This is a genomic window from Bradyrhizobium sp. (genome assembly GCF_004799445.1).
In the GTDB taxonomy this organism is placed as follows: Bacteria; Pseudomonadota; Alphaproteobacteria; order Rhizobiales; family Xanthobacteraceae; genus Bradyrhizobium.
Map to the genome: position 1 here is coordinate 1 of NZ_SSNA01000038.1, position 57,671 is coordinate 57,671.

Consider the following 57,671-nt stretch of genomic DNA (forward strand, 5'->3'; position numbering starts at 1 on the left):
GCGAAACTCGCCTATCGTCTGATCCGCTGGCGCAACGTGCTGCTCGGCATGTATTTCTTCCAGCTCGCAAGGCGCAAGCCGGCGCGGGTCAAGCAGCTGATCCTCGGCGGGGTGCGGATGGCGCTCGGGCCCGACTATGACATCGCCACCCATTTCACGCCACGCTACAATCCCTGGGATCAGCGGCTCTGTCTGGTGCCCGATGGCGATCTGTTCAAGGCGATCAGGCAAAACCGCGCCTCCGTCGTCACCAGCGAGATCGACAGCTTCACCCCGCGCGGCATCCGGCTGAGGGATGGCAGCGAGCTTCCGGCCGACATCATCGTCACCGCGACCGGGCTGGTGTTGCAGGTGCTCGGCGGCATGGAAGTTGTCGTTGACGGCCGCGCGGTCGATTTTTCCAAAACGCTGAACTACAAGGGCATGATGTATTCCGACGTGCCCAATCTGGCGTCCGCGTTCGGCTACACCAATGCGTCCTGGACGCTGAAATGCGACCTGACCTGCGAATATGTCTGCCGCCTGATCAACTACATGGACCGGCACGGCTACAAGCAGGCCATGCCGCACAACGTCGATCCCAGCATCACCGAATTGCCGTCGCTGGATTTCTCGTCCGGCTATGTGCAGCGCGCGATCGCGAAGATGCCCAAGCAGGGCTCGAAGCGGCCGTGGCGGCTCTACCAGAATTACGCGCTCGACATCGTCACCTTGCGCTTCGGCAAGGTCGATGACGGGGTGATGCAGTATTCGTAGCGCCCGCCGGCAGCGCCGGTGCTTGCGCCCCAGCGCCGCCATGCGTTGTTTCACGTATTCGCGCGCTGCGGTGAATCGGCCATCGTGCTGGGAGGTTAACGCCGTATTAATCGGCGAATCCTACGCTATCGGGGCTGGGACCTGCGACAGCATGAGGAAGCCCATGGACGCCCAGAGAATTGCCGTCGATGCCGTGGTCGCGCTGACCGACTGCGACCGCGATATGGTCGCGGCCTTTATCCGCCGGCTTTATCTGGCCGGCGTGAAGGACCCCAAGCGCCTAACTTTCAAGGGCCTGCAGGCGATGGCGCGGGCCTGAGGCCCAAAACTCCCGACCTGTTATACTAACGGCACCAGATAATGACCGTCATCCTGAGGTGCCCGCGCTCTTGCGCGGGCCTCGAAGGATGGTCGCGAGTCCGTGCGTGTTGCCATCCTTCGAGGCTCGCTTCGCTCGCACCTCTGGATGACGCGGCTATTCCGGCTTGCCGATCGCGACCTTCAGGGTGCCGACGCCGTCGACCCCGCATTCGATCTTGTCGCCGGGGTGAAGCTGGGAGACGCCGGCCGGCGTGCCGGTCATGATGATGTCGCCGGCGGCCAGCGCGACCTGCTGCGACAACTGCCAGATGATTTCCGGCACGTTCCAGATCAGCTCGGTGAGGTCGCCCTTCTGGGTCTCGGTGCCGTTGACCGTGAGCCAGATCCTGCCCTTGGTGGGATGACCGATCCTGGAGGCCGGCTGCAGCGCCGAGCAGGGCGCGGAATAGTCAAAGGACTTGCCGACTTCCCAGGGGCGCTCCTTCTTGCGCGAGGCGAGCTGCAGGTCGCGGCGGGTGAGGTCGATGCCGACCGCATAGCCGTAGACGTGGTCGAGCGCCTTGTCGGCGGGGATGTTGAGGCCGCCGCTCTTCATGGCGACGACCAACTCGACCTCATGGTGCAGGTCCTTGGTCAGCGGCGGGTAGGGGATCGTGGCGCCGTCGGGCACCAGCATGTCGGCATGCTTGGCGAAGAAGAACGGCGGCGCCCGCTCGTCATTGCCCATCTCGCGGATGTGCTCCAGATAATTCCGCCCGACGCACCAGATGCGGCGCACCGGATAGGATTTGGTCTCGCCGACGACGGGAAGCGAGGGCTGGGGCGGGGCGGGAATGACGTAGGAGGTCGCGTTCATGAAAGGGTCTCGGCAGGGTTTGGGTTGGAAATTCGATCTAGCCTTACGCGCTTGCGCTGATCGGCGCCAGCGTCAGCGGTCCGGCATCGCGGTGTTGCAGGCGGAAGAACGAGGCATAGCGCCCGCCGCGGCGCAGCAGGTCATCGTGCCGCCCGCGCTCGACGATCTCGCCGCCCTCGACCACCAGAATGGCGTCGGCGTGCATGATGGTGTGGAGGCGGTGGGCGATGACGATGGTGGTGCGGTTCCGGCAGAGGTGCTCGATCGCCTCCTGCACCTGCTTCTCGGATTCCGAATCCAGCGCCGCGGTCGCCTCATCGAGCAGGATGATCGGCGCATTCTTGAGCAGCGCGCGGGCCACCGCGACGCGTTGACGCTGGCCGCCGGACAATTGCGTGCCGTGTTCGCCGACCGGCGTGTCGTAGCCGAGCGGAAAGCCCATGATGAATTCGTGCGCGCAGGCCGCCTTCGCCGCGGCCACGATCTCGGCCTCAGTGGCGCCCTGCTTGCCGAACGCGATGTTGGCCCCGATGGTATCGCGGAACAGATAGACGTCCTGTCCGACATAGGCGGTCTGCCGGCGCAGCGATTGCCGCGACACCGTGGCGATCGACTGCCCGTCGATCAGGATGTCGCCGCTGTCGGCTTCATAGAACCGCAGCAGCAGCGCCAGCACCGTCGATTTGCCGCCGCCGGAGGGGCCGACCAGAGCGGTGACCTTGCCGGGCTCGGCGACAAAGCTCATGCGGCTGAGCACCGGCTCGTTCGGACGGTAGGCGAAGCTCACGTCGCGCAATTCGACCCGCGCGTCGGTCAGTTGCAGCGCCAGCTTGTCGTCGTCGTCCGGCTCGCTGGCCGGACTGTCGACGATCTCCAGCAATTTGCGGGCGCCGATCAGGCTGGAGTTCAATTCGATATTCAGCCGCGCCAGACGCTTGGCCGGCTCGTAGGCCAACAGGAACGCGGTCAGGAACGAGAAGAACTGGCCGGGGGTCGCGCCCAGCGCGACCACGCTGTAGCCGCCATACATCAGCCCGCCCGCGACCGCCAGGCCGCCGAGGGTTTCCATCAGCGGGCTCGAGCGGTTGGAGACCCGCGCCATCTTGTTGGCGTTGAGTTCGACCGCGGTGATGCTGGCGTCGATGCGCATCCGCATCGTCTGCTCCAGCGTGAAGGCCTTGACGGTGCGGATGCCCTGCAGCGATTCCTGCATGGTTTCCATGATGTCTGCGGTGCCGGTGAACTGGGTGTGGGCGAGGCCCTTGATCCGCTTCACCAGCTTGCGCAGCACCAGCATGGCGGGCGGTGCCACCGCGAACCCGAGCAGCGCCATAACGGGATCCTGCATCAGCATCACGATGACCAGCCCGATCAGCGACAACACATCGCGTCCGACGGCGTTGATCAGCAGGCTGAGGACCTGCGTGACGGAATTCGCCCCCGCGGTCAGCCGCGCCAGAAATTCGGAGGAGTGCCGCTCGGAGAAGAAGGCGACGTTTTCGCTCATCAGTTTGGCGAACAGCCGGCGCTGGTTGTTGGCGAGGATGGCGTTGGAGATTTTCGACAGAATCACCTGATGACCGTAGGTCGCCGCCCCCTTGAGAATGAAGATCAGGACGGTGACGCCCGACAGGATCGCGATGCCGCGGACGTTCTTTTCGACATAGGCCTGGTTGATCACCTGGCCGAGCAGGTAGGCCGAGCCGGCGGTGGTCGCGGCCGAGACCGCCATCAGCGCGAACGCCTGCAGGTAGCGGCGCCAATAGGCGGCGCCCTGTTCGGTGATCAGGCGGCGAATCAGGATCGCGGCGCCGTAGGGATCATCGGTTATTTTCTTCGGAAGTTCGGTCATCCGCGTTCCATTGACAGCGTTGGGCGGCTCTCACCCGCGCGTCAGGGTTGCTCCGAAACGTCCGTCTCCTTGCCCGCTATATCGGGGTTTTTCAAGCCAAATCGGGGTGCGCGGCGAATGAGATTTCAGGCCGAGACCGCGTGTTCAGGCTCGCCGTGGCGCTCGCGGAACAATTTTTCTTCCCAAGCTAGCGCATGCGCGGCAATGGTATCGAGATCATCATATTGCGGCGTCCAGTCGAGAGCGCTGCGGATCCGGCTGGTATCGGCGACCATGGTCATGATGTCGCCCGGCCGGCGCGGGGCATATTGAACCACGAAATTGCGCCCGGAGACACGCCGCACCGCCTCGATGGTCTCCAGCACGGAATAGCCGCGGCCGTAGCCGCAATTGAACGTCGCGGGGGCCCCGCCGCCGCGCAGGTAAGCCAACGCCGCGCGATGCGCCTGCGCAAGATCACTGACGTGAATGAAGTCGCGGATGCAGCTTCCGTCCGGTGTCGGATAATCGGTTCCGAACACGTCGACCTTGGCGCGCTGCCCAGTGGCCGCCTCCACCGCGATTTTCAACAGATGCGTCGCGCCCAGTGTCGCCAGCCCGATCCGCGCCTGCGGGTCGGCGCCCGCGACGTTGAAGTAGCGCAGCACGACATGGTTCATGCCGTGCGCGGCGGCGACATCATGCAACATGATTTCCGCCATCAGCTTCGAGGAGCCATAGGGCGACAATGGCCGGGTCGGCGCGTCTTCGGCAACCGGCACCTGATCCGGAGTGCCGTAGACCGCCGCGGTCGATGAAAAGATGAAGCGGTTGACGCCGGACTTGACCGCCGCGTTCAACAGGCTGCGCGTGGTCATGGTGTTGTTGCGGTAATAGAGCAGCGGATCGCGCATCGATTCCGGCACCACCACGGAGCCCGCGAAATGAATGATGCTTTCCACCTTATGCGCGGCGATCACGCCCTCGACCAGGTTCTCGTCGGCGGCATCGCCGATGAACAGCGGCACGCCTTCGGGCAGGAACGCGGAAAAGCCGGTGGACAGGTTGTCGATGACGACGACGCTTTCGCCGGCTTCGACCAGAGCGTGAACCATGTGACTTCCGATATAGCCGGCGCCGCCGGTGACAAGCACGGTCATGAACTCACCCGTCTCCAATTTGAGGGGCGATGCTATCGGGATCGCGGTGAAGTGTGGGTTTCGGCGCGCGCGAACTGGCCACTATGCTTAATGTTGCGTATAGGAAATGTGCGAACCGGAGCCTGACGTGCTGCCTGAGAACATTTCCGCCGACAATCTGCAGCTGATCGTGCCAAATCTGCACAGGCGCTATTCCGGCGTCACCGCGACCAATCGCATGGTGGCCCCGAAACTCGCCGGCATGTTCCGTGCGGCGTGGCTGGGGCCCAATGCGCCCGATGGCATCGCGCGTATCGGATTTGCCGATCTGCTGAAATTGTGGCGAAGGCACGCGCCGCTGATCTGGCACGCGCGGCGCAACAACGAGATGATCGTCGGCGTGCTCCTGAAGTCGCTCGGCTGGCCGTTGAAACTGGTGTTCACCTCGGCGGCGCAACGGCATCACAGCTGGATCACGCGCTGGCTGATCAGAAGGATGGACGCGATCATCGCCACCAGCGACATCTCGGCCTCGTTTCTCAAGCGCGAGGCGACGGTGATCCTGCACGGCGTCGACACCAGCAGCTACGCGCCGCCGGAGAACCGCGTATCCGCGTTCGCGGAAACCGGATTGCCCGGCCGCTATGCCATCGGCTGCTTCGGCCGGGTGCGGGCGCAAAAAGGCACCGATGTGTTCGTGGACGCGATGTGCAGGCTATTGCCGCGCTATCCCGATTTCACCGCCGTCGTGGTCGGGGCCATCACGCCGGAACAACAGGGCTTCGCCAACGATCTGAAACAGCGGATCGAGGCCGCCGGCCTCGCGTCACGCGTTGTCATGACCGGCGAATTGCCGATCGAACAGGTGCCGCGCTGGTATCAGCGGCTGACGATCTACGCCTTCACCTCGCGCAACGAAGGATTTGGGCTGACGCTGATCGAGGCCATGTCGGCAGGAGCCGCGCTGGTGGCGTCGCGCGCCGGTGCCGCGGAGGTCGTGGTCGAGGACGGCGTCACCGGGGTATTGACGCCGCCTGGCGATGTCGAAGCGCTGGTGGCCGCACTGGAGCCGTTGATGCGCGAGCCGGCTTCCGCTGCGGCGATGGGCGCGCGGGCGCGGGCGCGGGTGCTTGAGAAATTCAGCCTGGATGCGGAAGCCAACCAGATCGCCGCGGTTTATCGCTCGCTGACCTGAGCCATGATATCAGCGACAAACGCGTCGAGGTCGCCGCCCGCAAACAGAAATCCCGGCAGGCCTGCGGCCTCGGCCGCCTCGATATCGCTCGCGCGGTCGCCGATGACAAAACTGCCCGCGCGCCGCACCGGCCAATGCTCCATCAGGTCATGGATCATGCCCGGGCTCGGCTTTCGCCAGTGATGGTCCTCGAGATAGCCCTCGACCGATCCGTCGGGATGATGCGGGCAATAGCGGATATCGTCGATCACGGCACCTTGCGCGGCGAGCTCGGTACGCATCCAGCCGTGCAAGCTGGTGAGATCGTCCTCGGTAAAGAAGCCGCGCGCCACGCCGGATTGATTGGTGAAGAAAAACACCAAATATCCGGCCTCGTTAAGCCTCCTGATGGCCTTCGCCGCGTTCGGCATCCAGCGGATCCGATCGCTCGTACCCATGTAGCCGTCGTCGTGATTGATGACGCCGTCGCGGTCGAGGAAAGCGGCGGGCCGGGCCACCGGGCGGGCGGAACCAGTCCCGCTCATTTCCCGCGTGCCTCGCGCATCAGCGCCTGCTCGATCGCCTCGCAGATGCCGTGCGCCACCGCGAGGTGAATCTGCTGGATCACCGGCGTGTCATCACTGGGCGCGACCAGCAGATGATCGCAGAGCGCGCCGAGCGTTTCGCCCTGGCTGCCGGTGAAGCCGACGGTGGCAAGCCCGCGCTCCCGCGCCGTGCGCAGCGCCGCCAGAACGTTCGGCGAGCGACCGGAGGTGGACAGCGCCAGCAATACGTCGCCGCGCCGGCCGAGACCTGCGACCTGTCGGGCGAACACCTGTTCGAAGCCATAGTCGTTGGCGATCGCCGTCAGCGCCGAGGTGTCGGTGGTCAACGCGATCGCCGCGTAAGCCGGCCGATCCTGCTTGTAGCGGCCGATGATTTCGGCGGCGATATGCTGGGCGTCGGCGGCGCTGCCGCCATTGCCGATGATCAGGAGCTTGTTGCCCGCGCGCAGCGCCAGGATGACGACGTCAGCGATTTTCCGCGCGGCGGCGAGCAGGCCCGCGTCCTGCGTCGCGCGCTCAAGCGCCGCGCGCGAAAGCCCCAGATGGGCTGCGATCGGGTCTTTGGAATTCTGGCTCAAGCGACACCGTGAGAGGTTGTAGGTTCGATCTTTGGTAATGACCGCCTTGAGGCTGCGCAAGCCAACTGTCATTCCGGGGCGATGCGAAGCAGCGAGCCCGGAATCTCGAGATTCCGGGTCTGGTGCTTACGCACCATCCCGGAATGACGAATTGCGAGGATGGGCCCCGGCCTCGGCCAGCACCCGCTGGGCGATATCCACCACATCGGATGCGGGAATGTCCCGCATGCAGCGATGCTCGTTCATGGTGCAGACCGGACGGTGGCAGGGCTGGCAGGGGACGACGGTTTTGGTCTGGACCGTCGCCGCCAGGCCGTTGAGCGGCGCCCAGTGATAGGGGCTGGTGGGGCCGAAAATGCCCATGGTCGGCGTCCCCAGCGCGGCAGCGATATGCATCAGCCCCGAATCGTTTGAAATCGCCACTTTGGCCGCCGCCATAGCCAGAATCCCGTTGCGCAGGTCACCTCCGGTGAGGTCTCGCACCCGCGGTCCGCCGGCGGCCACGATTTCCGAGGCCAAGGCCTTTTCGCCGGGCCCCCCGACCACCCAGACATCCAGCCCGCGTTCGGCCAGAAGGCGGGCGGCTTGCGGATAGTAAGTCCAGCGCTTGGACGCCCCGACCGAGCCCGGCGCCAGCGCCACGGCAGTGCCGTGGCCGAGCCCCCAGGCTTGCCGAAAGCGGCTTACCTCGTCGGCCGGCACCCTAAGCTGCGGCACCGGCCATTCCGGCGGCAACGGGGCGCCATCGGGCAGCGCCAGCGCGGCATTCTTGTCGATGAAGCGGGGCAGGGCCTTTTCGCCCCAGCGCCATTGGTTGATCAGGCCAAATCTGGCCTCGCCGACGAAGCCGACCCGCTCCGGAATACCGGCGAGCGCCGGCGCGATCGCCGACTTCCAGGTGCGGGGCAGGACGATGGCCGTGCCATAGTTCCTGGCGCGGAGCTGGGACGCCAGCCCCCGTTGCCTGGCGACCGCCAGTCGGCTGCGCGGCAGGTCCCAGACGATGCCGGAGCGCACCCCGGGCATATAATCCACCAGCGGCGCGCACAGGGTGGTGGCGAGCAGATCGACCGGCCGGTTGGGCCAGCGCTGGTTCAGCACCCGCACCACGCTATGGCCGCGGACGAAGTCGCCGATCCACATATAGGGGACGATCAGGATCGGGCGGGTGTCCGTCGCGTCCTCGGTCGTCACAGTATGTTCTGAATCTGAGTTCATATCTTAACGGCTGGCCTGCGCTCGATCCGGAGCCTGTCGGTAACTGCTCCTCACGGCGGGGTAAAGTCGGCAATACATTGTGCGGCCGCCTTCACCAAGAGAGCCGACCGGGTAGTGTCTCAATTTGAATTTCAGGATTTGTGTTGGAAAGGGGGAACGACAGGTTTCATGCATCGGAGGGCGGAAGCTGTCGTTCCCCAATCATGTTAGTCGATGATATCGGAACCGTCCGGCTTCAAGCGGGCGAGACCATCCTTCATCTGCTGTAGCCGTTCAGGCGGGTGCCCCTGCCACTTCGTAACTTCGGCAATGACGCGTAGCGGATCGCGGGAGCGATAGGACAGCGTCGGATTGCCAGGAAACTTCTTATCCGTCAGGTTGGGATCGTCCACGATCGGCCCAGTTGGCTCCACGACATAAATCCGTTCTTGCCCACTGCCGGCGGCCAGCTCAGCGCCCCAGATCGCAGCATCCAGCGTACCCGCGAAATATACCCAGGATAGCGGCTTCGCTTCGGTAAAGTTGGACTGGTAGCCGACGACAATCAGGTCTCCGGGTTTCAGATCGGCCCGCGTTCCGTGGAAGAACGATAGTGAAAACATGCTTGCAGAAGCTGACATAGGCTCGCGGCTCCTTTGACGTGAATCGAGGGCCATCTCCATGGCATAAGGACCCCGGGTTGCCGCAAGCCCCGTCTTGGCATAGACAATGATAGCGGGAGATGCGGCGACTTCCTCCTACTCAACTTTCAGCGACAAACTGAGACAGGCGACAGCCTGACGTTTGATGTTCGTCGGTCGGCGGGAGCGGCTTCAACTTCCCGTTCGCCGGTCCGTCCGCTTTTGGCCGATCAGCTTCGTGAGCGGAACGGCGGGGATGGGGTCGTGGGCGGAAATTCAAACTGAGACACTACCGGCGACCGAAGTTGCCTGCCGGGCAGGAGTGGGGCAAAGTTGACGCCGCACAATCTGGACAGGGTACGTCATGCTGCTGGTGACCGGGGGCGCCGGTTTTATCGGATCGAATCTGGTGGCCGCGCTCAATCAGGCGGGCCGCGCCGACGTCGCCGTGTGCGACGTGCTCGGGCATGACGGCAAATGGCGCAATCTCGCCAAGCGCCAGTTGGCCGACATCGTGCCGCCGGCGGAGTTGCTCGCCTGGCTGAAGGGCCGCCGGCTCGACGCCGTCATCCATCTCGGCGCCATTTCGGAAACCACGGCAACCGATGGCGATCTGGTAATCGAGACCAATTTTCGTCTCTCGATGCGGCTTTTGGACTGGTGCACCGCGAACGCGACGCCGTTCATCTACGCGTCCTCGGCCTCGACCTATGGCGACGGCGCGCAGGGCTTTCGTGACGATTCCTCCGTGGAGGCCCTGAAGGCGTTACGGCCGATGAATCTGTACGGCTGGAGCAAGCATCTGTTCGACATGGCGGTGGCGGAGCGCGCGGCCCGGTCCGACAAGCTGCCGCCGCAATGGGCCGGCCTGAAATTCTTCAACGTGTTCGGCCCCAACGAATACCACAAGGGCACGATGATGAGCGTGCTGGCGCGGCGCTTCGATGACATCCGGGCCGGCCGCGTCGTGGAGCTGTTCAAGTCGCATCGCGACGGTATCGCCGACGGCGATCAGCGGCGCGATTTTATCTATGTCGACGATGTGGTGCGGGTGATGATGTGGCTGCTCTCGACGCCGTCGGTCTCGGGCCTCTTCAACGTCGGCACCGGCAAGGCCCGCAGCTTCAGGGACCTGATGCTTTCGGCCTATGCCGCGCTCGGCACGGTTCCGAATCTCCGCTACGTCGACATGCCGCTCTCGATCCGCGACAGCTACCAGTACTTTACTGAAAGCAATGTCGATCGGCTCACGCGCGCCGGCTATAATGGCGGCTTCACGACGCTGGAAGAGGCGGTCGACCTCTACATCAAGGGCTTCCTCGATCGCGCCGATCGCTTTCGCTGACGGCCGGAGCATGATCCGAAAAAAGTGGGAACCGGTTTTTCGAAAAGATCATGCTCAAACAAAAGATGAGATCATGATCCGATCCAATCGGGTCATGATCGTGGGATAACGCAAAAGATGTTCGATTTTGAAGCCCTGACCGATGCGATCGCCCGCCAGACCGTGCTCTGCGTCGGCGATCTCATGCTCGATGAATTCGTCTATGGCGAGGTGTCGCGGATTTCGCCGGAAGCGCCGGCGCCGGTGATCGCCGTGCAGCGGAGCGAGACCAATATCGGCGGCGCCGGCAACGTCGCGCGCAATGTCGCCTCGCTCGGCGCGCGCTGCATCTTCGTCGGGCTGATCGGCGAGGACGACGCGGGAAGGCAGCTGAAAGCCGCGCTGGCAAGGCAAAGCGGGATCGAAAGCGTGCTGGTGTGCGATGCCGCGCGGCCGACGACGCGAAAGGTGCGTTTCGTCTCCGAGCATTTCTCCACCCACATGCTGCGCGCCGACTGGGAACTGGCGCAGCCGGCCAGCGCCGACATCGAGCAGAAACTGATCGACGCCATTTTGCCGCAGCTCGCCCGCGCCGACATCGTGCTGTTGTCCGACTATGCCAAGGGCGTGCTGACGGCGCGGGTGATCCGCAACGTCATCGATGCCGCGCGCAAGCTCGCCAAGCCGGTGATCGTCGATCCCAAGAGCGCCAATTTCGCGATCTATCGCGGCGCGACGCTGCTCACGCCCAACCGCAAGGAGTTCGCGGAAGCGACCCGAAGCCGCGCGGATTCGCAAGACAGCATCGCCGATGCGGCCAGGGACGCGATGCAGCTGGCGGACTGCGAGGCCATGCTGGTGACGCAGAGCGAGCACGGCATGACGCTGGTGCCGCGCAAGGGCGAGCCGATCCATGTGCCCGCCCATCCGGTCAAGGTGCGCGACGTCTCGGGCGCCGGCGACACCGTCGCCGCGACGCTCGCGGTGGTGATTGCGGCGGGAGCCGGCTGGGAAACCGCGCTGCGGATGGCGAACGCGGCGGCGGCCGTCGCGGTCAGCAAGAAGGGCACGGCCAGCGTGACAGCGGCGGAGTTGCGGCGAAGAATCCTGCCGCATGCCTTTCTCGCCGCGGAAGACAAGATTGTCGCCGAAGGCGGCGACCTCGACGCGCAGCTTCAGGATTGGCGCAAGCATGGCTTGAGGGTCGGGTTCACCAATGGCTGTTTCGACATCCTGCATCCCGGCCACGTCAAGGTCCTGACCGCGGCGCGCGCGGCCTGCGACCGCCTGATCGTGGGCCTGAACAGCGACGCATCGGTGAAGCGGCTGAAGGGCGAGGGACGTCCGGTCCAGGACGAGCGCGCGCGCGCCGAAGTGCTGGCGGCGCTGGAGGCGGTCGATCTCGTGGTGATCTTCGAGGAAGACACGCCGATCGGGCTGATCAGCGCGATCAAGCCAAGTGTGCTGGTGAAGGGTGGCGACTATACCCCCGAACAGGTCGTCGGCCGCGAGATCGTCGAGGCCCATGGCGGTGAAGTGCTGCTGGTCGAGGTTCTGCCCGGCTTCAGCACGACCTCGCTGGTCGATCGCGCGCGGGCAAGCAAGGCGTGAGCGTCGTGGCGCAGGAATCGCTGGGCGCGCTGTTGTGGAGGCTGTGGCGCGACCCGGCCGCTTGGATCACGACCACGGATATTTTCGTCGTCCTGATCGCGGTTTCGCTGCCGTGGTCGACGTCGCTGGTCGCGATCTTTGCGGTCGCAGCACTGGTGACTATGGCGCCTGCCTTCGATGCGAAAGCTTTCCTGCAATCGCTGAAGCGTCCGATTTCCATCATGCCGGTCGCGCTGTTTGCCCTCGCGCTGGTCGGAACATTGTGGTCGGACGCGCCATGGCCGGCGCGCTTCTATGCGGTCAACCCGGCGGTAAAGCTGCTCGTGCTGCCTGTGCTGTTCTATCATTTCGAACGCTCGGCGCGCGGTCTCTGGGTATTTGTCGCGTTTCTGGTTTCCTGCACCCTGCTGATGGCGATGTCGTGGATCGTGGCGTTCCACCCGGACCTCACGCTCAAGACCTTCGACCCGCAGCGCGGCATCTTCGTCAAGAACTATATCGACCAGAGCCAGGAGTTTGCGCTGTGCGCGGTAGCGCTCGCCTATCCGGTCATCTCGCTGCTGCGCGCCCGACGAATTCGGCCGGCGTTGCTGCTTGGCGCCATCGCGTTGAGCCTGGTCGTCAACATGGCGTTCGTGATCGTTTCGCGGACGGCGATGGTCACCATGCCGATCATGCTGGCGGTGTTCGCGCTCTTGCACCTGAAATGGCGAACCAACGTCATCATCGCATGCGCCGTGATGGCGCTGGCGGCGCTGGCCTGGGTAGCGTCGCCGCAGTTGCGCAAGACCACCGGGACTTTTTTGCGGGATTATCAATTGTACAAGGAGAAAAACATCCCGACGTCGATCGGCCTGCGGCTGGAATACTGGCAGAAGTCGATGCGGCTGTTTGCCGAAGCTCCGATCATCGGGCACGGTACCGGGTCGACGCGCGGACTGTTCGAGCAGGCCGCGGTCGGCCAGGTCGGCGCCGCCGCCGATGTTGTCGGCAATCCGCATAACCAGACCCTGAACATCGCGGTGCAGTGGGGCGTGGTTGGAATCGTCGTGCTATATGCGATGTGGCTCTCGCATCTGCTGCTGTTCCGCGGCGAGGGTCTGGTGGCGTGGATCGGTTTGCTGGTCGTCGTACAGAATATCTTTACCTCGCTGTTCAATTCGCATTTGTTCGATTTCCACGAAGGCTGGATGTACGTGTTGGGCGTCGGTGTCGCCGGCGGGATGGTGCTGAAGGCAGGTTCGCGCGAATCGAGGCCGGAATCCGGGGCCTTCGTCAGATCATGACAACTGGCCTGCGCGCGCGAGATAGGCTATCAGCAGCCTCGCAACGGCATAATTCGAGCATTCCCCTTCAACAGTCAGCGACATGATCCGCCAGCCAAATCTGACCCTGCGCAACGCACTGATTGCAACGCACGACGCGCTGGCGAGCGCGTTTGCGCTGCTGGCGAGTTTCTATCTGCGTTTCGAAGGCGATCTTCTGACCGATCGTCTGCCGCTGCTGTTCCGGATCCTTCCCTTTTTCATCGTGTTCAGCGTGGTGGTTTGCTACGCCTTCCACCTGACCACCGCGAAATGGCGATTCATCTCGCTTCCCGATGCGCTGAACATATTGCGTGCCTCCACCGTGCTGGCGGTCGCGCTGCTGGTGCTGGACTATATTTTTGTCGCCCCCAACGTTCACGGGATGCCGGTGGCGCCGAATCTTCAGGGCGCGTTCTTTTTCGGCAAGGTGACCATCATTCTGTTCTGGTTTCTGGAGGTGTCCGGCCTCAGCGCCTTGCGCTTCGCCTACCGCTATTTCCGCTATACGCGGGTGCGGCACCACGCGATGGCGGAGGACGCGGCGGCGACGCTGCTGGTCGGCCGCGCCGCAGACGCTGAAATCCTGCTGCGCGGAATCGAAAGCGGCGCCGTCAAGCGGATCTGGCCGGTCGGCCTGTTGTCGCCGTCTGCCGCCGACCGCGGCCAGCTGATCCGGAACATCCCGGTGCTCGGCGGCATCGACGATATCGAGGACGTGATCGCCGATTTCGCAAGGCGCAACAAGCCAATCGCGCGGGTTGTGATGACGCCTTCGGCATTCGACCCCGAGGCGCGGCCCGAATCCGTGCTGATGCGGGCGCGCCGGCTCGGGCTGATTGTCAGCCGCCTGCCGTCGCTGGAGAGCGGGGATGCGCCACGATTGACGACCGTCGTGGTCGAGGACCTGTTGCTGCGCCCTAGCGAAAAAATCGATTATGCGCGTCTCGAAGCCCTGGTGAAAGGCAAGGCGATCATCGTCACCGGCGGCGGCGGTTCGATCGGTTCGGAGATTTGCGACCGCGTCGTGACATTCGGTGCCGCGCGACTGCTGGTGATCGAGAATTCGGAACCGGCGCTCTATGCGATCACCGAGGCGCTCGCGGCGCACGACACCACCGCGGTGATCGAGGGGCGGGTGGCGGATATCCGTGATCGCGAGCGCATCCAGCGGCTGATGAATGAATTCAAGCCGGATATCGTGTTTCACGCCGCGGCCCTCAAGCATGTGCCGATTCTCGAGCGCGACTGGAGCGAAGGCGTCAAGACCAATATTTTCGGATCGGTGAATGTCGCCGATGCGGCATTGGCGGCGGGCGCCGGTGCGATGGTGATGATCTCCACCGACAAGGCGATCGAGCCGGTGTCGATGCTGGGTCTGACCAAGCGGTTCGCCGAGATGTATTGCCAGGCGCTCGATCATGACCTGGCCGCCGAGCCCGATGGCAAGTCGCGGATGCGGCTTATTTCCGTGAGGTTCGGCAATGTGCTGGCGTCCAACGGATCGGTGGTGCCGAAGTTCAAGGCCCAGATCGAGGCGGGCGGCCCGGTGACGGTCACCCATCCCGACATGGTCAGGTATTTCATGACGATCCGCGAAGCCTGCGACCTGGTGATTACGGCTGCCGCCCACGCAATGGCGCCGGTGCGTCCGGACGTTTCGGTCTATGTGCTCAACATGGGGCAGCCGGTCAAAATCGTCGATCTCGCCGAGCGCATGATCCGGCTTTCCGGCCTGCAGCCGGGCCACGATATCGATATCGTTTTCACGGGAATGCGGCCGGGAGAACGGTTGAACGAAATCCTGTTCGCGAACGAGGAGCCGGCGATCGAGATCGGCGTCGCCGGCGTCATGGCGGCCAAGCCCAACGAACCGCCGATGCAGTCGCTGCGCAAGTGGATCGCAACGCTTGAGCAGGCGATTGCCCGGGATGACCGGGCCACCATCAAGGCCGTGTTGAAGGATGCGGTCCCGGAATTCGGCTCGCCAGCGCCGGCCGAACAGGCTTTATCCTCAGGACAATCCTGATTTGCGGATTTGAAGGATCCGCCTGAGAAAACGCAGGAAAAACGCGGCGTCGATGATGGGGGCGTTCAAATGCACGCGGCGTGATCGCAGGCATTCGAGATTTCCCCGCAGCGTCACGCGCCAGCCTCGCGTGCTGATACCGCCCATCTGAAAGTCCGCGACGACGCGGGGAATGTAGCGCACGCGAAAGTCATTCAGCGCGAGGGCTCGCAGCATGTAGTCATAGTCCGCGGTGGTGATGTAGCTCAGATCGTATTCGCCGACCCGCTGGGCGACTTCCCTGCGCATGTAGAAGGTCGGATGGGGAGGTACCCAGCCCAGCTGAAATGAATAGCGGTGGAACGTGCCGCCCCGCCATGAACGGACCATGCGCTTGGTTTGGTGGTCGGTCACCATATTGAGGTCGCCATACACGATGTCGGCGTCCTGCATCGCCGCGGCGATGTCGCCGAGCGCGTCCGGATCGTGGAATGTATCGTCTGAATTGAGGAACCCGAGGGCATCGCCCTGAAACAGGCGAAAGCCCTTGTTCATGGCGTCGTAGACGCCCTCATCGTTCTCCGAGACAACCCGTATCGCGTCAGAACCGAATGACTCGATGATTTTCAATGTCGCGTCGGTTGATCCGCCGTCGACCACCAGCATTTCCTTTTCTGAATGTTTCTGCGCGAGAAAAGATTCAAGCGTAAACGCAATGGTCGCCTCTGAATTGTAGCTGGCTGTGACGACACTGATCTTCATCGGGATTTCAAGACGGCATTCTGGTTGCGAAGGTCGAACAGGCGACGCGTTTGTTCCGGCTCATCACATAGTGGAGCCTTCGGTTCGTCAAGTTAACAGAACGCCGCAACGGCGGCGCTGGCAGCGCTCGTTATTCCGGCACCTCGATCGGCGCGGCGCCCCGCGCGGCTTTTTCGGCGGAGAAAATCCATACCAGCCCGCCGAAGCCACCGACAATAAACGATACCGCGCCAAGCAGCAGCGAAATGTTGATGCCTTCATTCGTCATCAGTCCGGCATATCCGAAGGCCAGCCCCATCGTGGCCTCGCGGACGCCCCAGCCTGCGATCGAGATCGGTAGCATCGTGATCAGCATCACCGGCGGAATCAGCTGGAAAGTCTGGCCGAACCCCACCGGTGCGGCGATCGATTGAACCACGCACCAGGCGATGACGACGGCCAAAACGTGAACCAGCAGCGACAGCACCGCGATGATGGGTCCATGCTGGCGGCTGAAGATGACCCGGTTCGCGATCACCGCGCAGGCGTGCAGATGATGCGTTCCCCACCAGCGCCTCAGCCAGGGCCAGGGCAGCACGCCGAGCAGGAGAAATCCCGCCCCGCCGGCAAGCGCGGCGAAATCGACCACCAGCAACGCCGATCGGCCGTAGCGATCGCCGATCAGGTTATAGCTCCACGGCAGGCTCGCGACGATGATGATCGCAAGCGCGATCAGGCCGATGGCGCGGTCGACGAAGATCGAATAGGTCGCCGCGCGCCATCCGGCGCCGCCGCGCGCCACCAGCCACAGCCGCACCGCGTCGCCGCCGATCGAGGATGGCAGTGTCTGGTTGAAGAACGTCCCGATCAGATTGAAGCGCATCGCCTGCCGGGTGGCGAGCGGCGCGCCGCATTCGGCGCTGACCACGCGCCATCGCAGGACGCCGACGAAGATCTGAAGGAAGGTCACGGCGATCGCAAGGCCGAGCCAGCCCAGGCTCGCAACATCGATACGCGAGGCGAGGTCGGAAAAATTCGCCTTGCGGAGCGCGAGATAAAGCAGCGCTGCGGAGACCAGTATTTTTATCGTTGAAAGCAGGATCCGGCGCATTTCGCCCGCGCTCACCAGGTCTGGAGGACGTCAAAAGACTGCGCAACTCGACGCCGCGCGCCGAACTTCGGCGTCTTGGTATGGTTTTAAAGCCAATCTGGCAATAGCCGCTTAACTGGGTGTTGCGGGCCCCGCAACGGGGCAGCTAAACAGGCCATCTGGCGCGGTTCCGGGGCATTGGTAATCACCAACCGGAGTTAACCCAAAAGTAAACTCCCCGCAGCGGGAGTTGGGTCGGGCGATGGTAAAGGATATGTTGCCGATAGCCCGGCGACGTCATCAGGCTGCCGTCAATGTCGGAGATTTGACGCATGATCTCGGTATTTGGTCCGGGATCTCGATGAAGGACAATATGCCCGATTTTCGCGTAGCATCGTGGCCACTGGAATGTGTGAGGCGCTGATGGACAGAAAAATTGTTCCACTGATCATGTGCGGCGGCGCCGGGACGCGGTTATGGCCGGCCTCGCGCGAGGTTCGTCCGAAACAGTTCCTGTCCCTGTTCGGCACCCGCTCGACATTTCAGGATACGATGCTGCGGGTGTCGGACCCGACGCTGTTCGAGCGTCCCATCGTCATTACCAACGCCGCGTATCGCTTCATGGTGCTGGAGCAACTGGCCGAGATCGGGCTTGAGGCCGATGTTCTGCTGGAGCCGATGCGGCGGGATTCCGGACCTGCGATCGCCGCCGGCGCGGCGTTTGCACAAATGCGCGGCAACGATGCGGTGGTTCTGGCGCTCGCCGCCGATCACGTCGTCGGCGATACCGCGGCCTTTGTCGCGGCCTGCCGGGAGGGACTTGTGGCGGCGGATGCGGGGCGCATCGTGACGTTCGGCGTTCAGCCGGAACGCGCCGCCACCGAATATGGCTATATCAGCCCGGGCGAAGTGGTGTCCGGCAAAGTTCGTGCGGTCACGAAATTCGTCGAAAAGCCGGATCCGGCGACGGCTGCCGAATACATCAAGGCCGGTTACCTCTGGAACAGCGGCAACTTCATGTTTCGTGCCGCCGTTCTGCTCGATGAATACCGCAACTTCGATGCCGAAAGCGTGCAAGCCGTTTGCGATGCCGTCACCAAAGCAGGGCGCGATCTCGGATTCGTGACGCTCGACGCCGGTTCATTCGGATCGGCGAAGGCGATCTCGATCGACTATGCCGTCATGGAAAAGACCTCGCGCGCCGCGGTCGTGCCGGTGGCGTGCGGATGGTCCGATGTCGGCTCCTGGCACGCGGTGTGGGAGCTGTCGGACAAGGACGCCCAGGGCAACGCGGCGCAGGGCGCGGCGGTGTTCGAGGATTCCCGCAACTGCAACGTCTCGACCGACAGGGCGCTGGTGGCGCTGGAAGGCGTCGACGATCTGGTCGTGGTGGCGACGCAGGACGCGGTGCTGGTGTCGCGTCAAAAGGATGCCAACGGACTGAAGCGGCTGGTGGCGAAGCTGAAGACGGTCGCACCGCAGGTGACGGAGGATCACCTCAGGGTGCATCGCCCCTGGGGTTCGTATCAATCGGTTGACATGGGCGAGCGGCACCAGGTCAAGCGCATCGTGGTGAAGCCCGGCGGCCGGCTCTCGCTGCAGAAGCATCACCATCGCTCCGAGCACTGGATCGTGGTGCGCGGCACCGCGCGCGTGACGGTCAACGAAGCCGTCAAGATCGTGCACGAGAACGAATCGATCTATATCCCGATCGGCGCCGTTCACCGGCTGGAGAATCCGGGCAAGATCCTGCTGGAACTGATCGAGGTTCAGACCGGGAGCTATCTCGGTGAGGACGACATCATCCGCATCGAGGATGACTACCAGCGCTCCTGAGGGGTCCGGCTCGCGGCCAGCGAGTCGAATCGAGGGGCGAAAAAATAACGGGAATCGATATTTCCCGCCCCTGATCCAGCGTGTAATTCTTTGAATCAAAACGTGTTTGGGCAAGTACGCCAATCATTCGCCACACCTGTGGCGACGTGCTAGAGAACCCACGGCGCAGGGATGCGGTTGGGGCGCCTCCTTAAGGTATTGGGGTTGAACTAAATGGTTTCCAAAGGATCGGTGTCTGGTCAGAAGATAGAGGCAAAGCGTGCGCTCCGGATCGGCGTGATCGGCGCCGGAATCATGGGCAGCAACCATGCCCGCGTGCTGGCCGGCCTGCCCGATGTCACGCTGGTCGGAATCGTCGATCCCCTGCCGGAGCATCGCTCGCGCGCCACCGCGCTTGCGGGCTGCCGCGCCTTTGCAAGTCTGGACGAACTGCTCGCGGAAGGTGTCGATGCCGTGACCATTGCGGCGCCAACGCATCTGCACCACGAGATCGCGCTGGCCTGCATCGCGCGCAACGTTCACATCCTGGTCGAAAAGCCGATCGCGTCAACGGTGGAGGAGGGGCGGGACATCGTCGCCGCCGCCCGCCATGCCGGCGTGACGTTGATGGTGGGTCATGTCGAACGGTTCAATCCGGCGGTCGCCGCCATCAAGCAGGCGATCTCGAGCGAAGACATTCTGTCGATCGCGATCACGCGGGTCGGACCGTTTCCGCCGCGAATGTCGAACGTCGGCGTGGTCATTGATCTCGCCGTGCACGACATCGACCTGATCCGCTGGTTCACCGAATCGGACATCGTGGAAGTGCAGCCGCAGCTCTCCAGCGCGGTGGCCGAGCGCGAGGATATCGCGCTGCTGCAGTTCCGCACCGCCTCCGGCGTGCTTGCCCACATCAACACCAACTGGCTGACACCCTTCAAGGCGCGCAACGTCACGGTTGCGACCCGCGGCAAATATGTGATGGGCGACCTTCTGACCCGTCAGGTGACCGAGTGCTTCGGCTTCAAGCCGGATGGCAGCTATTCGATGCGCCATCTGCCGGTCGGCCATGACGAGCCGTTGCGCGCCGAATTGATCGCGTTCGCCGAGGCCGTGCGCTCCGGCGGCGTGCCCGCGGTGACCGGTGACGAAGGCGTCGCCAGCCTCGAAATCGCGATCCGTTGCCTCGAAACTCCCGCCAGGCCCGCCGCGGCCTCTTCCGCCCGCAAGGGACCGCGGCGCGTGGTCGGCTAGGCCGCATCCCGCGCCGATGTCCCGCTCCCACTCATCGCAAGGCTCCATGAACCAGCACCTGCGTCCAGATCCCGTTGCCTTCATCGACATCGCCGCGCAGCGTCGCCGGCTCGGCCGTTCGATCGATGAGGCGGTTTCCCGCGTGCTCGCGCATTGCCAGTTCATCAACGGTCCGGAAGTGACGGAACTCGAGGCCGCGCTCGCCGCCTTCAGCGGCGCCAAGCATGTGGTGAGCTGCGCCAGCGGCACGGATGCGCTGCTGATGGTGCTGATGGCGAAGGGTGTCGGCCGTGGCGATGCGGTGATGTGTCCGTCGTTTACATTCTGTGCGACCGGCGAGGCCGTGGCGTTGACCGGCGCGACACCGGTGTTCGTCGATGTCGATGAATCGACCTTCAACATGGACGTGGCTTCGCTCACGCGCGGCGTCGCGACCGCCAAAAGGCTCGGCCTCAAGCCGAAAGGGGTGATCCCGGTCGACCTGTTCGGGCAAAGCGCCGACCATGACGCCATCGCGGCGGTCGCGCAGGCCGAAGGCCTGTTCGTGCTGGACGACGCGGCGCAGGCGTTTGGTGCAAGCTACAACGGCCGCCGTCTCGGCGGTCTCGGCCTCATCACCACGACCAGCTTTTTCCCGGCAAAACCGCTCGGCTGCTTTGGCGACGGCGGCGCTATTTTCACCGATGACGCCGCATTCGCCGAAACGCTGCGCAGCGTCCGTGTTCATGGTCAGGGCTCGGACAAATACGACAATGTCCGTCTCGGGCTGACCGGGCGGCTCGATACCATTCAGGCGGCGGTGCTGCTCGAAAAACTGAAGATCTTCGAGGATGAAATCGCGGCGCGAAACGTCGTCGCGGAACGTTACGCCCGGGGTCTCGGCAATGTCGTGACCGTTCCGCGTCTCGCCGGCGGCGCCAGTTCGGTCTGGGCGCAATACACCATCCGGCTGCCTGATGGCATCGACCGCCAAGAATTCGCTTTGGCGCTGAAAGCCCAGGGCATTCCGACCGCGATCTACTACCCGAAATCGATGCACCAGCAGACCGCGTATCGGGATTTTCCGGTTGCCGATGGCGGCCTGCCGGCCAGCGAACGGCTGTCATCCGATGTCATCAGCCTGCCGATGCATGCCTATCTCGACGAGCCGACGCAGGAGCGGGTCATCAAGGCTGTGCGTGGCGCGCTTTCGACCTGATTTGGCCGTTTTGAAAGCACCGGGATCGCCGACGTTCCGGCGTCACATCTGCGCTGAGCGATGCCTCCAATCCTCGATCAGAGCGCCAAGCTCAACGCGCATCCGCTCGAGAACACCAGACCATTCGCGGCTTTCCGCCTGTCGAAACAGACGCGCCGTCGGATACCAGGGGCTGTCCTCGCGATCGAGCATCCAGCGATAGTCCGGGGTATAGGGCAATAATATCCAAACCGGACAACCAAGCCCGCCGGCAAGATGCGCAACGCTGGTATCGACGGTGATCGCAAGATCGAGGCAGGATACCAGCGCCGACGTCTCATCAAAGTCTGACAGGCCTTGCGTCAGATCAACGATGGCCGTGCTGGCAAGGACTTCCCTGTCCCGATCCCGCAAATCCTTCTGCAGACTGACGAACGTTGCGTCCAGGTCCAGGATTCCCGTGAGCTCTCGCAACGGCATCGAGCGGTTGTGATCATTGATATGGCCGGCATTCCCGGACCAGACCAATCCGACGCGGAATTTATCGTGGGCGCCAAGCCGTCCCTCCCATTCCCTGATGCGCTCGACTGCCGGCGTCGGCAGATAGGGGACAGCGGAGGGGATCGTTTCCACCGCGGTTTTGAACGCCAATGGCAAACTTGAAATGGGGCAGTGGATATCGAATGCGGGTAACGCACCCATCGACTTGGGTATGCATTCAGCCACACCGTCCAGACGGGACATCAGGGAACATGCCGGATCAGCGACGGCGGCGATAACCCGGGCTCCAAGACTTGCCACCATGGGAATGTAGCGCGCGAACTGGAACATATCTCCAAGTCCCTCATCCGCGTACAGAAGAATTGTCTTGCCTTCGATCGATCCGTTCCCCAGCCAGAGCGGCTGAGAGAATCTCGGATCACGCATTATTCCGAGCTTCCAGCGGCCTTCACGGCCGACCCAACCCGCCTCAAAATTGCCGACCAGCATCTGGAGCAGTGCCATATCCCAGCGGGCCTCCGGATTTTCCGGATCAAGTGCTATGGACCGCGCGTAGCACGTTAAAGCTTCGTCTGTCCGTCGAAGCTCGATTAGCGAATGTGCCCTGCCGTTCAGGGCCAGCACGAAATTGGGGCGAAGCGCTATCGCCCGGTCGTACCACTCCACCGAGTCCGCGTATCGACCAAGCTTCTGAAGGGTGGTTGCCAAATTGTTGTGCGTATCGGCGTCCCCTGGATTGAATAGCTGGGATTGATGGTTGTCCGCCAGCGCTTCTTCGAACCGCTTTAAATTCAGAAACACCAGAGCCCGCACCTGGAGCGCGTCCGCCTGGGCCGGCTCGACTTCAAGCGAGAGATTGAAGAACTCGAGCGCCTCGGCATGCCGTTCTTGGCGGTAGAGGATCAATCCGCTGAGGTTTGCGGCTTCGACATAGCGCGGGCGCAATTTCAGCGCCTGTTGCAGGCCCAAAAGAGCGTGGTCCGGATGGTTTAGATCGATCAGGATAGCGCCGAAATTCTTCCAAAGCTCGGCGTTCTCGGGCTCAATGGATATCGCTTTTTCGAAGGCCTTCAGAGCCTCCGTCAGCCTCCCCGAACGCTGAAGCACCGTGCCGAGGGTTGCAACGTAGTCGACTTTGGGATCGATGCTGATCGCGCGGGTAACCCATTCGACGGCCTGATCCAGTTGTCCCGAATGAAGGCAAATCTCCCCCATCAGACACAGCGAAGCCGCGTGATCTGGATCGATGGTCAAAGCATGCTGGCAGCGGTTGACCGCTTCTGTCGGCTGGCCTGCGAACAAGAGACGGCGCGCCAGGTCGCACAGCACCGCAGGCGATCTGGCATCCGTGCCGTTTGGGACAGCTCCGCTCTTGCTGGAGGCAGCACGACGCTGACGGAGATTCATCCGGGCATTCCAGGATTCGCTTGCGCGACACTCTGAATGATTCTCGCTGGACGGGAAAGCGCGGAATGAACCGAAGGTCCTCGCCGGGGCGCGCCGTCTTCAAGAAAACCTGCGCCGTGCAATGGACAAAATCGGCGATATCTTCAGTCCAATCGAGCCTTTCCTCGCTAACAAATCGGCCGATAACGCCCAAAAAATGCGACGAACTCTTTTGTTGAGGTGCTAGAAGCTGCGCATGCTCGGTCGTATCTTCACTGTCGGCGGCTATACGCTCCTTTCGCGGCTGACCGGATTTGCGCGCGACATCATGCTCGCGGCGATCCTCGGCGCAGGTCCCGTGGCGGATGCGTTCTTCGTGGCGCTGCGCCTGCCCAACCATTTTCGCGCCATCTTCGCCGAAGGCGCCTTCAACGCGGCGTTCGTGCCGGCCTACGCCCATGTCCACGGCGAGCGCGGCGAAAAATCGGCATCCTTGTTCGCCGGTCGCATCTTCACGCTGTTGTTTTGCTCGCAGCTCGTCCTGCTCGCACTCGCCTGGCTGTTCACTCCGCAGGCCATGAGTATCCTCGCGCCCGGCTTCACCGACGACGCCGAGCAGCGGCGGCTGGCGATCGAGCTGACGCGGATCACCTTTCCATATCTGCTGCTGATTACGCTGGTGACGCTGTATGGCGGCATGCTCAACGTGATGCATCGCTTCGCAAGTGCTGCGGCGGCGTCGATCTTCCTCAACATCTCGATGATGGCGACGCTGGCGCTGGCGGTCTACTTTCCGACGCCGGGCCATGCCGCGGCGTGGGGCGTATTGATCTCCGGCTTCCTGCAATATTTCCTGCTTGCCGGCGATCTGGCCCGCCATGGCGGGCTGCCCCGGTTCGCCATGCCCAGGCTCGATGACGACGTCCGCGCCTTCTTCCGCGCGCTCGGGCCTGCGACCATCGGTTCGATGGGCACGCAGGTCGCGTTGTTCGCCGACACCATCATCGCGACATTCCTTCCCGCCGGCGCGCTGTCGGCGCTGTATTATGCCGACCGGCTCAACCAGCTTCCGATCGGGGTGATCGGGATTGCGATCGGCACGGTGTTGCTGCCGGAAATGTCGCGGCGGCTGACGGCGGGCGATCACGCCGGCGCGCTTGCCGAGCAGCGGCGGGCCTTCGAATTCACGCTGTTGTTTTCGGTGCCGTTCGTCACCGCCTTCCTGACGGTTCCCGACGTCATCGTGCGGGCGATGTTTGCGCGCGGCGCGTTCTCGAAGACCGACGCCGCCGCAGCAGCCGCGACATTGGCCGCCTACGCGGTGGGGTTGATTCCCTTCGTGATGATCCGAAGCGCGGTCGCCACCTTCTATGCCCGCAAGGATACCGCGACCCCGGTGAAAGCGGCGCTGACCGGCGTCGCCGTCAACGTCGGACTGAAGATTGCGCTGGTCGGCTCGCTCGCGCAGGTCGGTCTGGCGTTCGCCACCGCGGTCGGCGCCTGGATCAATCTGCTGCTGGTGATCGGATTTGCGGTACGGGCCGGCTATCTCGAGCTCGATCGCGCGCTGACGCGATCGCTGGCGAAGTTTGTTGCCTGCGGGGCCGTGCTGGGCGCTACGCTTTGGCTGGCCGCAAGGTTTGCGGTCTCGCATTTTTCCGCGCTGAGCGCGTTGCGCGACGAGGCCGCACTTCTGCTGCTGATCGTGGTCGGCACGCTGGTCTATGCGGGATCGGTGCTGCTGCTGTTCGGCAGGGGCTGGCTGAGGTCGCTGGTGCGCGGCTAAGGAGTGTAGTCATAAACGCTTGATGTCCGATTTTGGGCAAAGCGGACAGGGCGACGCCGGGTAGTCACTTGCGGTTTTGCCCCCGTTGCGGACGTTTCTTGCTAACGTCAAAATGACTTCATGCAGGACCTACGAACGGGCGATCGCAGTGAACCAGAAACAGCAAAAACACCTCTCCGGAATTTGCCGATGCGGCAAGGTGAAACTGGAGGCAGTCGGCCAGCGGATTCTGACCGCCTCCTGTTATTGCGCAAGTTGCCAAGAAGCCGGAAGCCGTTTCGAGCAACTGGCTTCTGCGCCACCCGTGCTCAATCCCGACGGTGGAACAGACTACGTCGTATATCGAAAGGATCGAGTACAATGTGTGACGGGGGAGGAGTATCTTGAAGAGCACCGACTCAAGCCGGATTCCCCGACCCGGCGGGTCATTGCCGCATGTTGCAATTCGGCAATGTTCCTCGACTTCACCAAGGGACATTGGCTGACGATGTACCGGAATCGCTTTCCGGCAGACGCTCCGCCCCTTGAAATGCGGGTCATGACGCAGGACCGACGAGACGGCGTCGAACTTGCTGATGACTTGCCGAATTATGCCGGTCATTCCGGCAGGTTCATGTTGAGGTTGATTGCCGCTTGGATCGCTATGGGTCTCCGAAGACCAGAAAACACTCTGGGAAAGACAGTCCGCAAGTCGCAGTGACCATTTGCCGTGGGCGCGGCTTCGCGCCGATACAATGATGCATGTCCGAATCCAGGCGCTTTTCGGACCTCACGCCTTGTCCGGCCTTCGTCTGGGATGCGCATCAAAGCGCACGACCACAAATCACAGAGAACGGTCGGCAACCGGCAGCAGATCGCCTCACGCGCCAGACGGCCGAGAATAACTGATCATTAACCATATAAGCCCATGATTTTGGGTGGGCAATCGCGCGAGAGTCGTCGCGTGATCGTTCACGCGACGGCTCTTTTTTGTTTTGCTGATCGGCGGCGAGGAGAAATCTTGCGACTGGGCTGACATGTAGGGAACGCAGGTGGCTGAAACACCGGATAAAGCAGCGCAAGGAGACAAACAGCCTGAGACGGCACATCGGGGCGCTTTGGGCCGAGTGCCGGCGATAGTGGTGTCGTTATCCGCCTTGGCCGTGATTGGCGGGGCCATCGCCAATTCTTTGCCGAACTTCAATGGCCTCTCTTTGCCGAATTTCAATCACTTCTCCTTACCGGATTTAGATCGCTTCTCCCTGCCGAATTTCAATCGCTTCGTTGCGCAGTCTCCACACGAGACGGCTTCAGCCCCGATACCGGATCCCGTCATCAGCGCGGCACTGAGGGATATTCAGTTGTCGCAGCAGCAAAGTGCAGCTGTGTTGGTGTCGCTCACGCAGAGCGCCTCAACCTCACAGGCGGATTTGAAAAGAATATCCCGTCAACTCTCCACGCTGGCGGTGCAGGTGGACGCTCTGCAGAGTGCGGCGGCGCCGTTGACGACCTCCAGCATCCCGCATTCAAATTTTCGCGCCCGGGTGGTCCGGACGCCGCGAAAAATTGCTCCCCCACTGTCCAAACCTTTCGGCCCAGTTTCGGTCGGAGGTGCCCCGCTGAGTCCTGCACCGGTACCGATACCGGCGCCGGTACAGAGCTCGATCGCAGGATAGCCCGCGGTCAATCAGCGCCAGCTGGGCGCAGCACTTTGGCTGACGGCAAGGTTCGCCAGCACTCATTTTTCCGGGCTGAGCGCGTTGCGTGACGAGGCCGCGTTGCTATTGCTGATCGTGGTCGGCACGCTGGTCTATGCTGGATCGGTGCTGCTGCTGTTCGGCAGGGGCTGGCTGAGGTCGCTGGTGCGCGGCTAGCGAGTTCACTCATAAGCGCTTGATGTCCGATTCTGGGCAAAGCGGACACGACGATGCCGGGTAGTTACTTCCGGTTTTGACTCAGGCGGTGTAAAAACGCGGTTTTTGGTCGGGATGGCGGGGCCGGATCGAACGCTCGGATGGGCTCAAGTCTGCTTTGGCAGCGACCTATCAAGTCTGATCGCCGAGTTCGGCGGTGATCCTATGAGACGTGGATCATAATGATGTGAGAGCGCTCATCGCGCGACGCCTCATAACGCAGGTTGATTTGCATCAATAGGTCATAGGCACGTTTGTGCTCAACATTTGATGGAAACGACAAGGGCATGATCCCATGGCTAGGTTGGTGTTGATCTACCTGATGCTCGCGCTACCGCTTTCGGCGACAGCACAACCTCTTGAAGGAAATCCTTTGATTGGTCGTCAAACGGCGACGATCCTTTGTGTCCCCTGCCATCAGATCGGGAAAACGAATCGGGACGGGCCCCCGAGCTTCGTCGATGTTGCAAATTCGCCGTCCACCACGGCGCTTTCCTTAAAGGTATTTCTTCGTTCAAATCACAAGGAAATGCCTAACCTTATAATCCCTGACTCAGAGACTAACGACTTGATCGCCTTCATTCTCAGCCTCAAGCAACCGTCTGCTCCAAACTTAAGGTAAGCGCATGGTCGCTGAGCTGACGTAACCGTCGCCCAGCTGAATGCCCGCTCCTGGCAGATTTCTGACCTCACGCTAGGTCCGGCCTTCGTCCGGAATGCGCACCAAAGCGGACGTCCGCCAATCACTCTGAATCTATGGATTCACGCCTTAAAGGAGACGGTTCAAGATAAAGAGCCGTTTGCGCTTCGCCGCGAACCGCGCCAATATGGCGCGCAAACAGCGATGGCAGGTGGAGATACGATGGCTCCCATCAAATTCGGCGTCGGTCAAAGCGTGCTTCGCAAAGAAGACGATGCGCTGATTCGCGGCAAGGGCCGCTACACCGACGATTTCGCGCCGCAGCCTTCGCTGCATGCGCTGGTGCTGCGCTCGCCGCATGCCCACGCCAAATTCACCATCAATACCGCCCGCGCCCGCGGCCTCCCGGGGGTCGCCACGATCCTGACGGCGGAGGACGTCAGGGATCTCGGCGACCTGCCGTGCCTGTTCAATCTCGAAGTCGATCCATTCACCGGCCCGCCCTATCCGATTCTGCCCAGGGATGAGGTACGTCATGTCGGCGACGCCGTGGCGTTTGTCGTCGCCGATACCGTTGATGCCGCGCGCGACGCGATCGAGGCAATTGAAGTGAACTGGACGCCGCTGCCGGCGGTGGTTGGCGTTCTCCACGCGGTCAAGAAGGGCGCGCCGCAGGTCTGGGCCCAGCATCCCGGCAACGTGCTGTTCGACGTGTCGATCGGCGACAGCAAGGCGACCGAGGCGGCGTTCGCGAAGGCGCATACGGTCGCCGAAATCTCGATCGTCAATCCGCGCATCGTCACCAACTTCATGGAAACGCGCGCGGTGGTCTGCGAATACGATGCCAAGCGCGATCACCTGACGCTGACGATCGGCAGCCAGGGTAGCCATCGCTTGCGCGAAATCATCGGCGGCATGGTGCTGAAGATCCCGCTGGAAAAGATGCGGGTGATCTGTCCGGACGTCGGCGGCGGGTTCGGCACCAAGCTGTTTCCGTATCGCGAATATGCGCTCGCCGCATTCGCCGCGCGCAAGCTGCGCAAGACCGTGAAATGGACAGCCGATCGCGCCGATCATTTCATCGGCGACGCGCAAGGCCGCGACAATGCCACCACGGCGCGGATGGCATTGGCCGAAGACGGCAGGTTCCTCGGCATGGATGTCGATCTGCTCGGCGACATGGGCGCGTATCTGTCGACCTTCGGGCCCTATATTCCGCACGGCGGCGCCGGCATGCTGCCCGGGCTTTACGACATCCAGGCGTTCCATTGCCGCGTCCGCACCGTGTTCACCAATACCGTGCCGGTCGATGCCTATCGCGGCGCCGGACGCCCCGAGGCGGCCTACGTGCTGGAGCGGCTGGTCGATGCATCCGCGCGGAAACTCGACATGACGCCGGAGGCGATCCGGCGCAAGAATTTTATTCTGCCGCGGGCGATGCCATACAAGACGGCAACCGGCAAGGTCTACGATTCCGGCGACTTTGCCGCGCATATGAAGCGGGCGATGGAGATCGCGAACTGGAAGGAATTCGGCAAGCGCGCCAAGGCCGCGAAGAAGCAGGGCCTGGTGCGCGGCATTGGGCTTGCGAGCTATGTCGAGGTTTGCGGCACGATGGGCGAGGAGACCGCCAAGGTGCAGCTCGATTCCAGTGGCGACGTTTCGATCCTGATCGGCACCCAGTCGAGCGGGCAAGGCCACCAGACCGCCTATGCGCAGCTGGTCGCCGAGCAGTTCGGGCTGCCGCCCGAGCGCGTCCATGTCCTGCAGGGCGACACCGACCGGATCGCCACCGGTCTCGGCACCGGCGGATCGGCTTCGATTCCGACCGGCGGCGTCAGCGTCCAGCGTGCGACCCGCGAACTCGGCGAAAACCTGCGCGAGATCGCCGCCGAAGCGCTGGAAACCAGTGCCGGCGACCTCGAAATCCGTGAGGGTACGATCCGGATTGCCGGCACCGACCGGTCGATCAGCTTTGCCGATCTGGCGAAGCGGCCCGGCGTCGATCCGGCGAAGCTGAACGCGAGCGCGACGTTCACGGCCGCCGACGGCACCTTTCCGAACGGCACCCACCTTGCCGAGGTCGAAATCGATCCTGCCACCGGCACCATCAAGATCATCAACTACGTCATTGTCGACGATTTCGGGGTGACGCTGAATCCGCTGCTGCTGGCCGGCCAGGTGCATGGCGGCGCGATGCAAGGCATCGGCCAGGCCCTGATGGAGCAGGCGGTCTATGATCCCAAGGACGGCCAGCTCGTCACCGCAACGTTCATGGATTATGCGCTGCCGCGGGCGGCCGACGGTCCGTCATTCATATTCGAGACCCACAATATCCCGTGCAAGACCAATCCGCTCGGCGTCAAGGGCGCGGGCGAGGCCGGTGCGATCGGCTCCTGTCCGGCGGTCGTCAATGCGATCATCGAAGGGCTGTGGCGCGAATACCGGATCGATCACATCGACATGCCTGCCACGCCCGAGCGGGTCTGGATCGCGATCCGCGAGCATCAGCGCCGGCATAATCTGTGATATTGATTGGTGATATTTTGCCAACGCGCGGGAATGGAGCATGGCACCCGGGGTTGGCATGGCGACGGCTTCGCCTCAGCGGTCGCTAGAGCATGATCCGGAAAAGTGGGCAGCGGTTTTCCGAAAAGATCATGCTCAAACAAAAAGATAGAGCGAGACGACGATTCAACGAAAAGTCATCTCGCTCTAGTTGGTCGGGAAACTTGTTCAATCGCATGGTTCAAACAGGGAGATCAGGCTGATGATGCGAACGGTAGTTGTGGTGGGAGCGTTGGTACTCGGCATAGGCGCGGTGGCCGCGCAGCAGGACCAGGTCAAGCAGACCCAGGACATGATGAAAGGTAATGGAAAGAACGCAGGCGCGCTGGCGGCGATGGTCAAGGGCGAAAAGCCGTATGATCAGGCCGCGGTCAATGCCGCGTTGGCCCAGTTCGAAGATACCATCAAGAAGTTTCCAACCCTGTTTCCCGACAGCACCAAGGGTCTGAAGCCGGAGGGAGATTACTTCCCATCACCAAAAGTCTGGGAAGACCGGGCCGGCTTCGACGAGCACATCGCCAGCTTCGCCAAGGCCGTCGCGGACGCCAAGGGCAAGATCACGGATCTGGACACGCTAAAGGCGACCTTGCCCACCATCGGCAAGCAATGCGGCGGCTGTCACGAGACCTACCGCGTCAAGAACAGTTAAATCCGGCTGGGGGGAGAAAGGGCGGACGCTTGATGCGTCCGCCCTTTTTTCGTGTTTCGTTATTTATTCTCGCGCGCGAGACTTACTTCGTCACCTGGCCGCGGATTTCGCCGCCCGGATTGGCCGCGGTGTGGACGTTGATGTAGTACTTGCCGGCCGCGAGGTCGGCGGCCTGGGCGTCGGTCAGCGTGGCGCTGCCGTCGACCGGGCTCTTGGTCGCGTCCGGGATGGCCAGGGCGACGCCGGCGTTCTTGCCGGCTTCGGCCGGCCCGTGGAAGTGGGCCGCGGTCGCGGGGCCGGAGAGCCCCGAATAGGTCAGCTTCCAGCTCAGCTTCTTGGTGGCGGCATCGTAATCGATATCGGCGGTGCCGGTGCCGGTGCTGGCGTTCGGTGGTACTTCGGATTTGCCGTCCAGCGTCGCTTTCATCTTCTCGGCGAAAGCCGGTCCGGCGAACGCAACGGTCGCTCCCAGCGCAAGCATCGCAAGCATGGTTCTCGTCTTCGACATGGTTTTCTCCCTGTGGGCGCCGATCGACGACGCCAGTTTCAAAACAACGGGATTCCGGTTTTATTCCCGGAACCGGCTTCAACGCTTCAAATTTTCGGGCAGCCCAAATTTTCAGGCAGCCCAAATTTTCAGGCAGCCTATGGCTGGATTAGCCGCCATACTAGCCGTTAGTTCGAGATGGTTAGTGACGGATCGGTGAATGCTGCGACGAATTTTCCTTAGCTCCGTGATGGCCGGCGCCCTCGCATTCGCTGTTTTTTGGTGGCTGACGATACCGGCCGTCGTTTCGCCGGATCTGCTGGCGGCCTACACGCCGAACCTGGCGAACGGCCTCACAACGTTCAATGCCGCCGGATGTTCCTCCTGCCACGCCGTGCCCGGCCAGCCCGATCGCCTGAAGCTCGGTGGCGGCCTTGCGATTCCCTCGCCATTCGGGACGTTCTACGCGCCGAACATCTCGCCCGATCCGGCCGACGGCATCGGGCGGTGGAGCGAGGCCGAATTCGTGGCCGCGGTGACCAAGGGGGTTTCGCCGGCGGGATCGCACTACTTTCCGGCCTTTCCCTATCCCTCGTACCAGCGTGCGAAGGTCGACGAGGTGCGCGACCTGTTCGCTTACCTGAAAACGCTGGCCCCGGTATCCGGAAAGGCGCGTGGTCACGACGTGCCGTTTCCGTTCAATATCCGGCGCAATGTCGGGATCTGGAAATGGCTGTTTGTCGACGGCAAGCCCTTTGTGCCGGACCCCACCCGCTCGGCCCGGTGGAATCGCGGCGCGTATCTGGCAGGCAGCCTCGGCCATTGCGCCGAGTGTCACTCCCCGCGAAATTTCCTCGGCGGAATCATTGCCGCGCAGCGTTTCGCCGGCGGCCCCAATCCGGAAGGCGAGGGCTGGGTGCCGAACATCACGCAAAAGGGCCTCGGCGAATGGAGCGTCAGTGACTTCGCCTATTTTTTCGAGACCGGGCAAATGCCCGACGGCGACTCTGCCGGCGGCGCGATGGCGCGCGTGATCAAGAACATCTCGCAATTGCCGGCCGATGATCGCGCCGCGATCGCTGACTACATCAAGTCGCTGCCGCCGGTCGATGGACCGCCACGGCCGAAGAAAGCCGCGAAGGGTGGCAAGTCCTGATCGGGAACGCGTCCCGGTGCCAAATCGATGCCCTCAACGGGAAGCGGGACATCGGCGCTTATGACCCGTCTGAGACATTCAGGCGTCGTGATGCTAGCCTGCCGCGCGGTCCGTGCGGTATCCTCGTGCAGGTTGATCCGCCAAGAAGCGCGTACACGCGCCCCATGTGATGGGAGCCTATGGGGTCAGATGGAAATCCGCGAGTTCTCGACTGACGATGCGGCCGCGGTGCGCGAGCTGTTCATCCGGGTGAACCGTTTATTGGCGCCTGCGGATATGAGGGACGCGTTCGAAGTCTACGTCGCTCGCTCGTTAACTGAAGAAGTTGATCGAGTCTCTGATTACTATTCGGAGCGGAAGGGCGGCTTCTGGGTCGCCATCGATGACCAGAAGATCGTTGGCATGTTCGGACTAGAGCCGTCGAGCGATGGGGCAATTGAACTGCGCCGAATGTACGTCGACCCTGATTTCCGGCGCCGGGGGATTGCTCGAAAAATGCTGGATTTCGCGGAACAAGAATGCCGACGACGCAACCGACCGAGAATGGATCTGAGTACTTCTGAACTTCAGCGAGAAGCTCTGGCGCTCTATCAAAATGCAGGATACCAGCTGGTCCGCGAAGAGGATGCTGTGGCCGCCAGTAACAAGACTTTGGGTGGTGGAATTCGTCGCTACCACTTCACTAAGGCCCTTTGATCTGCGAGGTCCGAATATGGTACTTTTCGAATCTCACGCGATGTTCGCCTTGAGTCCGGAATGCGCATCCAGGCGGCCGTCCGCCGACCCCTCTGATGGCTTCACGGCACCAGGGCCGCTCTAGAACGCCTTGAAGGTGATGATGGTGTGGGTGTCCTGGATGCCGGGAATCACCTGCACCTTCTCGTTGACGAAGTGGCCGATGTCGGTGTCGTTTTCGACGTAGAATTTGACCAGCAGATCGTAGTCGCCCGCGGTGGAATAGATCTCGGAGGCGATCTCGGCCTCGGCGAGCGCGTTGGCGACGGCGTAGGACTGGCCGAGCTTGCATTTGAACTGGACGAAGAAGGGAACCATCGCTGTCGTCTCCGAAAAGGGCTTTGCGCCCGGTTCAATATAGCGTCCCTGAACTTGCTGGCAACAACACGCCGCGCTAGGACAGAACATGCGCATGATGCGACAATCCGGACGGCTGCGAGCCCTGCGATGACGATACCGATCGCACTCACCATCGCCGGCTCGGATTCGTCCGGTGGCGCCGGCATCCAGGCCGACCTGAAGACGTTCGCGGCGCTCGGCGTCTACGGCGCTTCCGTCATCACCGCCCTGACCGCCCAGAACACAACCGGCGTGAGCGGGATTCATCCGGTGCCGGCCGCGTTCGTGGCCGCGCAGATCGATGCGGTGTTTGGCGATCTCGACGTCAAGGCCGTCAAGATCGGGATGGTGGCGCAACTGGCCAGCATCGAGGCCATCGCCGCCGCGTTGGCGCGGTGGTCGCCCGCGCATGTCGTGCTCGATCCGGTGATGGTCGCGACCTCAGGAGATCTGCTGCTTGCGCCCGACGCCGTTGCGGGCCTGCGCGCAAAGCTCGTTCCGCGCGCCACGCTGCTCACCCCGAACCTGCCGGAGGCCGCCGCCCTTCTGGACGAGCCGGTCGCATCGGGCGAAGCCGCGATCGCGGGCCAGGGCAGGCGGCTGTTGGCTCTCGGCTGTCCGGCGGTGTTGGTCAAGGGCGGCCACGGGCAGGGCCCCGAGAGCATCGACTATCTCATCACGGCCAGCGGCACCATCGCGCTGCCGGCGCCGCGCATCGCCACCGATAATACCCATGGGACCGGCTGCTCGCTGTCTTCCGCGATCGCAGCCTTGCTTGCCAAGGGCGAGGCGCTGGAAACCGCCGTCCGCCAGGCCAAGGCCTGGATCAGTGCGGCGATCGCGGCGGCCGATCGGCTCGAGGTCGGCCACGGTCACGGCCCGATCCACCATTTTCACCGGTTTTACTAGAGCGTTTTCGAGCGAAGCATGCCCTCGGACTTGATCCGTGGGTGGATACCGGTTCGCGTGAAGAAAACGCGTCAAAACAAAAGATTAGAGCGTCGGTTCTGATTCAGTCAGAACCGATCTTGCTCTAGGCCGCGCGCCAGCCGATCGATGACCACAAGGCTGACGAGGACGACTCCTGCGGGACTAGACGACCGCCAGTTTACGCTCGGACCACCAACTGTCGATCAAGGCCAGGCGCCCGTTGGACAGAGCGATCGGATCGACCGGCCGCTGTGTCACGGGAACAGACACTTCAAGTCGCTCGACCGCCTTGGCGGCGTCACGCGCATCCTCTTCCCCGCTGAAACGATGGCTTTCGAAGCCGCGGTAATTCGGCATCATATATTGAAAGCCGAGATGAGCGAGCCAGGTCAATTGCTGCAATTCGTCTGGCGATAACTCGACACGAATCTTGCCCTCTCGCGGAGCCATCGATAGCTTGCCTGAACGGTTACCCTTGCTCCAACAGGCGCTTCCAAGCGCATCTCCGAAAACCCAGAGATGCGCGTGACCTTGATCTCGTTGCCTGCGGTGTGAGACGTGTCCGGCCGGGCTTTTCAATTTCTCCAGCGCCTTCGAAACTTCAGCAGGTAGCTGGCCTGCGACTTCGAAGTGCGCGTTGACGCCCCGAATGATCTCGGCCGCCGCTTCCTGCATGCCGCGATGGCGCCCGCGGACGAAATAAGACCTCATCAAACGCCCCGATGAGATCACCAGGAGCAACAATAACAGGGCGATAACCGTCAGAATTTCCATAGCGAATCCCCATCGCCCGGACGAGCGCCGCCCATCTTTTCACGACAGATTTAATCGACGATGAAATATCGACCGCGTAGAACTACGGCCATGAACCTCGCCAGGCCGACGCGATCATTCGACGTCTGAAGAATTCGACGTCCGCCCTGCGGGGCAGCCCCGCCCGATCGCACTGCGGTGAAGCACCTGGTTCGCAGATGCAGCATCAGGCGCCGTCCGTCGGCCAAAGCGGATGCTCGACAAAGCAGGGAGCGACTGCAAGACTGCCTTCAAACAGGACTGCCCTCAGAAAAAAACAGCGGAGGAAGCAAATGAATATCGATCGTCGCCAGCTGGCCCTGCCGGTGCTTGCCATTGGACTGCTGGGAGTGATCCCCGCCTTCGCGGGCGCGGAGGAAGACGCCGTCGCCAAGAGTGTGGAGGCGTTCCGCGCGGCCCAGTTCGCCGCCGACGCCAAAACACTGGACGGGCTGTGCGCGGCGGAGCTTAGCTACAGCCACTCCGACGGAAGGGTCGAGGACAGGGCGACCTTCGTCACCAACGCCACCGACGGAAAATCGAAATTCCTGTCGCTGGCCTACCAGGACACGAGTATCCGCGTGGTCGGCCCCGCGGCGATCGTGCGATTCCACTGGGTCGCCGAAAGCCAGTCCGCCGCTGATGGCAAGAAAACCGCCACCAATCTCCACATCCTGATGAACTGGCAGAAGCAGGGCGCCGACTGGAAGCTTCTGTCCCGCGCATCCACCAAGCTTTGATCCGTATCGAACCGGCCTGCCGGCGCGGATGATGCCGGCGATCGAACGCTGCGGGCCTCGCCGGCCTGAGCGGATGCGTCCGAACGGCGCCACGAGCGGATCGAATGTTTGATGTCCGCTCTTTCCACAACAGCGAATATCTGCCGGGGCGACGTGCGCGCCGGCTTGGTGCAAGATTTGCCAGAATTGCTTCCGGGAGGGGTCCATGTGCGAAGTCTGCAGGCGTAGTTTCATTCGCGGCGCTGCCGCGCTCGGCGCAGCCGGCGCAACCGGATTATTTTCACCGTCGCTGATGGCGCAGGAACGGCTCGGCAACACCGGCTCCGCGAGGCTTCCGGCGCGCGGCGAGTTCACCATCGCCAACGCCTATGTGATGACGATGGACGGCGGGCTCGGCGACATCGCCGACGGTTCGGTGCACGTGCGCAACGGCGAGATCGTCGCGGTCGGCAAGGACGTCGGCGGCGGCGACAAGATCGACGGCACCAGTATGATCGTCATGCCCGGCCTGGTCGAAACGCATTGGCATATGTGGAACACGCTGTTCCGCAGTTTTGCCGGCGACAGGCCGGAAGACGGCTATTTCCCGACGGTCGCGCGCTTCGGCCAGCAGATGAGTCCGGACGACACCTTTGCGAGCACGCGGCTCTCCGCGGCGGAGGCAATCAATTCCGGGATGACCTTCGTGCACTCCTGGTGCCACAACGTGCGCAGCGCGGCCCACGCCGAGGCCGATCTCCGTGCGCTCGCGGAAGTCGGCATCCGCGCCCGCCATTCCTGCGGCTGGCCGCAGGGTTTTCCCGACACCCAGTCGGCCGACCAGGGGCCGATCGAGCGCCTGGCCCGCGACTGGAAGAGCTGGTCCAACGAAGGCCTCATCACCCTCGGCATGGCATGGCGCGGGCAGTTCCGCGCCGGCCCGATCAAGCCGGAGGTGTATCAGCCGGAATTCGACAATGCCCGCAAGCTCGGCTTGCCGATCACGGTGCATGTCGCGAGCGCCCGCAAGGCGGTGAACCAGATCGAGCCGCTCTACAAGGCGAAGCTGATGGGCAAGGACGTCCAGCTCATTCACACGCTGTCGGCGAGTGCCGCGGAACTGGACATGATCAAGGAGTCGGGCGCTGCGGTCTCGGTGTCGCCCGGCTCCGAACTGCGCATTGGCTATGGCTACCCGCAGATCAGCGAGATGCTGGCCAAAGGCATTCCGCTCGGCATCTCGATCGATACCTCGGCGTTGACCGGAAGCTCAAATCTGTTCGGCGTGCTCAAGCTGGCGCGCGACTCCGAGAACGCCAAGGTGGAAAGCGAGTTCAAGATGACGGCGCGCAAGGCGCTCGAGCTTGGCACCATCGAGGGCGCGCGCTCGATGGGGATCGACGACAAAACAGGATCGCTCAGACCGGGCAAGCGCGCCGACCTGATCGCGATCAGCCCGAATGCCCTCAACATGGCCGTGGTGACCGATCCGGCGCATCTCGTGCTCGAGGCGACTGGCCCGGAAAACGTCGACACGGTCGTGGTCGACGGTCGCATCCTCAAGCGCGGTGGCAAGCTCACAGCACTCGATACGCCCCAGGTGATTGCCGGCGTTCGCGCCGCGCTTGCCGGCGTGCGCGAACGCACGAAATGGCGGTGAAGTCAGGCGAAACGCCCAACTGAATGCCTGGAACGGGATGATTTTAGGTTGAGGTGCAGCGGCGATCGGTCGCTGCTCCCTCTCCCCGCTTGCGGGGTCGAGACGAGCGAAGCTCGCTCTTAGAGGGTTGGGGTGAGGGGGACTCTCGTCAAAGTCGGACTCGCGGATATTCCCCCTCACCCGATCACTTCGTGATCAACCTCTCCCCGTAGAGGGGGGCGCAGCGGCGGTAGGCGGGATAATAGGAGTAGCCGTTCGGGCACACGGGCGAGGTGCCCAGAACCGGCAATTCGACATAGGGTAGGCCGACGGCTGGCGGTTCGACATAGGGCAGGCGAACCGGCAGTTCTGCATAGGGCAGGCGGACAGCCGGCGGTTCGACGTAGGGCAGGCGGACGGGCAGTTCCGCATAGGGCAGGCGGACGGCCGGTGGTTCGATGTAGGGCAGGCGGACGGGTAGTTCTGCATAGGGCAGGCGGACCGACGGCAGTTCGACATAGGGCAGGCCGAAAGCCTGCGGTCCCGCATAGGTCACGCCGTCAGATACACAGCGGCCGGTGGCGCGGCTGCGGTGAAAGCCATCCCAGCAAGGACTACTCACCATGATGACTTCAGAAGCCGGGACCTGGGTTGGCGCGGGCGAACCGGGAAGCGCCTGTGCAGCCAGCGAAACCATCGAGGCCACCGCACAGCAAGCCAAAATCGAAGCTATTTTTGGCATTTGATCCAATTCCCCCTCATGACGCCCTGATCAGTACACGCGACGTCGATCAATGTGGCAAATATAAATGGCCTGCCAGCGGCCTACAATCGACTTTTCCATCGCCGTTGTGCATTTGGCCAGTCCTGGCGAGGCGCCATCCGAGATGTCGAAGCCGGCCTCGTCGCGGCGTTTGGCGGAAGGTTGGGGAAATGCCAGGCGCGGGTCAGCGGCCGCCGGTTCGCAGGTCGTCCGAATGCCCGACCCTCAGGCGCGACCATTGAGGGGTGGGACGTCCATCGCGCCATGCTTGCGCTGTGCCGGAAGCCATCCGGGCGGCTGTTGTGAGGTCAACCGACGATGTAGGCCCCCGAACCGGTCGCGATTTGCTCGCCTGTGTCGTCCACGAGCTCCATGTGGGCCACCGCAACGCGGCCGCCGAGCCGAACCACGCGACCCGTGGCCAGGAAATGATGGCCGCGTCCTGGCCGCAGGTAGTCGATGCGCAGATCTATGGTGCCAATATCCGGAAAATGTCGCACGGGGATATCTTCGGCTTTGCGGGTGATCGAAGCCAGAGCGATTGCGAGGCCGCCTACCACGTCCAGGGTGGCCGAGATCACACCGCCGTGCAGAATTTGGCGGACCGGGTTGCCAACCAGCTCGGGCCGCATGTCGAACCTCAGTCGCGGCGCCTTGAAGTCGAGCGAGTCGATCTTGAGACCGAGCACACGATTGAACGGGATGATCTGTTCGAAGGTCCGCCGGAGTTCCGCCTCAATGCCCTCAGCTTCGCGTTGGTTGCCCATATCGATAACCCTGACTGAGGCCCCTCGATGACCATTGAAATGGGATCAGTTCGCCTCACGCCAAGTTAGTCGGCTTTAGTGAGCGCTGGCGGTGAGTTTGCGAAAACGTTCGACAAGGCGACGGTTATGTTGAATCTCATCGGCGATAATTGACTTGCGATGCTTAAGGTCGGCAATCGCTAAATCGTCAGTCGGGCTTTGATGCAAAGCATTAGCTATTTCTTTTTCGAGAACGATATATCGCTGTTCCAGGTAGGCCATTGTTGTTTGGGTCACGATACCTCTCCAATATGGCAGGGCCGCCGGCGCGGTCGGCGCCGCGGGCAAGGGGTCGATGGGCTGCTTGAATTTGCCGTAGCCCTTAGGTTCTTCTGTCTCCACGCGGGTCGGCAGTCTCTATGCGGCATCCGATCAGTTGAATCATGATTTGCGGCGTCGGCTCGTTTCCGAAGACCGAATTAAGTTGATGCGCCATTGGGCGCCGCCCTGACTGGATTACGACAACGGACCCGGAGGCCGCGTCATCTGCAAGGTCACTATTCCGGGAGACCATGACGAACTTCTGCATGGCGCCCTCCAGTAATTAAGGTCGAACATAAGTTTAGAATATGACGCGGCGTGTCAATATTGATTGATGCAGATCAACCTGGGCTTTGCCGCGGACATTTTTTGGTGCCGGATGACGAGGTTGCGCCATGTCCGTTCCTGAACGGCCAGGACCATCATCTCTTCGCTTTGAACGTTTCGGGCGCCCCATCTGCGGCGAGCGCGGCCCGCAGCTCCGCGATCAATGGCTTACACGTAGGTAGATGGCTCTCCTCCACATCCAGAATCCGGAGAAATCCTCTTCTTTTTAGTGCCGCCACGGCGGCCGGCGATTGGGATTCCGAACCGACCGCCTCGGAAACGATATCGATGAGACGATCGATGGCGTGCAGGCGACCGAGCAGGTAGTCGTTCTCGCGGTAAGCGCGCGACAAGAACGCTGCGGATTGATTGAATCCCGTACCCTTCAGGTAGAAAGTTCCCATTCGGTTGATGCCGGTGGCATCTTGCGCGCTAATGCGATTGATCTTTACCTCATTGAATTCCCCGGCCTCCCGCCATGGCATCACTGGAAACGTCACAACGTCCCAGAAGGGAAACCCGAGATAATTTACCAGCACTTCGCGCATCGCAGCGGGTGGCCAGTCCCTGGATTCAGCAAGAAGAACGTCGATGTCCGAGGTGCTGGCCTTGAGATCGATATCCAAGCCAAGACGTTCGATCAGCGCGTCAATCTGATTCTTGTGTCGCGCGACGAACGACTGCGCATATTTGGCTATCTCTCTGAGCTCGGTCGGAGATGGCCCTGCTCTGAAGATGTCCTCGACCAGATTGCACGTCGTCGCGTCGACGGAGGCGACCGTTTCTCTTCGCTCCAGCGCCTCCGTGCATTCGTAGAACTTGCGTTTCAGGCGGTCGACGACGGCGGCATCCAGGCCTTCGAGCTCTGGTGACCCGAGCATCTGAGTAAGGCGGTTTTGACCTTCGATCAGGAAGCGCAGCCGGCGCTTTCGATAACCCACGTCGAACGCCAGCAGGAACCTGATCCAGCTTGGGGCGGTGTCGAGGCCGGTAGCAGTTTCCGCCCGAAAAGACCGGTCATTCGCGGACTCGTAGGTCACTCCGGCCTGGATCGCCCAGGCGTTCATGATCTCCTCGATTGACCGCGCGAATGGGGATTCCGGACGAACCCCTCTGACCTCCATGATCAGCCTGCTGACGAAGTCGCGCGCCGAGGCGAGCTTCAGGCGGACATAGGCATCATACGCGAAACCAGCGTCGCGGGCGGCCTTGATATTTGCCTGCTCGCGCCAGCCGCGAATTCGATCCTGGCTGATCGGCTGTTCGCGGTCGGTGGTCATGGCCTCTACGACAAGCCGGCGGATATTCGGCCGCGCGCTGTCGACAATCGCTCTCAGCCGGCGCACCTGTTCGTTGAATTGGTCTATCCAGACGAGCTCGTCGGTCACGGGTTGGGACAATGGAATTTCCGACAGCGCGCCCTTCAACGTGGGAAAGAATCCCGGCATGCCGTGATGCACAGCCATACCCGCAGGCGTGGGATTGGGATCGACGTAAACCACCCGTCGGTCGACCTCGCGATACGCGGCGCGGCCCTGGATAGCGTTGACCGCCTCTCGAAAGGGATGACTGCTCAAAACACTGCCATCGATGAAGGGAATGGAAGTCACGTCGACGTTCATTCGCGCATAATTCTCGAAATTGTGCGCAATGAACTCTGCGCGGCGCGGCCAATCAATGGAGCGATTTCTGAGGAACTCGTCGACTTCCAAAATACGCGCCGGTGGAAACGCTCCGGGAATTGATGAGGTCGCGCGCGCGGCGAAAGCCAGTGCAGGCGCATTCATCATGTCGAAATCGCTCTCAATGGCTCCGCTTGCACTCCTGCGGTATTTGAAATGCAGCCGGTGGCGGTGTTCGCGCTCGTGGATGATCGGCGGATTGTGAATCTGCATGGTTCTCTGGTAACCGTTGAAGTCAGTCAGGGTCACAAACAAATCGAGACCCTGGCCTGAAGGAAGCAGGGAGGACTTTTCCTCCCGTGGCGTTCCCATGGCGGCCACTGCGTCATACATCAGCGCCGTCATCTTCGGGCCGTCGAATGGTGGCTGAAACCAGCGAGACCGCATGAACAACGATAGCTTGGAGCGCACCTCCAGGTCATTGATCAGTTTCAGGCCTGCCAGGCCTGCCGCCCAGAACAGCGGCCGAAGGAACCACTTGCTCGATAGGTGTGCCTTCGCTTCCGATGCCAGTAGTTCGGTGACGTCAGCATTCTCAAGCCAGAGGTCGCGCAACCGGCCCATCGGCAGGTCGTGACTCAATGCCCGTGCCAGCATGATGCCATTGATACCGCCCGCGGAGGCTCCCGCGACGATGTCAACGATGACCCGCAGATCGATCGTTCGACCGATATCGCGCAACAGATCGAAATAGATCGCTTCAGTGTCGAATTCGGGATCGGCGCGGTCGCGAATATCGAAGAATTCCGCCGCCGAGCGTTTTCCCCGGTCGGTGATGGCGTGAAGGGCGCTGGATGCCCGGGCGAGTTTCAGAATCTCCTTGGTGATCCCATGCATATAGATAGCGAGCGAGGCGCCGCCGAAACAAACAAGCGCTATCCGGAGTTCCTTTTCGCGCAAGGCTTTTCCCCATCCTGAAAGGATTTTAATGACGCATCACAATAACAATATCATCGCGCACGGAAGTGCTGCCCGAAGGTAGGACCCCTGTTTTTGGCGACAGTGGGCTGGCGTCGAACCTGCCTTTAACACGTGTAGGGGTGTCAATCACAGCGACGTCAGAATGTCCGGTTCGGGTCGTTCGCGTCGATTCGACCGCGCGCCGCTAACTTCTGCTCTTTCCCGACCGGCGTACATCGTCAGGCCGCCCCGGCATGTCGGAAAAGGGCCGGCTGCGGACTCATCACTCGGCCCAAGCGGTGCGAAACGACGTCTTCCTCGGCTCGCCGCGTGCGAAACGCATCAGCGTGACGCTGATCTGAAAAGCAAGCCGCCGCCCTGCGGCGGCTGGCGTGGTTCTATTCGCGAGCACTAGCCTTTCTTCGGTGACCAGCCATAGGCCCTGGCGCAGGCGCCGCCCATCAGCATGGCCCGCTCGGTCTCGTTCAGGCGGTCGGATTTGCGGAAGGGCTCGACGGCCTGCGCGTAGTTGACGACGGCGAACGCGCGCGTCCAGTCGGTGCCCCACAGGCAGCGATCGAAACCCCAGGCATCAAACACGCGGGCAAGCGGATCCCAGATGTCCGCGAAGGGATAGGGTTCGCGGGACAGCGTGCAGGCGCCGCTGACCTTGATCACCGCGTTCGGGCGCCTGGCCAGTTCCAATACCCTGGGAAGGTCGGTCCATGGCTGCGGCGGCGCGGGCGGTACGCGCGGCTGCATGATGCCCAGATGATCGATGATGAATCGCGTCTCGGGATGGCGATCGATCAGCGCCGTGCCCGCGTCCAGATTGCCCCAGCATAGGATGTTGACCGGGAAGTCGTAGCGGACGGCCGCGCGTGCGATCCGGTCGAGGCCCGGGTCATCAGGCGCGCGATTGGCCTCCTTCGTGAGCATGATGCGGATTCCGACCGCGCCCGGCGTTTTCTTCCAGTCGGCGACGACATCGGCCACGCCGGGATCGTCAGGGTCGACCGGCTTGACGATGGCGAGCCGGCCGGGATGGGCGCGTTGCACTTCCACGGCATAGCTGGCGTCGTAGCGGTACATCGAAAAGGCGGAGATGAAGATCGCGCCGTCGACGCCGACCTTGTCCATCGCCGCCACCATCTCGTCACCCGTGACGTGATCGGGCCAGTTCGGCACACTGTGCCAGGGTCGCTTCGCGGTGTTGGCCTCATAGGCATGGACCTGGGAATCGATCATCGTCATCGGGGCAGCTCCTCTGTGCCGGGCGAGTTTGGATTTGCCGCAGGTTCGTGTCCAGAGGGCAAAGGCGTCGCGCGTTCGTGATAACCGCCGATGGACAAAAATCGCTAGAGAAAATCAGGCCCGGTCGGATGCGGGCGGCACTTGGCCGTCCCGGCTTTGCGGCCATCAAGGCGTCGTACTCGATCGATAAACCCGGACATCGTGGCTTGCGGCCGCATTTTCGCGGACCGCGTGTATTTATGGCGAATGCCGATTTTCATGGAGAATGAAAATGCCGACAATCGAGACCAGGGACGGGATCGAGATCTACTACAAGGACTGGGGCAAAGGTCAGCCTATCGTGTTCAGCCATGGTTGGCCGCTGTCGGCCGATGACTGGGACGCGCAGATGCTGTTCTTCCTCGATCACGGCTACCGCGTCATCGCCCATGATCGCCGCGGCCACGGCCGGTCGACCCAGACCGGCGAGGGCCACGACATGGATCACTACGCCGACGATCTTGCGGCCCTGACGGCGCATCTCGACCTGAAGAACGCCATTCACGTCGGGCATTCCACCGGCGGCGGCGAGGTGGCGCACTATCTCGGACGGCACGGCGAGAGCCGCGTGGCGAAGGCGGCGCTGATCAGCGCGGTGCCGCCGCTGATGCTGAAGACGCCGGCCAATCCCGACGGCCTGCCCAAGGAAGTGTTCGACGGATTGCAGGCCCAGCTCGCGGCCAACCGCTCGAAATTCTATCGCGACCTTCCGGAGGGTCCGTTCTATGGCTACAACCGGCCGGGCGCGAAGGCCACGGAGGCCGTGATCGCGAATTGGTGGCGCCAGGGCATGATGGGCGGCGCCAAGGCGCATTACGACGGCATCGTCGCCTTCTCGCAGACCGATTTCACCGAGGATCTGAAGAAGATCACGGTGCCGGTGCTGGTAATGCACAGCGAAGACGATCAGATCGTTCCCTATGTCGCCGCCGGGCCGCTGTCGGCGAAACTCCTGAAGAACGCCACGCTGAAGACCTACAAGGGCTTTCCGCACGGCATGCCCACCACGGAGGCGGCCACCATCAATGCCGACCTGCTCGCGTTCCTGAAAGCCTGACGCTTCGGGCCAATTCCGCAGCGACCGCCGCGAGGCGGTCTCTGCTTTGGCGGGTCTGCGTCGACGGCAAATGCGCGTCGATGTCCGGCACCTTTGCGACATGCCGATGAGCGGACATAGTCAGGGTCGGCCGGCGCTTGCTCCGGATCGGCAGCGGCGGCCCGGATCGATCCGGCCCCGCGGGTAATTTGCAGCGTTGTTCGGCAGAACCTCGTCTCAATGCCCCAAAACATTAAGATTTCTTCAATGCCGTATAGCCTATTGCTTGAGCGGTGCGCTCGCGACCAAGGGAGCTTCGCGTGGCCAGCGCTCGTCGTGGCGGATGCTTGAAGGAGTGAAAGCGTGCCCCGTATCGCCTATCTCGAGTCCATCAGAGGCCTTGCGGCGCTCCAGGTACTGCTACTGCACTTCTTTGCTGCCTTCGCGCCGGATCTGGTTTATGCGCTGCCGGCCGGCGCCGCCGTCGCAGGCGCCATTCATCTGTCGCCGCTATATTTCCTCTATGACGGCTACTCCGCGGTCTACATATTCTTTGCGCTCAGCGGATATGTCCTGACCCGCTCTTTCGAACGCAATCTGGTCAATCCACCTTCGCTAATCCTCGGCCGGGTGATCCGCCTCGGCTTGCCGGCGATGGCCGCGGTGCTGGTCGCCGCTTCTGTCATGCTGCTGTTCGGGAAGCCGAACGTGGCGGCCGGCGAACTCAGCGGATCCAGCTGGTTTGCCAGTCAATGGAGCACCGGCGTCTCGTTCTTCTCGGTCATCAGGGATGGCACCGCCAACGCCTTGTTCCTCGGGTATGCCGGCTTGCCCGGAGTCGCATTTCTTGCGCCATGGCAGCAGCCGATAGAGCAATCCTTTGTTGTGCCGCTGTGGACACTTAGCATCGAGTTCTACGGCTCGATCATCGTGCTGGCGCTGTGCTGGTGCGTGCGACGATCGCGTCTGTTGTGGTGGACGGTCGTGCTGCTCGGCGCGGCCTTCACGATCCGAAGTGCCTATATTTGTTTTATTGTCGGCCACCTCCTGGCGTCGTTCGAGCGCGCGGAAAGACCGGCGCCGGCCAGCAAGTTACTGCCAGTCTTCTCCGTTCTGTCGGGCGTTTTCATCTGTGTCCTCGCGGAAGCGTGGCAACCGGAATGGCTGCGCGTTCTATGCGCCTATCCCACCTATCTGCTGTTCCCCGGTCAGTTTGCGCCGATGCAGCAGAAGACCCTGGGCGCAATCCTTGTTCTGATCGGGCTCATCGAACTGCAGGCCGCGCGCGATTTTCTGTCGCGGCCATGGCTGGTGGCCGGCTCCAGATTTTCGTTTCCGATCTACCTGATCCACTGGCCGATTCTTCTCGGGCCCGCAGCCGCCTTATTCCTGGCATTGAACGGCGTGATCGGCATCGAGTTGGCTCGCCTTGGCGCGATCGTCGCCGGGATCTGTTTCGCTTTCGCGGCCAGCACGTTTTTTCTTCCCATCGATCGTTATGCGCTTGAGCTGTCGCGGCGGTTGCGCAAGCGGATGTCGGCAGGCGCGGAGCAACCGCTGCGCGTCGTAGGCGCAATGGCAGCCGAATGAACTCGACCCGTATCGCGCTGATCGGTTTTGTGGCGGCCTGCGCCTTGGCTGCATGGCCCAGGAAACCTGCCATACTGGACACCCACCGTCCGACGCGGCAGCTCATCATCGCCTCAACGCTGGCGCGGGTTGACGATGCGATCGTCGTTCTCGGTGACAGCATCGTGGAGGCTTCGACCTTGCCGCGGTCAATGTGCGGGCATCCGATCGTGAACGCCGGAATAGGAGGTGCTTCGACCGAAAGCAATCTTGGCTCGCTTCTCACCCAGTCGCTCGGCGGCAAGCGCGCCGCCCTTGTCGTGGTTGCGCTTGGAACCAACGACGCGGCGATACCGAACAGCGTCGAGCGATACCGCTCGAACTACCGGACATTGCTCGGCACCATCGCAGCCTTAACGCCCCGCGCGGCGATATTGGCGATACCGCAACCCGAGGAAGGATTTGAGGAAGCGAAGAAAGTCAGCGCCGCGCTGATCGACAGCTATAACGCGATCCTTCCTGAGCTCGCGAAAGAGGTTGGGGCATCGTTCGTTTCTCTGCCCGCCATGCCGGAACGTCATACGCTCGATGGCATCCATCTGAACATGGCCGGATATGAGGTCTGGGACAGAGCCATCTTGCGGGGGATTGAGTCCGCCGTCTGCAAATCTTCCTGAAACCAGCTCCTACCCGGTGCGCTTCGACGGCAGGAGCATATCGCATGTTTAGATCGCACGGTCCGTCACGTCGTGCGGGAGGTCCACAGCCGGGCGTGACGCCATCACTTGCGAATCATTTCCCGCGGGAAAAACGCACAAATCCGTCTCGATTCGGCATTCGCACCTTGGGCAGTGTCTGTGCATCGATCGTGTCGTTCTCAGCGATCACGCCGTTGAGCTGCAGGATGTAGGCGACCACCGCATAGACCTCGTCATCCCCAAGCGATTTGGATTCGTTCAGCGGCATGGCGCGTCGCACGTAGTCGAACAGGGTGGTGGCGTAGGGCCAGTAACTGCCGACGGTCTTGACCGCAGTTTGACCCGGTCCGAGCGATCCTTGCCCGCCGACCAGTTGATCGTTCGGCTTGCCCGCGCCTTTCTCGCCGTGACAGGCGAGGCATTTGGCGAGATAGACCTGCTCGCCCTGCTGCGGCGTGCCGCTGCCCGGCGGCAGGCCGGCGCCGTCGGGGCCGATGCTGATGTCCCAGGAGGCGACTTCCTCAGGGCTGGCGGCTTTGCCGAGATTGGGGCTTTCCGCCAGCGCGGCGCTGTGCGCGACGACGAGTACTGAGCAGGCCGCCAGCAGCGCGTTACGCGTAGACATGTCTTACCTCGCCGCCTTGTGCCACGCCCCAGCTGGCAATCCCGTTGAAATGGTAGGCGGCCCTGGCGCCGCGATCGGCGATGAGCCTGGAGCGCGACGGCTGCACGTATCCGGTTTCGTCGGTCGCACGGCTCAGCAGCGTTGCCGGGCCGCCATCCCAACGCCAGGGCGAGCGGAACCGGGTCACCGCCATCGGCAGCACCGGCTCCTGCAGTGCCGCCAGCGCCCAGCTGGCGCCGCCGTCGGCGGAGACTTCGACCTTCGCGATCTTTCCATAGCCGGACCAGGCCAGACCCGTGATCTCGTACAGCCCGGGCGCTGCCATGGTCAGGCCGGGGGAGGGGCGCGTGATCACCGACTTGGCCTCCTGCGCGAAACAGAACTGCAGCGCTTTTCCATCGTTCTGCAGCATGGTGTATTTCGAGGTTTCATCCTTGGTCATCGTCGGAGCTTCGGTCAGCTTGATGCGCCGAAGCCATTTGACGTTGGCGTTGCCTTCATACCCCGGCAACAACAGCCGCATCGGGTAGCCGTTCGACGGCCGCACCGGTTCGCCGTTCTGGTAAATCGCGACCATCGCGTCGCCCATCGCCTTGGCGAGCGGCACGCTGCGGCTCATGCCCGATGCGTCGGCGCCTTCGGCCAGGATCCACTGTGCGCGCGGGTCGACGCCGGCGTCATCCAGTAGCGTCGCCAGCCTCACGCCGGTCCATTCGGCGCAAGACAACAGGCCATGGATAGGCTGGACGCCGAGCTGGGCCGGTTCCTTTTGATAGAGCAGGGCGCTGTTGCCGGCGCACTCGATGAAGGCGATGCGTGACTCCATCGGGTAGCGCATCAGCGCGTCGAGCGTGAAGGTGAGCGGGCGCTTGACCAGACCGTGGATCAGGAGCCGGTGCGTCTCGGGATTGATGTCCGGAATGCCGCTGTGGTGGCGCTCGAAATGCAGTCCGTTCGGCGTCATCATGCCGTCGAGCAAATGATGCGGCGTGCGCGAGGCGCCGGTGCCGGTCGTCCCGGGCGCGCTGGCGAAGATCCGTCCGACCTTGCCGGCATATTTCGACGGCTGTCCGTAAGGCGCAAAGGGCGAGCCCGGTGTTTTCATCCACGGCTCGACCGGCAGCGCCTCCGCCGCGCGCGCATGGTCCGGCAGGACGGCGCTTCCGATCGCCGCCGCCGCCCCGCCAGTCAGAAAGAGGCGGCGGTCGAGAACTCCGTTTCCGGCCGCCTGTTCCGGCTCGCTCGGCATCGGCCGTGTTTTTTGACGCATCGTTTCCTCCGAAATCGGAAAAAGGGTGAATGCCGCTAGTCCGGCTCCAGTCGTGCGCGTATGGCGTCGGCGATGGCATCGGGCGGCAGACCGGGCGGCAGGAAGCCGAGATACCGCCCGTCCTTGCCGACCAGATAGATGAATCCGCTGTGGTCGACCGAATAGTCGCCCGCCGTGGCAATGCTGTTTTTGGCGAAGAACGTCCTGTAGGCGATCGCGGTTTTCCGGATCTCGGCAGGCGAACCGGTCAAGCCGATCAGTCGCGGGTGAAACGCCGAAACGAAACCGGCCAGCCGCGCCGGCGTGTCGCGCTCCGGATCGACGGTGATGAACAAGGGCTGCACCGCCTTGGCCGCGGCGCCAAGCTGGTCGAGCGCGAGCGAGATCGATTGCAGCTCGGTCGGGCACACGTCCGGGCAAGAGGTGTAGCCGAAATAGAGCACGACGAGCTTGCCGCGAAAATCCGTGTCGGTGCGGCGATGGCCTGCCTGATCGGTGAGTTCGAACGGACCGCCGACCGGCACGCGGCCGGACAGCAGGCCCTCGATCAATTCTGTGGCCGAGGGCTCGGCCGCTTCGTTCGCGGCAACGGGCGCGGAGAAAACAGCGCAGGCCAGCGCCAGCCAGATGCGCCATACGCCTGGGCACCGCACCACACCAACGCCGGAACGCGCTTCTCCACCGGACAACGCCACTTTTTCCGCTCCCGGAAAGAGGAGCCTTCCCGCGGGAACCGCGAGAAGGCGTGTTGGTTGCATTCAGCCTCAGTGGGCGATCACTCTACAATCACTTGCCCATACATCCACGGATGCGGCGTGCAGACGTAGTAGTAGACGCCCGGCTTGTCGAACTTCACGGTTTTCGTCTCGCCCTTGGCCAGTGCGCCCGTGCTCCAGCCTTGCTGCTGCAATCCGCTCGCGTCGTGCGGAATGTCGCCGACATTGGTGAAGCTCACCGTCGTGCCGCTCTTGATCCGGGTGCGGGCCGGAGAAAAGCTGTACTCGGTATTGTTGGCGCCGATCTTGATCGCATCGCCGCCTGCGGCGATCGGTCCGGTCGGGCCGGCCACCGTCTGCGGCGCGGGCGGTGGCCACAGCGGGCCGAGCTGACCCTTGAGCGAAAAGGTCCAGACGGCATCGCCGGAGGCACTGCCCTGCAGCTGATTGCCGCCGGTCGCGATCGCGATGAACTCCTCGCCATCCACCTCGTAGACGACAGGCGGAGCGTCCGCGCCAAATCCGGTCTGGAAGCGGAACAGTTCCTGGCCGGTCTTGGCATCGAGCGCGAGGAAATTGCCATCCGGTTCGCCGCGCAGCACCAGCCCGCCCGCCGTAACGGTCGAGCCGCCGCCGCCGCCGATGCGGTGGGGCGTCTTGTGCTGCCAGGCGATCTTGTTGGTCTTGGCGTCGATGGCGGTGAACGTGCCGCTCAGAGTTGAGCCGATCGGCGCTGTCTGTCCACCGCCGGTGTAGCGCCGCCCATTCGTGTAATTGCTGCCATTGCGCACGTACGCGCTGCTGCGCACCGTGCCGGGTACGTAGAAATAGCCGGTATCCGGACTGTACGGCATCGGCGACCAGTTGGTGCCGCCGTTACCGGAAGGCTGAATCAGAACCGGGGATTCCCAGAATGGGGTGTAGATGCACCCTGCCTCTTCGTAGCCCGGAAGCTTCTCCGCGCACTGCGGCACGGTCGCATCGCCGACCGGAATCGGCTGCGTCGCCGCCGTTTTCTGCCGCGGGTCCTGCGGCACCGGCTTCTCCTCGATGCCGACCAGCGGTTTTCCATTGGTACGGTCGAGGATATAGACCCAGCCCGTGCGACCGGCCTCGGCGATCCCCTTCCGCGGTTCGCCGTTGATCACGGTGTCGAACAGGACAACCGGGCTCGCTGCATCGTAGTCCCAGATGTCGTGGTGCACCTGCTGGAAGTGCCAGGCGTATTCCCCGGTCTTGGCCTTCAGGGCCACGATGGACGCGCAGAACAGGTTGTCACCTTCACGCATCGAGCCGTCGTAATCCGGCCCGCAATTGCCGACCGCGAAGTAGACGAGGCCGAGCTCAGGGTCGAGCGCCGGCGTATTCCAGATCGGGGCGCCACCGCGCATCGAATGGTCGGTGCCAGGCGGCCAGGTCTCGCTGCCTTTCTCGCCAGGACCCGGCAGCGTAAACCAGCGCCACGTGATCTCGCCGGTCTTGGCGTTGAGCGCGGTCAATCGGCCGCGGACGCCAAACTCGCCGCCCGTCATCCCGGTGTAGATCATGCCGTCATAATAAAGCGGCGCGCTGGTGATGCCGTAGCCGTTCTGCCACTTTTCGATCGGCGTCTTCCAGGCGACCTTGCCGGTCTTCATGTCTAGCGCGACGACGTTGGCGTCGAGCTGGCCGAGGTAGATTTGTCCTTCTCCCATCGCAAGACCGCGATTGACCCAGCCGCAGCAGATCGTCGAGATGGTCTGATCGATGCCGGACCAGTATTCCCAGATCATCTCGCCGGTCTTGGCGTTGAGCGCGAACACGTCATCGTTGCCGGTGACGACATACATAATGCCGTCCTTCACGAGCGGAGACGCCTCGAGGGAATATTTGCCGCCGAGGCCCGAGCCTTTCAGGCGCGTCATCCACGCCCCCTTGAGCTTCCCGACATTCGTGGTGTCGATCTGCTTCAGCGTGGAATAGCGATTATTGGTGAGATTGCCGCCGTTCGTCACCCAGTCCTTGCCGACCGGGCTTCGAAGCAATTTGTCGATCTCGGCATCAGCGGCCCAGGCGGGCGCGACGATCAACAGGCCGAAAACAAGCAATGTGGAAAGCGTCCACCATCCCCGACGAGGCATTATCGACTCCCCTTATTTTTGGTGCTGGCGTTCGGCCAGTCAATTTCAGGCTACAGCCGCGCTTCGGATTTAGCTAGGCCGTTTGCGGGAGTCTGAATTGCAGAAGTTTCGTTCAGGGTTTCGCTCAGGGAGTGCCGCCGATGGCTGCTGCACCGCAAGGGCGAGAACCGATTTCGTCCTTGCCGGGCTTCGCGCGGTTAGGTCGCCAGACTGCCGCGCTCGCAGCCGTCCGCCTCGACCGGATCGGCCGAGCGACGCCATGGCCTGGCGATGAAGTCGCGAACGCTGGCGAGGATCTTGCCGTCATCGAGATCGCCGTGGCCGCCAAGGGGAAAGCGGACGAAACATTTGGGCGACTTGATGAGGCTGTAGAGACGTTGCCCGAACGAGATCGGGACCGTATCGTCCCTGTCGCCATGGAACACCAGCACCGGAGCGGTCACCTTGCCGATGTCCCAATCCGAATGGAATTGATCCTTGAGCAGCCACCGCACCGGCAGCAGCGGGTAATTCATGGCCGCGACGTCGGCAATCGAAGTGTACGGGGCTTCCAGCACCAGCGCCTTGATTTTCCGCTCGGCCGCAAGCCAGACGGCGACACCGGTGCCAAGCGAATGCCCCCATAGCACGATACGGTCCGGCGCGATCTGGTGATCGGCTGCGAAGGCGTAAGCCGCGGTGGCGTCGAGATGCATGCCGTCTTCGGACGGGCTTCCGGTCGATCCCTCGTAGCCCCTGTAGGAAACCGCAAGCAGCCCGCTGCCGTCGGCCACCAGGCGCCGGTCCCGGCCGACGCGCCAGTTCAGCGTGTCGCCGTTGCCGTGGAAATAGATGAAGAGTGGCTTGTCGGACTTGGGCGCCACATACCACGCGATCAGACGCTCGCCGTCGGATGTCTGAAACGCGACCTCCTGCGCCTCGGGAAAGCCCGCATCGGCGGCGGTCACGTGATCCGCGAGCTTCGGAAACACCAGCGTCCGCTGCATCACGTACATTCCCGTGCACACCGCAACGTAACCCAACAGCACGGCGACGCCGGTCCATTTGGTCAATTTCCAGGTGAGGCGCAAAACGGTACGCATGGAATCCCCTCCAGCCTACCAAGGTAGATAATTGTGGACGGTTCGGGAACAAGGCCCTAGCCGCGGCAAATTGCCGTGCTTTCCGCCGGTAGAATCGTTGACCTTTGTCAAGGCGCGCGGCCGGCTCTTGCCCGATCAAAGGTTGGACGTGCCCGGCCGCCAGCGGGCGATAGGGGAACGGGATGGAAATGCCGGTGCCCGGGGTCAAGCTCAATCCAGTCGAGATACCGCGCGACTTCCGGCTCGATCTTTACCGGGGGTATGCGCTCTGGCTTATTTTCCTCGCCCACGTTCCCGGCACCTTTTTCAACAGGATCACGCCCTGGAATTACGGCTTCAGCGATCCGGCCGAGATCTTCATCTTCGTCTCCGGCTACGCCAACGCCTATGTCTATGGGCGCGTGATGGAGCAGCGCGGCTTCGTGGTGGGCGGTGCGCAGGTCGTGCGGCGGGCCTTCGAGGCCTACGTCGCCCAGATATTCCTGTTCGTGATCCTCATCGGCGAGGTGTTCTGGCTGTCGCACGGTTCGCATGCGCTCGACGATGCGATGAACATCCGCATTCTCCACGAGCGGCCCGACGAAAGCATTGTTGCGCTGCTGCAGCTGAAGTTCATGCCGGTGAACATGAATGTGCTGCCGCTCTATGTCGTGGTGCTCGCGGTCTCACCGGCGGTGCTTTGGCTGTTGCGAAAAATGCCCGCGCTGGCGCTGGCGCTGGCCGCCACCGTTTATGCCGTTGCCAACCTGTTCGGACTCAACTTCCCGTCCTTCCCGCGCGGATACTGGTACTTCAATCCGCTGGCGTGGCAGTTCCTGTTCGTGCTGGGGGCCTGGTGCGGCCTGGGCGCGGCCGATTGGGTGTGGTCGCTGGTGCGATCGCGGCTGGTGCTGATTCTGGCAGCCGTCTATGCGGTGTCGGTCTTCGTGATGTTTCTCGGCTGGGATCGCCTGAACCTTGGTGCCCTCATTCCGGAATCGAGCCTTTACGCGTTCGGCAAGACCAATCTCGGCGTTCTGCGCCTGCTGCACTTCCTGGCGCTCGCGATCGTCGCCGATTGGCTGATTCCGCGGCACTGGCCGCCGCTGAGCTGGCGGGTCCTGCGGCCGCTCATTCTATGCGGGCAGCATTCGCTGGAGGTCTTCTGCCTGGGGGTGACGCTGGCCTTCGCCGGGCAGGTCGCTTTGGTCGAAGCGCCGGGCAGCACCATCATTCGCCTCCTGGTCGCGGTGGCCGGCATCGCGGTGATGGTCGCCGTCAGTGCGCTGTTGAGCTGGTACAACTCCACGCGCGTGTCGTTCCGGATCGTGGCCGATGCGGCCGGCGCGAAGGCCGACGTCGTCGAGCCTCCGGCGGTGGGACCCGCGCTGCAAAGCGTCGGCTCGGGCCCGAGCTGACATCGAACCGGGACCGATCTCGTTTTGTGATTGCTTCAAATCAGCCGCGCACAGATCCGCAGCACATCAGCCGGCGGTCGTCGGTGTCTAATCGAACCGGGTGCTGGGCTGATCCCGCGCCTTGCCGACCGCATCGGCGCTGACCGGCGCGGCCGATTGCCACGAAACATGGCAACTGTAGCTCCTTGGTCCTTATGTTGATTGTGGCGATCCTGAGCGGACCGGGATATGCTCTTGAAGGTAGCAGCCAGATCGAGACCCTCCGGCCGATACGACGCAATATGGCTCACATCGCACGCTATTATCTGCAAGGCGTCCTTGTTTTTTGCGCTGCAGCGGTTGCAGTTCTTGCAAATTCGCAAGTCTTCGCGCTTGAGATGGATCAGGCCATTGAGAATTGCCGCGCCTCGAGCGGAAGGCCGGCCTATATGGCTTGCAAGCAAGGTGGCGGAACCCACGAAGCATGTTTTGGCAAGGCGAGGGCGATCGTTCAGTCCTGCGTGCGGAGCGCCATGGTCGCCGCGCAGCCAAAGGCTGCGCTGTTCTCGACCGAAAAACTATCAAGATCGCCGGCCACGGCCGGAAAACCCAGCGCAGCGGAAATAGCCAGCGACGCCAAGGCCGGTCTGGTCGCGCCACCGCGAACGATATCCGACATTACCGCTATTCTCGAACAGCAGAAGCCGGACCCGGCAGCCATCGCCAAGCTGGCCGCGACCGCCGATGCACCCGCGCCGGCGGGCATCAAGGGCGCTGATCTGGCCGACTTCTACTACAAGCGCGCGCAAGCAAGAGTATTGCTCGGCCGCGCCGACGCGCTCGATGATGCCGGCCTTGCTGTCAGCAATGCAACCGGCGCCGATTACAACAATCTCGGAAGCCGCTATGAGCAGCTGCTGGCGCGGCTGTTGCGGGAGGCCGGGCAAAACAAGCGTGCCAACGTGCTGGTCGCCAAGCAGATGACGACGTTCGCCAACCAGAGCAAGGGAAAGCTGTTCGGGTTGAATTTTTCGATGGCGGTAAGCCTGGTCAGAAGTGGCGACATCAACGCGGCGGAGTCCTACGTCGCCCGCAATCGCAGCCTGCTCACGGAATCGCAGCGTTGGTCGGTGTTCCCGATCTACGGGATGGCGTGGCAGGCGCTGGTCGAGGACGGCAACGCGCGAATCGATGAAGCACGTGGCCGGTTTGCCCAGGCGGAGGGTGCCTATCACAAGGCGTCGATCCTCTACACGAACTCGATGAAAACCTTTGCGCAATGGGAAAGCAGGCCCGCCGAAGGCGAAATGGAAAGGCATTCGGACTGGGCCTTGGCGTTTGAAGGGCGGACCAAGGTAAAGCAGGGTCGGGTCGGCGAGGGCGAAGCCGATGTGAGGCGCGCGCTGCTGAGCCGGCTGAGCAAATCCGGCAAGTATCACGCCGATACGGCCGGCATCCTGGCGGTGCTGGTCTATGTCATTCAGGAGCAGGGACGTTACGAGGAGGCCGAACGGCTGCAGCGCCAGGTCATCGGCATCTATCAGGGATTGGGATACGGCATCGACTCGGCGCAGTCGGTCAATTCACAACTGTTTCTTGCGCAAATACTCAATCTCAGGGGGCAGTACGACACCGCCTCCAAACTCTATGACCAGATCGATGCCTGGACCGCCAAATGGGAGCCGTCGCGGCGCGAGGCCATCAGCGGCGGTCTGGCGCGCGTCGCCATCATGCTGGCGCAGGGCAACAACGACAACGCGGTCGAAATCGCTCAACGCACCTACGAACGCGAACGCCAGCGCTCCGGAGACAAGAGCTTCAATACGGCGTTATCGCGTGGCTTTCACGCGATCGCGCTTGGGAAAAAAGGTCACATGGCGGAGTCCCTGCAGGCCTTCAAGGAATCGCTGCCGGTTCTGTTGTCGGTCTCGGGCGGAGACGACGATAGCGGCACAACCGCCGCCGCCCGTGAGGCCCGCGTTCGCTACGTGATCGAAAGCTATCTGTGGCTGCTCAGCCGCAACCCGGCGATCGCGTCCCCTGGCCTCATCGAGGAAACATTCGGTTATGCCGACGTGCTGCGCGGACAATCGGTGCAGCGTGCATTGCAGGCATCATCGGCCCGTTCCGCAAGCAAGGATCCGGTGCTGGCTGAGCTGGTGCGGACCTCGCAGGACATCGACAAGAAAATCGGCGCGGCCGTGGGCGCGCTCAACAATTTGCTGACGCTGCCGGCCTCGGAGCGCGACGACAAACTGGTTTCGAGCACCGAGGCCGAGATAGCTCGCCTGCAGGCGACGCGGACGCAGAGCCTGAAGGACATCGCCAGGAAGTTTCCCAATTACGGAGAACTCGTCAATCCTCCGCTGCCCAGTCCCGTCGATCTGCAGAAACAGCTTACCGCCGACGAGGCGTTGTTGTCGTTCTACTTCGGCCGGTTCGACAGTTTCGTATGGGTGCTCAGAAAGGAAGGGCCCGTCCAGTTTGCGCGGCTCGACCTGAAGCTCGGCGACCTGAACGCCAGGGTGAACAAGCTTCGCGAGGCGCTTGAACCCAATGCCGCATTGATTTCCGATATTCCGCCGTTTGATCTGACGCTGGCCTCCGATCTTTACGCAACGCTGCTCAAGCCGACCGAAGCCAACTGGCGACCTGCGAAAAACCTGATCGTGGTGACAAACGGCGCGCTCGGCCTGCTGCCGCTGTCGTTGTTGCCCACCGAGCCCTCGACCATCGATCCCAACGACGATCCGCTGTTTTCCAGTTACCGGAAAGTGCCGTGGCTGGCGCGGACCCACGCCGTGACGCTGGTGCCGTCAATCTCGGCATTGCTGACGCTGCGCAAATTGCCTGCCGGCCCCGCCTCGCGTCAGCAAATGATTGGATTTGGCGATCCGCTGTTCAGCAAGCAACAGGCCGACGAAGCGGCACGGGACGACAAGCCGGTTCAGATCGCGGACGCCGCCAACGTCACCCGCGGCGTGCCCCTGAAGCGGCGCAACGCCCCGAAGCTTGACGGGGTGGATAGCGCACAACTGGCGCAGCTGCCGCGACTTCCGGACACAAGGGAAGAATTGAGATCCATCGCGCTGGCCCTGCAGGCCGATCCAGCCAAGGTGCTCAATCTCGGCAAGGACGCCAATGAGAAAAACGTCAAGACGATGAATCTGTCGAATTTCAAGATCATCGCATTTGCAACCCATGGATTGGTGCCGGGCGAGCTCGACGGCCTGGCCCAACCGGCGCTGGCTTTGACGGCTCCTGCGGTGGCCGACACCGATGGCGATGGACTGCTGACGATGGAAGAGATCCTGGCATTGAAGCTCGATGCCGACTGGGTCGTTCTGTCGGCCTGCAATACCGCCGCGGGCGCGGTTGCCGGCGCCGAGGCTGCCTCGGGCCTCGGTCGGGCATTCTTCTATGCCGGTACGCGTGCCCTGCTGCTTACGAACTGGTCGGTGCATTCGGAGTCGGCGCGTGCGTTGATCACCGACCTGTTCAAGCGGCAGGCCGACGATCCGGCGTTGACGCGCGGAGAAGCGCTG

48 protein-coding genes (1 of these 48 running past the window's edge) are annotated in these 57,671 nt (G+C 62.7%); 25 read left to right on the forward strand and 23 right to left on the reverse strand.

Annotated features, from left to right (window positions below):
- Positions 1-756 (forward strand): NAD(P)/FAD-dependent oxidoreductase (locus tag E8A46_RS04000; protein ID WP_291557770.1); only part of this gene is annotated, 756 nt, incomplete at its 5' end.
- A gap of 163 nt (positions 757-919) precedes the next feature.
- Entirely contained in the window at positions 920-1,075 is a 156-nt protein-coding gene (locus E8A46_RS04005; protein WP_291557772.1) for a hypothetical protein, read from the forward strand.
- A 156-nt stretch (positions 1,076-1,231) separates the two neighbouring features.
- Here the strand turns inward: E8A46_RS04005 and E8A46_RS04010 are convergent, their stop codons facing one another.
- The 3 genes from E8A46_RS04010 to galE all read right to left on the reverse strand — a co-directional run bounded on the left by E8A46_RS04010 (position 1,232) and on the right by galE (position 4,924).
- On the reverse strand, positions 1,232-1,933 hold the full coding sequence (locus E8A46_RS04010; RefSeq protein ID WP_291557775.1) for a fumarylacetoacetate hydrolase family protein: 702 nt from the start codon (positions 1,931-1,933) through the stop codon (positions 1,232-1,234).
- A 43-nt stretch (positions 1,934-1,976) separates the two neighbouring features.
- Complete coding sequence (locus E8A46_RS04015; protein ID WP_291557777.1) at positions 1,977-3,785, reverse strand: ABC transporter ATP-binding protein; 1,809 nt, start codon at positions 3,783-3,785, stop codon at positions 1,977-1,979.
- Between the two features lie 125 nt (positions 3,786-3,910).
- The gene (galE, locus tag E8A46_RS04020) at positions 3,911-4,924 is read right to left on the reverse strand and encodes a UDP-glucose 4-epimerase GalE (RefSeq protein WP_291557779.1); all 1,014 of its coding nucleotides are present in this window, start codon (positions 4,922-4,924) and stop codon (positions 3,911-3,913) included.
- Between the two features lie 127 nt (positions 4,925-5,051).
- Between galE and E8A46_RS04025 the strand changes: the two genes are divergently transcribed.
- A complete protein-coding gene (locus tag E8A46_RS04025) occupies positions 5,052-6,098 on the forward strand; it encodes a glycosyltransferase family 4 protein (RefSeq protein ID WP_291557781.1) in 1,047 nt (348 codons plus the stop codon).
- On the opposite strand, the gene E8A46_RS04030 is transcribed toward E8A46_RS04025, so the two are convergent.
- From E8A46_RS04030 to arr, 4 genes are all read right to left on the reverse strand, one after another.
- On the reverse strand, positions 6,080-6,622 hold the full coding sequence (locus E8A46_RS04030) for an HAD family hydrolase (protein ID WP_291557784.1): 543 nt from the start codon (positions 6,620-6,622) through the stop codon (positions 6,080-6,082). The genes E8A46_RS04025 and E8A46_RS04030 overlap by 19 nt on opposite strands.
- Positions 6,619-7,221 carry a D-sedoheptulose 7-phosphate isomerase gene (locus E8A46_RS04035; RefSeq protein WP_291557786.1) on the reverse strand — a complete coding sequence of 201 codons (603 nt, stop codon included), beginning with the start codon at positions 7,219-7,221 and terminating at the stop codon, positions 6,619-6,621. The genes E8A46_RS04030 and E8A46_RS04035 overlap by 4 nt, the downstream gene beginning before the upstream one ends.
- A 126-nt stretch (positions 7,222-7,347) precedes the next feature.
- On the reverse strand, positions 7,348-8,439 hold the full coding sequence (gene waaF, locus E8A46_RS04040) for a lipopolysaccharide heptosyltransferase II (protein WP_291557788.1): 1,092 nt from the start codon (positions 8,437-8,439) through the stop codon (positions 7,348-7,350).
- Positions 8,440-8,645: 206 nt separating this feature from the next.
- Positions 8,646-9,059 carry an NAD(+)--rifampin ADP-ribosyltransferase gene (gene arr / locus E8A46_RS04045; RefSeq protein WP_291557791.1) on the reverse strand — a complete coding sequence of 138 codons (414 nt, stop codon included), beginning with the start codon at positions 9,057-9,059 and terminating at the stop codon, positions 8,646-8,648.
- A 364-nt stretch (positions 9,060-9,423) separates the two neighbouring features.
- On the opposite strand from arr, the gene rfaD reads away from it, so the two are divergent.
- The 4 genes from rfaD to E8A46_RS04065 all read left to right on the forward strand — a co-directional run bounded on the left by rfaD (position 9,424) and on the right by E8A46_RS04065 (position 15,327).
- The gene (rfaD, locus tag E8A46_RS04050) at positions 9,424-10,404 is read left to right on the forward strand and encodes an ADP-glyceromanno-heptose 6-epimerase (protein ID WP_291557793.1); all 981 of its coding nucleotides are present in this window, start codon (positions 9,424-9,426) and stop codon (positions 10,402-10,404) included.
- A 117-nt stretch (positions 10,405-10,521) separates the two neighbouring features.
- Positions 10,522-11,994, forward strand: a complete 1,473-nt coding sequence (gene rfaE1, locus E8A46_RS04055; RefSeq protein WP_291557795.1) for a D-glycero-beta-D-manno-heptose-7-phosphate kinase — start codon at positions 10,522-10,524, stop codon at positions 11,992-11,994.
- The gene (locus tag E8A46_RS04060; RefSeq protein WP_291557797.1) at positions 11,991-13,280 is read left to right on the forward strand and encodes an O-antigen ligase family protein; all 1,290 of its coding nucleotides are present in this window, start codon (positions 11,991-11,993) and stop codon (positions 13,278-13,280) included. The genes rfaE1 and E8A46_RS04060 overlap by 4 nt, the downstream gene beginning before the upstream one ends.
- An 82-nt stretch (positions 13,281-13,362) precedes the next feature.
- Positions 13,363-15,327, forward strand: a complete 1,965-nt coding sequence (locus E8A46_RS04065; RefSeq protein ID WP_291557800.1) for an SDR family NAD(P)-dependent oxidoreductase — start codon at positions 13,363-13,365, stop codon at positions 15,325-15,327.
- Here E8A46_RS04065 and E8A46_RS04070 read toward each other — a convergent pair.
- Complete coding sequence (locus tag E8A46_RS04070) at positions 15,313-16,068, reverse strand: glycosyltransferase family 2 protein (RefSeq protein ID WP_291557802.1); 756 nt, start codon at positions 16,066-16,068, stop codon at positions 15,313-15,315. The two genes, E8A46_RS04065 and E8A46_RS04070, sit on opposite strands and share 15 nt — an antisense overlap.
- 130 nt (positions 16,069-16,198) lie before the next feature.
- Complete coding sequence (locus E8A46_RS04075) at positions 16,199-17,158, reverse strand: lysylphosphatidylglycerol synthase transmembrane domain-containing protein (protein ID WP_291557892.1); 960 nt, start codon at positions 17,156-17,158, stop codon at positions 16,199-16,201.
- A gap of 402 nt (positions 17,159-17,560) precedes the next feature.
- Here E8A46_RS04075 and E8A46_RS04080 point away from each other — a divergent pair, with 402 nt between their 5' ends.
- The 3 genes from E8A46_RS04080 to E8A46_RS04090 all read left to right on the forward strand — a co-directional run bounded on the left by E8A46_RS04080 (position 17,561) and on the right by E8A46_RS04090 (position 21,404).
- The gene (locus E8A46_RS04080; protein ID WP_291557805.1) at positions 17,561-18,973 is read left to right on the forward strand and encodes a mannose-1-phosphate guanylyltransferase/mannose-6-phosphate isomerase; all 1,413 of its coding nucleotides are present in this window, start codon (positions 17,561-17,563) and stop codon (positions 18,971-18,973) included.
- A gap of 213 nt (positions 18,974-19,186) precedes the next feature.
- Entirely contained in the window at positions 19,187-20,206 is a 1,020-nt protein-coding gene (locus tag E8A46_RS04085; protein ID WP_291557807.1) for a Gfo/Idh/MocA family oxidoreductase, read from the forward strand.
- 46 nt (positions 20,207-20,252) lie between these two features.
- Entirely contained in the window at positions 20,253-21,404 is a 1,152-nt protein-coding gene (locus tag E8A46_RS04090; protein WP_291557809.1) for a DegT/DnrJ/EryC1/StrS family aminotransferase, read from the forward strand.
- 42 nt (positions 21,405-21,446) lie between these two features.
- On the opposite strand, the gene E8A46_RS04095 is transcribed toward E8A46_RS04090, so the two are convergent.
- On the reverse strand, positions 21,447-23,291 hold the full coding sequence (locus E8A46_RS04095) for a tetratricopeptide repeat protein (protein WP_291557812.1): 1,845 nt from the start codon (positions 23,289-23,291) through the stop codon (positions 21,447-21,449).
- A 235-nt stretch (positions 23,292-23,526) separates the two neighbouring features.
- Here E8A46_RS04095 and murJ point away from each other — a divergent pair, with 235 nt between their 5' ends.
- The 5 genes from murJ (at position 23,527) to E8A46_RS04120 (ending at position 30,805) form a co-directional block, all read left to right on the forward strand.
- Positions 23,527-25,056, forward strand: a complete 1,530-nt coding sequence (gene murJ / locus E8A46_RS04100; protein WP_291557815.1) for a murein biosynthesis integral membrane protein MurJ — start codon at positions 23,527-23,529, stop codon at positions 25,054-25,056.
- Positions 25,057-25,204: 148 nt separating this feature from the next.
- Positions 25,205-25,756, forward strand: coding sequence for a hypothetical protein (locus E8A46_RS04105; protein ID WP_291557818.1), 552 nt, complete (start codon positions 25,205-25,207; stop codon positions 25,754-25,756).
- Positions 25,757-26,087: 331 nt separating this feature from the next.
- Positions 26,088-26,711, forward strand: coding sequence for a hypothetical protein (locus E8A46_RS04110; RefSeq protein WP_291557820.1), 624 nt, complete (start codon positions 26,088-26,090; stop codon positions 26,709-26,711).
- A 1,099-nt stretch (positions 26,712-27,810) separates the two neighbouring features.
- Positions 27,811-30,117 (forward strand): xanthine dehydrogenase family protein molybdopterin-binding subunit, encoded by a 2,307-nt coding sequence (locus E8A46_RS04115; protein WP_291557822.1) that lies wholly within the window; start codon positions 27,811-27,813, stop codon positions 30,115-30,117.
- A gap of 241 nt (positions 30,118-30,358) precedes the next feature.
- Positions 30,359-30,805 (forward strand): cytochrome c, encoded by a 447-nt coding sequence (locus tag E8A46_RS04120; protein ID WP_291557825.1) that lies wholly within the window; start codon positions 30,359-30,361, stop codon positions 30,803-30,805.
- Between the two features lie 82 nt (positions 30,806-30,887).
- Here E8A46_RS04120 and E8A46_RS04125 read toward each other — a convergent pair whose 3' ends face one another.
- Positions 30,888-31,313, reverse strand: coding sequence for a CHRD domain-containing protein (locus tag E8A46_RS04125; RefSeq protein ID WP_291557827.1), 426 nt, complete (start codon positions 31,311-31,313; stop codon positions 30,888-30,890).
- Positions 31,314-31,512: 199 nt separating this feature from the next.
- On the opposite strand from E8A46_RS04125, the gene E8A46_RS04130 reads away from it, so the two are divergent.
- Together E8A46_RS04130 and E8A46_RS04135 are read left to right on the forward strand one after the other, a co-directional pair.
- Positions 31,513-32,448: a cytochrome c gene (locus tag E8A46_RS04130; protein WP_291557829.1), complete on the forward strand. Its 936-nt coding sequence runs from the start codon at positions 31,513-31,515 to the stop codon at positions 32,446-32,448.
- Between the two features lie 189 nt (positions 32,449-32,637).
- Positions 32,638-33,144 (forward strand): GNAT family N-acetyltransferase, encoded by a 507-nt coding sequence (locus E8A46_RS04135; RefSeq protein WP_291557831.1) that lies wholly within the window; start codon positions 32,638-32,640, stop codon positions 33,142-33,144.
- A gap of 120 nt (positions 33,145-33,264) precedes the next feature.
- On the opposite strand, the gene E8A46_RS04140 is transcribed toward E8A46_RS04135, so the two are convergent.
- On the reverse strand, positions 33,265-33,501 hold the full coding sequence (locus E8A46_RS04140) for an Lrp/AsnC ligand binding domain-containing protein (protein WP_291557833.1): 237 nt from the start codon (positions 33,499-33,501) through the stop codon (positions 33,265-33,267).
- A gap of 129 nt (positions 33,502-33,630) precedes the next feature.
- On the opposite strand from E8A46_RS04140, the gene thiD reads away from it, so the two are divergent.
- Positions 33,631-34,431 (forward strand): bifunctional hydroxymethylpyrimidine kinase/phosphomethylpyrimidine kinase, encoded by an 801-nt coding sequence (gene thiD, locus E8A46_RS04145; protein WP_291557835.1) that lies wholly within the window; start codon positions 33,631-33,633, stop codon positions 34,429-34,431.
- A gap of 183 nt (positions 34,432-34,614) precedes the next feature.
- Here the strand turns inward: thiD and E8A46_RS04150 are convergent, their stop codons facing one another.
- Positions 34,615-35,226 (reverse strand): hypothetical protein, encoded by a 612-nt coding sequence (locus E8A46_RS04150; protein WP_291557837.1) that lies wholly within the window; start codon positions 35,224-35,226, stop codon positions 34,615-34,617.
- A 311-nt stretch (positions 35,227-35,537) separates the two neighbouring features.
- Between E8A46_RS04150 and E8A46_RS04155 the strand changes: the two genes are divergently transcribed.
- Both E8A46_RS04155 and E8A46_RS04160 read left to right on the forward strand, forming a co-directional pair.
- Positions 35,538-35,984, forward strand: a complete 447-nt coding sequence (locus E8A46_RS04155) for a nuclear transport factor 2 family protein (RefSeq protein ID WP_291557839.1) — start codon at positions 35,538-35,540, stop codon at positions 35,982-35,984.
- A 205-nt stretch (positions 35,985-36,189) separates the two neighbouring features.
- Positions 36,190-37,623, forward strand: a complete 1,434-nt coding sequence (locus tag E8A46_RS04160) for an amidohydrolase family protein (protein WP_291557842.1) — start codon at positions 36,190-36,192, stop codon at positions 37,621-37,623.
- Positions 37,624-37,807: 184 nt separating this feature from the next.
- Here E8A46_RS04160 and E8A46_RS04165 read toward each other — a convergent pair whose 3' ends face one another.
- The 5 genes from E8A46_RS04165 to E8A46_RS04185 all read right to left on the reverse strand — a co-directional run bounded on the left by E8A46_RS04165 (position 37,808) and on the right by E8A46_RS04185 (position 43,595).
- A complete protein-coding gene (locus E8A46_RS04165) occupies positions 37,808-38,344 on the reverse strand; it encodes a hypothetical protein (RefSeq protein WP_291557844.1) in 537 nt (178 codons plus the stop codon).
- Between the two features lie 329 nt (positions 38,345-38,673).
- Positions 38,674-39,132 carry a thioesterase family protein gene (locus E8A46_RS04170; RefSeq protein WP_291557847.1) on the reverse strand — a complete coding sequence of 153 codons (459 nt, stop codon included), beginning with the start codon at positions 39,130-39,132 and terminating at the stop codon, positions 38,674-38,676.
- Between the two features lie 75 nt (positions 39,133-39,207).
- A complete protein-coding gene (locus E8A46_RS04175; protein WP_291557850.1) occupies positions 39,208-39,513 on the reverse strand; it encodes a YdcH family protein in 306 nt (101 codons plus the stop codon).
- 341 nt (positions 39,514-39,854) lie between these two features.
- Positions 39,855-42,341 carry a patatin-like protein gene (locus E8A46_RS04180; RefSeq protein WP_291557853.1) on the reverse strand — a complete coding sequence of 829 codons (2,487 nt, stop codon included), beginning with the start codon at positions 42,339-42,341 and terminating at the stop codon, positions 39,855-39,857.
- Positions 42,342-42,752: 411 nt separating this feature from the next.
- Positions 42,753-43,595: an amidohydrolase family protein gene (locus tag E8A46_RS04185; protein ID WP_291557856.1), complete on the reverse strand. Its 843-nt coding sequence runs from the start codon at positions 43,593-43,595 to the stop codon at positions 42,753-42,755.
- Between the two features lie 271 nt (positions 43,596-43,866).
- Here E8A46_RS04185 and E8A46_RS04190 point away from each other — a divergent pair, with 271 nt between their 5' ends.
- The 3 genes from E8A46_RS04190 to E8A46_RS04200 all read left to right on the forward strand — a co-directional run bounded on the left by E8A46_RS04190 (position 43,867) and on the right by E8A46_RS04200 (position 46,916).
- Positions 43,867-44,691 carry an alpha/beta hydrolase gene (locus E8A46_RS04190; RefSeq protein ID WP_291557859.1) on the forward strand — a complete coding sequence of 275 codons (825 nt, stop codon included), beginning with the start codon at positions 43,867-43,869 and terminating at the stop codon, positions 44,689-44,691.
- A gap of 342 nt (positions 44,692-45,033) precedes the next feature.
- Positions 45,034-46,260: an acyltransferase gene (locus E8A46_RS04195; RefSeq protein ID WP_291557862.1), complete on the forward strand. Its 1,227-nt coding sequence runs from the start codon at positions 45,034-45,036 to the stop codon at positions 46,258-46,260.
- Positions 46,257-46,916 carry an SGNH/GDSL hydrolase family protein gene (locus E8A46_RS04200; RefSeq protein ID WP_291557864.1) on the forward strand — a complete coding sequence of 220 codons (660 nt, stop codon included), beginning with the start codon at positions 46,257-46,259 and terminating at the stop codon, positions 46,914-46,916. Before E8A46_RS04195 ends, E8A46_RS04200 begins: the two co-directional genes overlap by 4 nt.
- A gap of 115 nt (positions 46,917-47,031) precedes the next feature.
- Here E8A46_RS04200 and E8A46_RS04205 read toward each other — a convergent pair whose 3' ends face one another.
- The 5 genes from E8A46_RS04205 to E8A46_RS04225 all read right to left on the reverse strand — a co-directional run bounded on the left by E8A46_RS04205 (position 47,032) and on the right by E8A46_RS04225 (position 52,750).
- On the reverse strand, positions 47,032-47,562 hold the full coding sequence (locus tag E8A46_RS04205; RefSeq protein ID WP_291557867.1) for a cytochrome c: 531 nt from the start codon (positions 47,560-47,562) through the stop codon (positions 47,032-47,034).
- Positions 47,549-48,832, reverse strand: a complete 1,284-nt coding sequence (gene soxC, locus E8A46_RS04210) for a sulfite dehydrogenase (protein ID WP_291557869.1) — start codon at positions 48,830-48,832, stop codon at positions 47,549-47,551. Before soxC ends, E8A46_RS04205 begins: the two co-directional genes overlap by 14 nt.
- Before the next feature lie 35 nt (positions 48,833-48,867).
- Positions 48,868-49,527, reverse strand: a complete 660-nt coding sequence (locus tag E8A46_RS04215; RefSeq protein ID WP_291557871.1) for an SCO family protein — start codon at positions 49,525-49,527, stop codon at positions 48,868-48,870.
- An 80-nt stretch (positions 49,528-49,607) separates the two neighbouring features.
- A complete protein-coding gene (locus tag E8A46_RS04220; RefSeq protein ID WP_291557873.1) occupies positions 49,608-51,668 on the reverse strand; it encodes a PQQ-binding-like beta-propeller repeat protein in 2,061 nt (686 codons plus the stop codon).
- Positions 51,669-51,865: 197 nt separating this feature from the next.
- Positions 51,866-52,750 (reverse strand): alpha/beta hydrolase, encoded by an 885-nt coding sequence (locus E8A46_RS04225; protein WP_291557875.1) that lies wholly within the window; start codon positions 52,748-52,750, stop codon positions 51,866-51,868.
- A gap of 182 nt (positions 52,751-52,932) precedes the next feature.
- Here E8A46_RS04225 and E8A46_RS04230 point away from each other — a divergent pair, with 182 nt between their 5' ends.
- Complete coding sequence (locus tag E8A46_RS04230) at positions 52,933-54,147, forward strand: OpgC domain-containing protein (protein WP_291557877.1); 1,215 nt, start codon at positions 52,933-52,935, stop codon at positions 54,145-54,147.
- Positions 54,148-54,659: 512 nt separating this feature from the next.
- Positions 54,660-57,671: the 5' portion of a CHAT domain-containing tetratricopeptide repeat protein gene (locus E8A46_RS04235; protein ID WP_291557879.1), read on the forward strand. Its footprint extends 129 nt past the window's final position; 3,012 of the gene's 3,141 nt are visible here — the first part of the coding sequence; its start codon is at positions 54,660-54,662; its stop codon lies off the right edge, out of view.

Excerpts from the sequence above, each read along its gene's own strand:
- E8A46_RS04165 (WP_291557844.1), bottom strand. The coding sequence starts at position 38,344 with ATGCCAAAAATAGCTTCGATTTTGGCTTGCTGTGCGGTGGCCTCGATG.
- soxC (WP_291557869.1), bottom strand. The coding sequence starts at position 48,832 with ATGCGTCAAAAAACACGGCCGATGCCGAGCGAGCCGGAACAGGCGGCC.
- E8A46_RS04150 (WP_291557837.1), bottom strand. The coding sequence starts at position 35,226 with ATGGAAATTCTGACGGTTATCGCCCTGTTATTGTTGCTCCTGGTGATC.
- E8A46_RS04075 (WP_291557892.1), bottom strand. The coding sequence starts at position 17,158 with ATGCGCCGGATCCTGCTTTCAACGATAAAAATACTGGTCTCCGCAGCG.
- E8A46_RS04220 (WP_291557873.1), bottom strand. The coding sequence starts at position 51,668 with ATGCCTCGTCGGGGATGGTGGACGCTTTCCACATTGCTTGTTTTCGGC.
- waaF (WP_291557788.1), bottom strand. The coding sequence starts at position 8,439 with ATGAACTCAGATTCAGAACATACTGTGACGACCGAGGACGCGACGGAC.
- murJ (WP_291557815.1), top strand. The coding sequence starts at position 23,527 with ATGCTCGGTCGTATCTTCACTGTCGGCGGCTATACGCTCCTTTCGCGG.
- rfaD (WP_291557793.1), top strand. The coding sequence starts at position 9,424 with ATGCTGCTGGTGACCGGGGGCGCCGGTTTTATCGGATCGAATCTGGTG.
- thiD (WP_291557835.1), top strand. The coding sequence starts at position 33,631 with ATGACGATACCGATCGCACTCACCATCGCCGGCTCGGATTCGTCCGGT.
- E8A46_RS04115 (WP_291557822.1), top strand. The coding sequence starts at position 27,811 with ATGGCTCCCATCAAATTCGGCGTCGGTCAAAGCGTGCTTCGCAAAGAA.
- E8A46_RS04015 (WP_291557777.1), bottom strand. The coding sequence starts at position 3,785 with ATGACCGAACTTCCGAAGAAAATAACCGATGATCCCTACGGCGCCGCG.
- E8A46_RS04170 (WP_291557847.1), bottom strand. The coding sequence starts at position 39,132 with ATGGGCAACCAACGCGAAGCTGAGGGCATTGAGGCGGAACTCCGGCGG.
- E8A46_RS04125 (WP_291557827.1), bottom strand. The coding sequence starts at position 31,313 with ATGTCGAAGACGAGAACCATGCTTGCGATGCTTGCGCTGGGAGCGACC.
- E8A46_RS04135 (WP_291557831.1), top strand. The coding sequence starts at position 32,638 with ATGGAAATCCGCGAGTTCTCGACTGACGATGCGGCCGCGGTGCGCGAG.
- galE (WP_291557779.1), bottom strand. The coding sequence starts at position 4,924 with ATGACCGTGCTTGTCACCGGCGGCGCCGGCTATATCGGAAGTCACATG.
- E8A46_RS04120 (WP_291557825.1), top strand. The coding sequence starts at position 30,359 with ATGATGCGAACGGTAGTTGTGGTGGGAGCGTTGGTACTCGGCATAGGC.
- E8A46_RS04030 (WP_291557784.1), bottom strand. The coding sequence starts at position 6,622 with ATGAGCGGGACTGGTTCCGCCCGCCCGGTGGCCCGGCCCGCCGCTTTC.
- E8A46_RS04160 (WP_291557842.1), top strand. The coding sequence starts at position 36,190 with ATGTGCGAAGTCTGCAGGCGTAGTTTCATTCGCGGCGCTGCCGCGCTC.
- E8A46_RS04130 (WP_291557829.1), top strand. The coding sequence starts at position 31,513 with ATGCTGCGACGAATTTTCCTTAGCTCCGTGATGGCCGGCGCCCTCGCA.
- rfaE1 (WP_291557795.1), top strand. The coding sequence starts at position 10,522 with ATGTTCGATTTTGAAGCCCTGACCGATGCGATCGCCCGCCAGACCGTG.
- E8A46_RS04010 (WP_291557775.1), bottom strand. The coding sequence starts at position 1,933 with ATGAACGCGACCTCCTACGTCATTCCCGCCCCGCCCCAGCCCTCGCTT.
- E8A46_RS04080 (WP_291557805.1), top strand. The coding sequence starts at position 17,561 with ATGGACAGAAAAATTGTTCCACTGATCATGTGCGGCGGCGCCGGGACG.
- E8A46_RS04140 (WP_291557833.1), bottom strand. The coding sequence starts at position 33,501 with ATGGTTCCCTTCTTCGTCCAGTTCAAATGCAAGCTCGGCCAGTCCTAC.
- arr (WP_291557791.1), bottom strand. The coding sequence starts at position 9,059 with ATGTCAGCTTCTGCAAGCATGTTTTCACTATCGTTCTTCCACGGAACG.
- E8A46_RS04005 (WP_291557772.1), top strand. The coding sequence starts at position 920 with ATGGACGCCCAGAGAATTGCCGTCGATGCCGTGGTCGCGCTGACCGAC.
- E8A46_RS04190 (WP_291557859.1), top strand. The coding sequence starts at position 43,867 with ATGCCGACAATCGAGACCAGGGACGGGATCGAGATCTACTACAAGGAC.
- E8A46_RS04225 (WP_291557875.1), bottom strand. The coding sequence starts at position 52,750 with ATGCGTACCGTTTTGCGCCTCACCTGGAAATTGACCAAATGGACCGGC.
- E8A46_RS04090 (WP_291557809.1), top strand. The coding sequence starts at position 20,253 with ATGAACCAGCACCTGCGTCCAGATCCCGTTGCCTTCATCGACATCGCC.
- E8A46_RS04185 (WP_291557856.1), bottom strand. The coding sequence starts at position 43,595 with ATGACGATGATCGATTCCCAGGTCCATGCCTATGAGGCCAACACCGCG.
- E8A46_RS04065 (WP_291557800.1), top strand. The coding sequence starts at position 13,363 with ATGATCCGCCAGCCAAATCTGACCCTGCGCAACGCACTGATTGCAACG.
- E8A46_RS04085 (WP_291557807.1), top strand. The coding sequence starts at position 19,187 with ATGGTTTCCAAAGGATCGGTGTCTGGTCAGAAGATAGAGGCAAAGCGT.
- E8A46_RS04230 (WP_291557877.1), top strand. The coding sequence starts at position 52,933 with ATGGAAATGCCGGTGCCCGGGGTCAAGCTCAATCCAGTCGAGATACCG.
- E8A46_RS04205 (WP_291557867.1), bottom strand. The coding sequence starts at position 47,562 with ATGTCTACGCGTAACGCGCTGCTGGCGGCCTGCTCAGTACTCGTCGTC.
- E8A46_RS04095 (WP_291557812.1), bottom strand. The coding sequence starts at position 23,291 with ATGAATCTCCGTCAGCGTCGTGCTGCCTCCAGCAAGAGCGGAGCTGTC.
- E8A46_RS04070 (WP_291557802.1), bottom strand. The coding sequence starts at position 16,068 with ATGAAGATCAGTGTCGTCACAGCCAGCTACAATTCAGAGGCGACCATT.
- E8A46_RS04200 (WP_291557864.1), top strand. The coding sequence starts at position 46,257 with ATGAACTCGACCCGTATCGCGCTGATCGGTTTTGTGGCGGCCTGCGCC.
- E8A46_RS04155 (WP_291557839.1), top strand. The coding sequence starts at position 35,538 with ATGAATATCGATCGTCGCCAGCTGGCCCTGCCGGTGCTTGCCATTGGA.